At 61.8% G+C, this 57,671-nt stretch carries 45 protein-coding genes, 2 pseudogenes and 1 riboswitch (1 of these 48 running past the window's edge); of the genes and pseudogenes, 18 read left to right on the top strand and 29 right to left on the bottom strand.

Translation table 11 applies throughout. From position 1 onward, the window contains the following. Positions 1–997, top strand: partial view of an HTH-type transcriptional regulator GntR gene (gene gntR, locus AC0ZZU_RS11625; RefSeq protein WP_476340796.1) — the 3' portion only. The gene continues 23 nt to the left of window position 1, outside the view; the window shows 997 of its 1,020 coding nt (coding positions 24–1,020); the start codon falls outside the window, past its left edge; it ends in the stop codon at positions 995–997. Positions 998–1,027: 30 nt separating this feature from the next. Here gntR and AC0ZZU_RS11620 read toward each other — a convergent pair whose 3' ends face one another. The 5 genes from AC0ZZU_RS11620 to AC0ZZU_RS11600 all read right to left on the bottom strand — a co-directional run bounded on the left by AC0ZZU_RS11620 (position 1,028) and on the right by AC0ZZU_RS11600 (position 6,783). After that, the gene (locus AC0ZZU_RS11620) at positions 1,028–4,303 is read right to left on the bottom strand and encodes a transporter substrate-binding domain-containing protein (protein WP_476340794.1); all 3,276 of its coding nucleotides are present in this window, start codon (positions 4,301–4,303) and stop codon (positions 1,028–1,030) included. 7 nt (positions 4,304–4,310) lie between these two features. Beyond that, positions 4,311–4,925, bottom strand: a complete 615-nt coding sequence (locus AC0ZZU_RS11615; RefSeq protein WP_476340793.1) for a response regulator — start codon at positions 4,923–4,925, stop codon at positions 4,311–4,313. Between the two features lie 317 nt (positions 4,926–5,242). After that, positions 5,243–5,509: a DUF1272 domain-containing protein gene (locus AC0ZZU_RS11610; protein ID WP_476341071.1), complete on the bottom strand. Its 267-nt coding sequence runs from the start codon at positions 5,507–5,509 to the stop codon at positions 5,243–5,245. A 71-nt stretch (positions 5,510–5,580) separates the two neighbouring features. Then, the gene (cobM, locus tag AC0ZZU_RS11605) at positions 5,581–6,327 is read right to left on the bottom strand and encodes a precorrin-4 C(11)-methyltransferase (protein WP_476340791.1); all 747 of its coding nucleotides are present in this window, start codon (positions 6,325–6,327) and stop codon (positions 5,581–5,583) included. 27 nt (positions 6,328–6,354) lie between these two features. Beyond that, positions 6,355–6,783, bottom strand: a complete 429-nt coding sequence (locus AC0ZZU_RS11600; protein WP_476340790.1) for a cobalamin biosynthesis protein — start codon at positions 6,781–6,783, stop codon at positions 6,355–6,357. A 96-nt stretch (positions 6,784–6,879) separates the two neighbouring features. Next, positions 6,880–7,078, top strand: a riboswitch (cobalamin riboswitch). 96 nt (positions 7,079–7,174) lie between these two features. Between AC0ZZU_RS11600 and cobW the strand changes: the two genes are divergently transcribed. From cobW to AC0ZZU_RS11580, 4 genes are read left to right on the top strand one after another with little or no spacing between them, the layout of a single operon-like run. Further along, entirely contained in the window at positions 7,175–8,248 is a 1,074-nt protein-coding gene (gene cobW, locus AC0ZZU_RS11595) for a cobalamin biosynthesis protein CobW (protein ID WP_476340789.1), read from the top strand. A gap of 3 nt (positions 8,249–8,251) precedes the next feature. Then, the gene (gene cobN / locus AC0ZZU_RS11590) at positions 8,252–12,013 is read left to right on the top strand and encodes a cobaltochelatase subunit CobN (RefSeq protein ID WP_476340788.1); all 3,762 of its coding nucleotides are present in this window, start codon (positions 8,252–8,254) and stop codon (positions 12,011–12,013) included. Position 12,014: 1 nt separating this feature from the next. Continuing rightward, a complete protein-coding gene (locus AC0ZZU_RS11585; protein WP_476340787.1) occupies positions 12,015–13,016 on the top strand; it encodes a magnesium chelatase ATPase subunit I in 1,002 nt (333 codons plus the stop codon). A gap of 56 nt (positions 13,017–13,072) precedes the next feature. Beyond that, the gene (locus AC0ZZU_RS11580) at positions 13,073–13,684 is read left to right on the top strand and encodes a vWA domain-containing protein (protein WP_476340786.1); all 612 of its coding nucleotides are present in this window, start codon (positions 13,073–13,075) and stop codon (positions 13,682–13,684) included. Between the two features lie 12 nt (positions 13,685–13,696). On the opposite strand, the gene AC0ZZU_RS11575 is transcribed toward AC0ZZU_RS11580, so the two are convergent. Beyond that, positions 13,697–13,963, bottom strand: coding sequence for a hypothetical protein (locus AC0ZZU_RS11575; protein ID WP_476340785.1), 267 nt, complete (start codon positions 13,961–13,963; stop codon positions 13,697–13,699). 330 nt (positions 13,964–14,293) lie between these two features. Between AC0ZZU_RS11575 and AC0ZZU_RS11570 the strand changes: the two genes are divergently transcribed. Beyond that, positions 14,294–15,619, top strand: coding sequence for a sigma-54 dependent transcriptional regulator (locus AC0ZZU_RS11570; RefSeq protein ID WP_476340784.1), 1,326 nt, complete (start codon positions 14,294–14,296; stop codon positions 15,617–15,619). A gap of 147 nt (positions 15,620–15,766) precedes the next feature. Here the strand turns inward: AC0ZZU_RS11570 and AC0ZZU_RS11565 are convergent, their stop codons facing one another. From AC0ZZU_RS11565 to AC0ZZU_RS11555, 3 genes are all read right to left on the bottom strand, one after another. Then, positions 15,767–16,957 (bottom strand): hypothetical protein, encoded by a 1,191-nt coding sequence (locus AC0ZZU_RS11565; RefSeq protein ID WP_476340782.1) that lies wholly within the window; start codon positions 16,955–16,957, stop codon positions 15,767–15,769. Positions 16,958–17,042: 85 nt separating this feature from the next. Next, entirely contained in the window at positions 17,043–17,510 is a 468-nt protein-coding gene (locus AC0ZZU_RS11560; RefSeq protein ID WP_476340781.1) for a VOC family protein, read from the bottom strand. A gap of 90 nt (positions 17,511–17,600) precedes the next feature. After that, positions 17,601–19,220, bottom strand: coding sequence for an NADP-dependent glyceraldehyde-3-phosphate dehydrogenase (locus AC0ZZU_RS11555; RefSeq protein WP_476340780.1), 1,620 nt, complete (start codon positions 19,218–19,220; stop codon positions 17,601–17,603). 139 nt (positions 19,221–19,359) lie between these two features. Here AC0ZZU_RS11555 and AC0ZZU_RS11550 point away from each other — a divergent pair, with 139 nt between their 5' ends. Next, positions 19,360–21,582: a putative bifunctional diguanylate cyclase/phosphodiesterase gene (locus tag AC0ZZU_RS11550; protein WP_476341070.1), complete on the top strand. Its 2,223-nt coding sequence runs from the start codon at positions 19,360–19,362 to the stop codon at positions 21,580–21,582. A 21-nt stretch (positions 21,583–21,603) separates the two neighbouring features. Here the strand turns inward: AC0ZZU_RS11550 and AC0ZZU_RS11545 are convergent, their stop codons facing one another. The 16 genes from AC0ZZU_RS11545 to AC0ZZU_RS11470 are packed head-to-tail and all read right to left on the bottom strand — an operon-like array spanning position 21,604 to position 39,458. Then, complete coding sequence (locus AC0ZZU_RS11545) at positions 21,604–22,365, bottom strand: carbohydrate deacetylase (protein ID WP_476340778.1); 762 nt, start codon at positions 22,363–22,365, stop codon at positions 21,604–21,606. Next, a complete protein-coding gene (locus AC0ZZU_RS11540; protein WP_476340777.1) occupies positions 22,337–23,509 on the bottom strand; it encodes a GNAT family N-acetyltransferase in 1,173 nt (390 codons plus the stop codon). Before AC0ZZU_RS11540 ends, AC0ZZU_RS11545 begins: the two co-directional genes overlap by 29 nt. Positions 23,510–23,512: 3 nt before the next feature. Then, positions 23,513–24,202, bottom strand: a complete 690-nt coding sequence (locus AC0ZZU_RS11535) for an N-acetyltransferase (protein ID WP_476340776.1) — start codon at positions 24,200–24,202, stop codon at positions 23,513–23,515. A gap of 34 nt (positions 24,203–24,236) precedes the next feature. After that, the gene (locus tag AC0ZZU_RS11530) at positions 24,237–26,156 is read right to left on the bottom strand and encodes a hypothetical protein (RefSeq protein ID WP_476340774.1); all 1,920 of its coding nucleotides are present in this window, start codon (positions 26,154–26,156) and stop codon (positions 24,237–24,239) included. Continuing rightward, positions 26,153–27,454 carry an oligosaccharide flippase family protein gene (locus AC0ZZU_RS11525; RefSeq protein WP_476340773.1) on the bottom strand — a complete coding sequence of 434 codons (1,302 nt, stop codon included), beginning with the start codon at positions 27,452–27,454 and terminating at the stop codon, positions 26,153–26,155. The genes AC0ZZU_RS11530 and AC0ZZU_RS11525 overlap by 4 nt, the downstream gene beginning before the upstream one ends. Further along, on the bottom strand, positions 27,451–28,461 hold the full coding sequence (locus AC0ZZU_RS11520; RefSeq protein WP_476340772.1) for a polysaccharide deacetylase family protein: 1,011 nt from the start codon (positions 28,459–28,461) through the stop codon (positions 27,451–27,453). The genes AC0ZZU_RS11525 and AC0ZZU_RS11520 overlap by 4 nt, the downstream gene beginning before the upstream one ends. 9 nt (positions 28,462–28,470) lie before the next feature. Then, complete coding sequence (locus AC0ZZU_RS11515) at positions 28,471–29,607, bottom strand: glycosyltransferase (RefSeq protein WP_476340771.1); 1,137 nt, start codon at positions 29,605–29,607, stop codon at positions 28,471–28,473. Next, the gene (locus AC0ZZU_RS11510; RefSeq protein WP_476340770.1) at positions 29,600–30,565 is read right to left on the bottom strand and encodes a glycosyltransferase family 2 protein; all 966 of its coding nucleotides are present in this window, start codon (positions 30,563–30,565) and stop codon (positions 29,600–29,602) included. Before AC0ZZU_RS11510 ends, AC0ZZU_RS11515 begins: the two co-directional genes overlap by 8 nt. Then, entirely contained in the window at positions 30,562–31,932 is a 1,371-nt protein-coding gene (locus AC0ZZU_RS11505) for an O-antigen ligase family protein (protein WP_476340769.1), read from the bottom strand. Before AC0ZZU_RS11505 ends, AC0ZZU_RS11510 begins: the two co-directional genes overlap by 4 nt. Next, on the bottom strand, positions 31,929–33,020 hold the full coding sequence (locus AC0ZZU_RS11500; RefSeq protein ID WP_257604510.1) for a glycosyltransferase family 4 protein: 1,092 nt from the start codon (positions 33,018–33,020) through the stop codon (positions 31,929–31,931). The genes AC0ZZU_RS11505 and AC0ZZU_RS11500 overlap by 4 nt, the downstream gene beginning before the upstream one ends. Further along, positions 33,017–34,591 (bottom strand): GumC family protein, encoded by a 1,575-nt coding sequence (locus AC0ZZU_RS11495; protein ID WP_476340767.1) that lies wholly within the window; start codon positions 34,589–34,591, stop codon positions 33,017–33,019. The genes AC0ZZU_RS11500 and AC0ZZU_RS11495 overlap by 4 nt, the downstream gene beginning before the upstream one ends. Positions 34,592–34,603: 12 nt before the next feature. Then, positions 34,604–35,629, bottom strand: coding sequence for a polysaccharide biosynthesis/export family protein (locus AC0ZZU_RS11490; protein ID WP_476340766.1), 1,026 nt, complete (start codon positions 35,627–35,629; stop codon positions 34,604–34,606). A 21-nt stretch (positions 35,630–35,650) separates the two neighbouring features. Next, the gene (locus AC0ZZU_RS11485; protein WP_158457938.1) at positions 35,651–36,304 is read right to left on the bottom strand and encodes a CpsD/CapB family tyrosine-protein kinase; all 654 of its coding nucleotides are present in this window, start codon (positions 36,302–36,304) and stop codon (positions 35,651–35,653) included. Further along, on the bottom strand, positions 36,305–37,051 hold the full coding sequence (locus AC0ZZU_RS11480; protein WP_476340764.1) for a sugar transferase: 747 nt from the start codon (positions 37,049–37,051) through the stop codon (positions 36,305–36,307). After that, positions 37,048–38,109 (bottom strand): NAD-dependent epimerase, encoded by a 1,062-nt coding sequence (locus AC0ZZU_RS11475; protein WP_476340763.1) that lies wholly within the window; start codon positions 38,107–38,109, stop codon positions 37,048–37,050. The genes AC0ZZU_RS11480 and AC0ZZU_RS11475 overlap by 4 nt, the downstream gene beginning before the upstream one ends. Further along, complete coding sequence (locus tag AC0ZZU_RS11470; RefSeq protein WP_476340762.1) at positions 38,106–39,458, bottom strand: UDP-glucose dehydrogenase family protein; 1,353 nt, start codon at positions 39,456–39,458, stop codon at positions 38,106–38,108. Before AC0ZZU_RS11470 ends, AC0ZZU_RS11475 begins: the two co-directional genes overlap by 4 nt. Before the next feature lie 388 nt (positions 39,459–39,846). Here AC0ZZU_RS11470 and AC0ZZU_RS11465 point away from each other — a divergent pair, with 388 nt between their 5' ends. Both AC0ZZU_RS11465 and AC0ZZU_RS11460 read left to right on the top strand, forming a co-directional pair. Next, positions 39,847–41,571 carry a sulfatase-like hydrolase/transferase gene (locus AC0ZZU_RS11465; protein WP_476340760.1) on the top strand — a complete coding sequence of 575 codons (1,725 nt, stop codon included), beginning with the start codon at positions 39,847–39,849 and terminating at the stop codon, positions 41,569–41,571. Between the two features lie 467 nt (positions 41,572–42,038). Next, a complete protein-coding gene (locus tag AC0ZZU_RS11460; RefSeq protein ID WP_476340759.1) occupies positions 42,039–42,395 on the top strand; it encodes a DUF6124 family protein in 357 nt (118 codons plus the stop codon). A gap of 130 nt (positions 42,396–42,525) precedes the next feature. Here the strand turns inward: AC0ZZU_RS11460 and soxR are convergent, their stop codons facing one another. After that, on the bottom strand, positions 42,526–42,921 hold the full coding sequence (gene soxR, locus AC0ZZU_RS11455) for a redox-sensitive transcriptional activator SoxR (protein WP_476340758.1): 396 nt from the start codon (positions 42,919–42,921) through the stop codon (positions 42,526–42,528). 68 nt (positions 42,922–42,989) lie between these two features. On the opposite strand from soxR, the gene AC0ZZU_RS11450 reads away from it, so the two are divergent. The 7 genes and pseudogenes from AC0ZZU_RS11450 (at position 42,990) to AC0ZZU_RS11420 (ending at position 51,806) form a co-directional block, all read left to right on the top strand. Then, positions 42,990–43,409, top strand: coding sequence for a RidA family protein (locus AC0ZZU_RS11450; RefSeq protein WP_476340757.1), 420 nt, complete (start codon positions 42,990–42,992; stop codon positions 43,407–43,409). 45 nt (positions 43,410–43,454) lie between these two features. Then, positions 43,455–44,396, top strand: a pseudogene (locus AC0ZZU_RS11445) (OPT/YSL family transporter); the annotation flags it as partial. A 614-nt stretch (positions 44,397–45,010) separates the two neighbouring features. Further along, entirely contained in the window at positions 45,011–45,859 is an 849-nt protein-coding gene (locus tag AC0ZZU_RS11440) for a gasdermin (RefSeq protein ID WP_476340756.1), read from the top strand. Between the two features lie 44 nt (positions 45,860–45,903). After that, positions 45,904–47,031, top strand: coding sequence for a lipase family protein (locus AC0ZZU_RS11435; protein ID WP_476340755.1), 1,128 nt, complete (start codon positions 45,904–45,906; stop codon positions 47,029–47,031). Further along, entirely contained in the window at positions 47,028–48,200 is a 1,173-nt protein-coding gene (locus AC0ZZU_RS11430) for a hypothetical protein (protein ID WP_476340754.1), read from the top strand. The genes AC0ZZU_RS11435 and AC0ZZU_RS11430 overlap by 4 nt, the downstream gene beginning before the upstream one ends. Further along, complete coding sequence (locus tag AC0ZZU_RS11425; protein WP_476340753.1) at positions 48,197–50,185, top strand: pYEATS domain-containing protein; 1,989 nt, start codon at positions 48,197–48,199, stop codon at positions 50,183–50,185. The genes AC0ZZU_RS11430 and AC0ZZU_RS11425 overlap by 4 nt, the downstream gene beginning before the upstream one ends. A 58-nt stretch (positions 50,186–50,243) precedes the next feature. Beyond that, positions 50,244–51,806, top strand: a complete 1,563-nt coding sequence (locus tag AC0ZZU_RS11420) for a DUF2272 domain-containing protein (RefSeq protein WP_476340751.1) — start codon at positions 50,244–50,246, stop codon at positions 51,804–51,806. Positions 51,807–51,827: 21 nt separating this feature from the next. Here AC0ZZU_RS11420 and AC0ZZU_RS11415 read toward each other — a convergent pair whose 3' ends face one another. Both AC0ZZU_RS11415 and AC0ZZU_RS11410 read right to left on the bottom strand, forming a co-directional pair. Beyond that, positions 51,828–52,148 carry a hypothetical protein gene (locus AC0ZZU_RS11415; protein WP_476340750.1) on the bottom strand — a complete coding sequence of 107 codons (321 nt, stop codon included), beginning with the start codon at positions 52,146–52,148 and terminating at the stop codon, positions 51,828–51,830. A gap of 438 nt (positions 52,149–52,586) precedes the next feature. Continuing rightward, positions 52,587–53,210, bottom strand: a complete 624-nt coding sequence (locus AC0ZZU_RS11410) for a hypothetical protein (protein WP_476340749.1) — start codon at positions 53,208–53,210, stop codon at positions 52,587–52,589. A 430-nt stretch (positions 53,211–53,640) separates the two neighbouring features. Here AC0ZZU_RS11410 and AC0ZZU_RS11405 point away from each other — a divergent pair, with 430 nt between their 5' ends. Both AC0ZZU_RS11405 and AC0ZZU_RS11400 read left to right on the top strand, forming a co-directional pair. Further along, a complete protein-coding gene (locus tag AC0ZZU_RS11405) occupies positions 53,641–55,302 on the top strand; it encodes an ATP-dependent nuclease (RefSeq protein WP_476340748.1) in 1,662 nt (553 codons plus the stop codon). After that, a complete protein-coding gene (locus AC0ZZU_RS11400; protein ID WP_476340746.1) occupies positions 55,295–56,461 on the top strand; it encodes a UvrD-helicase domain-containing protein in 1,167 nt (388 codons plus the stop codon). The genes AC0ZZU_RS11405 and AC0ZZU_RS11400 overlap by 8 nt, the downstream gene beginning before the upstream one ends. 356 nt (positions 56,462–56,817) lie before the next feature. On the opposite strand, the pseudogene AC0ZZU_RS11395 reads toward AC0ZZU_RS11400, so the two are convergent. Further along, positions 56,818–57,671: pseudogene (locus AC0ZZU_RS11395) on the bottom strand (transposase); the annotation flags it as partial.

Below are 57,671 nucleotides of genomic sequence, written 5' to 3'. Positions count from 1 at the left end.
TACCGGTCGTCCGACCCTGGCTGAAGTCGCCAGGCTTTCCGGGGTTTCCCCGATCACTGCCTCCCGTGCGCTGCGCGGCGTGAGCACCGTTGCCCCGGCGCTGGTCGAAAAGGTCCAGGCCGCTGCAGCCACGCTTGGCTATATCGCCAATCCCGCCGCACGTGCTCTGGCATCTGCCCGCAGTCAGTCGGTGGTAGTGCTGATCCCGTCGTTGTCCAACCAGCTGTTCATCGACACGCTCGAGGCCATTCACGCGGTGATGCGTCCCCGAGGGCTGGAAGTGCTGATCGGCAACTACCACTACGACAGCGCCCAGGAAGAAAACCTGATCCGCAATTACCTCGCCTATCAGCCTTGCGGCATGCTGCTGACGGGATTCGACCGCAGCGAGGCCTCACGCCAGATGCTCGCCGCGAGCGGCGTACCCTGCGTGCACATGATGGAGCTGGGGGGCGAGGAGGGCGCGGTATCCGTGGGTTTCTCGCAGCAGCAGGCCGGCCGCGCCGCTGCCCGGCACCTGATCGAGCGGGGCCGGCGGCGCCTGGGTTTCATCGCCGCCCAGCTCGACCCCCGGGTGATGCAGCGCGCCGAGGGCTTTCGCCAGGAACTGGCCGACGCTGGCCTGGACGCGGTGGAATTGCAGCTGCTGTCGCCGCAGCCCTCGTCGATCGGCCTGGGCAGCGAGCTGTTCAGCCAGATGCTGGCCCAGGCGCCCGATGTCGACGGCATTTTCTTCTGCAACGACGACCTGGCCCAGGGCGCGGTACTGCAGGCCCTGCGCCAAGGCATCGAGGTGCCGCGGCAGGTAGCGATGGTGGGTTTCAATGACTTGCCAGCCTCGGCGCACATGGTCCCTCGCCTTACCTCGATCCGCACGCCAAGGGCGGCGGTAGGCCGCAGTGCGGCCCAGGCCTTGCTGAGCCTGCTCGATGGCAAGCCGGTCACGGCCCGCCAGCAAGACCTCGGGTTCGAACTGATGGTGCGTGAAAGCTCCTAGACGGTATGACCGATACAGTTCCTGGGCGGATCAGCCTGTCCCTTCGATTGCTCTGGAGCAGCGCCGCAGCTCTCGCTCCAGGCTCATCAGGCTGGACTCGAGAGCTTGCAGCAAAGGTGGCAGGGCGGCTTCGGCAAGCTCGGCCTGCTCGATAGCTTCGCAGTCGCGTACCACATTGCGTACCTTGAGCATCTTCGCGCCGCCCTTGATGCGGTGCACCAGGTGCCTGAGCGCCTGGTCGTCGGGTGAATGACCCAGCGTGCGCAGCGCATCGAGGTCTGCGGCGTTGCTCTCGGCCAGTTGCGCGACCAGGCGCAGAATCACCTGGTCATCGTCCTGGGTCAGATGGCGCAGGTTGTCCAGGTTGAAGCCATCGCTCGGAGCCTCGGCGGATGGGTGGAGCGGCATGCTGGCCTGGCCGGCATCGGCGCTGCTCGACAGCTGCGCGCGCAACCCTTCGAGGCCGATCGGTTTGAACAGGCACTCATCCATGCCACTGTCGAGGCAGCGTTGGCGTTCCTCGGCCTGGGCATTGGCGGTCAGGCCCAGGATGCGGCAGGCGGACTGGCCGCGTTCACTCTCGAGCGTGCGAATCCGCCGCGTCAGTTCATGGCCATCCATCCGCGGCATGCTGCAGTCGGTGATCACCACATCGATGCGCGATTGCTGCCAGAGCGCCAGGGCCGCCTGGCCATCGCTTGCCTGCATGACCTGATGGCCGAGCGTACTCAGCTGTTTATCGAGCAGCATCAGGTTGGCCGGGTAGTCGTCGACCACCAGGACCACCAGCGAGCGGTCGTTGTCGGGGCGGCTGACGATGGCGGTTTCCACTGCGGGCACTTGTCCCCGTGGCAGCGTAAGGCGCACATCGACCTGTGTGCCGATACCCTGGAGGCTCTGCAGGGTGAGCGCGCCGCCCATCAGTTCGCACAGGCTGCGGCTGATCACCAGTCCCAGGCCAGCGCCCTGATGCGCGCGCGGACCTTCCACCTGGGCAAAGCTGTTGAACAGGCGCGCCTGGTTGGAGGCGCCGATGCCGATGCCGCTGTCGCGCACCTGCAGCTGGATCCCCAAGGCCCCGGCCGAGCCGTCTGCCAGCAGGCCCAGCCGGACGCTGACGTGGCCTTGCTCGGTGAACTTGATGGCGTTGCTCAGCAGATTGGAAAGGATCTGCTTGAAACGCCCTGCGTCCACCTCGACCCACAGCGCCGAGGCCGGCAGATCCAGATGCAGGTCCAGGCCCTTGATGCGCAGGTTGCCCTCGAACACCTTGACAGTGCCATGCACCAGCGCCACCAGATCGGTGGACGTGGGCTGAAGGGTCATGTGTCCTGATTCGATGCGTGAGATGTCGAGGATCTCGCCGATCAGCTCCAGCAGGCCGACGGCCGAGTCGTAGGCGGTCTTCAACGACTCGGGATCGCTGCGTTCGTTGTCCTTGAGCGACAACTCCAGCAGGCCGAGCACTGCGTTCATGGGAGTGCGGATCTCGTGGCTCATGGTCGCCAGAAAAGTGCTCTTGGCCTGGCTGGCCTGTTCGGCATCGTTCTTCGCTTGGCGCAGTTGCTCGAGCAGACCCCGGCTGAGCGCCAGTTGTGCCTGGAGCGCCTGTTGCGCCTCGGTGCGCTGGTGGATGAGCTTGCGCAGGTAGCTGTTCCAGAAGACCACCCCGGCCAGCAGCAGGGCCGAGAGGATCAGAATCTGCAACACCAGCGAGCGATAGTTGCGCCACGGACTGTCGCTGATCACCGCATTGACCCGCCATCGGTTGATCAGCTGGTCCATTTCCTCCGGCGGGATGCTCAGCAGCGCCTTGTTGAGGATGGCCTGCAGCTGCGGCTTGTCACTGGCAATGGCGAAGGCCGCCGTGGCGGGCTCTTCACCGTAGATCGAGGCAACGTGCAGGCGGCCATTGAACAGCCGGCTGGTGAAGTAGGTGGCGTTGATCATGGAGCTCAGGGCAGCGTCCGCCTGGTTCTGTGCCACGGCCTCCATCAACTGCAGCGGATTGCCGACCTCGACCAGGCGCACGCCGGGATACTGTTCGAGCAGGCGGGGCTTGAGCGGATAGTCGCGGATGATGGCCAGGCGCTTGCCGTTCAGCGGCGCCGCAGGGTTGATGGCGTCCTGGCTGCGCGTTACCAGTACCCGCGGGCTGACCAGATAGGGCCGTGTGAAACGCAGGTGTTTCTCACGTTCCGTGCCATACCCCAAGGCACCGATCATGTCGGCCTTGCCCTGGTCGACCAACTCGATCATCGCCGTCACCGAGTCGCTGTGCAGGATCTGGAAATGCAGGCCGGTGCGCAGGCTGATCTGTTCGAGCAGGTCTGCCGTCACGCCTCGCAGGTTCTGCTCATCGTCGTAGAACGTCAGTGGCGCAAGGGACGGGGTGATGACGACCCTGACCTGCGGATTCTGCTCGGCCCAGCGGCGCTCCTCATCAGTCAAGGCGGCCAGGCGACGTTCGAGGAGGATGCTGGTGTTGCCGCTGGTCCAGCGGCGCAGGATGTTCAGGCGTTCATGATCGCTGATGTGCGCCAGTGCGCGATTGACCAGGCGCCGCAGGCGCTGGTTGTCGCGCTCGAGGGCGAAGGCGAAGGTTTCCAGCGGCATCTTGACGAAGTGGTTGATCTTGACCCGCCCGCGAAAGCTCTTGCCGATCAGGAAGTCGCTGCTGATGGCATCGCCCAGGTAGGCGTCGGCCTGGCCCAGGGCAACCGCCGCAAGGCCTGACAACGCCGAGGGAGTCAGGATGAGCTGGGTCTTGGGGTACAGCGCTCGCACCTGATCGGCGGGCAGGTAGTGATCGACCATCACCAGGCGCTTGCCGCTGAGGTCGTCACCGCTGTCCATGTCACTGTGCTGCGCGGTGATGATCACGGGTTGGTCGTCGGCGTAGGCGTTGCTCAATGTGAGCTCGGCGTCGGCGGCTTCGAAACCATTGGAACTGCCCAACAGGTCGATGCGCCCTTCGTGCAGGGCCGTGATGGAGGCTTGGCGGGACGGGTAGCGCTGGACCTGGACCGGAACGCCCAACAGCTCGCTGATCAGTCCGGCGTAGTCGGCGCTGAGGCCTTCGTAGTCGTACTGACTGATGTTGATTTCAAAAGGCGGGTAGTCGGGAGTGGAGCTGCCCAGGCGCAGCACATGCCGGCTGTCGAGCCACTGGCGGTCCTCGGTGGACAGCTGGAGCGGCGAGGACGCGCTCTGCGAACGCGCCAGGAGATGCCGCGGCTCGCTGTCGGTGGCAGCCAGCGGCAAGGACAGCAGGCATGCGAGCAGCAGCAAGAAGCGGGCTTTCATGGGGTGGTCAGATCACGTCGTTGCGCTTGGCCAGGTCGACCATTTCCACCAGGGATTCGGTCTTGAGCTTGTCCATGATCCGGCCTTTATAGGTACTGATGGTCTTGGCGCTCAGGCGCATGGTCTCGCCGATGTGCTTGTTGTTTTCGCCGCTGCTCAGGCGGCGCAATACTTCGACCTCGCGGTTGGACAGGCTGGCCAGCCGGGCGGCCTCGCTTTCGAGCATGCTGCGGTTGATGGTGAGGTCCGGGAAAGTCGAGTAACCCTTGACCATGGCCTTGACCGCGAAGATCACCGCCTCGATATCTTCGTCCTTGTGCGCGAAAGCGGAAATTCCGGCATCCATGCAGCGGCGCACGTACAGGTCCGACGGCTGTCCGGTCAGCACCATGATCCGCGGCGCGGGGTCAAGCAGGTTGAGGCGCTTGATGACTTCCATGCCGTCCAGGCCAGGCAGGCCGATGTCGAGGATGACGATATCCGGCCGTAGCTGGCGAGCCAGTTGCACGGCATCCACACCGTCGCCCGTTTCGCCCACGACCTTGAATCGTTCACGTTCGAGCAGCAGGCGTATGGAAAGGCGGATAACCGGGTGATCGTCGACCATCAGTACGGTGGTCATAGGGGAACTCCTTGTCGGAATGTGGTCCGTTTCCTGATCTACCCAGGAACGCGTCTGCAATAGGGGCCGGCAGCGCGCGAACAATACGTCGAATCCCTAGGCATTAGTACCGGGAGTATAGAGGTGTTGAAAAAGGAGGGCGGGAATGTTGAAAAGTCCTACAGCCGGTAGGGATTTTAACCTAAAGCGCTGTGCAATACGCCGATTTGAGGTAAGAAACAGTGCGGTTCGGCGGAGAAAAGGTGTTCACAAGTCTGTTCACCGGGAGGCGGGTGAGGGCACCCCGGTGAGCGACTTCGTGTATTCGACGTTCGATTTCAAGGACGCTGCATGGCGCCCTGTACCCTACATCCGTCATGCGCCTTCAACACCCGCTCAACCCCTGCCGGATTACGTACCAACGCCGCTCCCACGCGCGTGGGCCGCGCTACCAACTGCCCCGAGCAATTAGGGCAGCGTCCCTGGAAATGGGTGTCGCCGCAAGCGCGGCAGAACGTGCACTCGAAAGAACAGATCAGTGCATCCGGGCTGTCGCCCGGCAGGTCGTTACCGCAGCACTCGCAGTTGGGGCGCAGTTCAAGCATGGCCAGGTCTCCGTCTGTCATGGGAACGCCGAGTCTGCTACCGGCCATGCCAGGTTGGCAATACAGGGGATTCAGGGTCGGTAGAGATGCGCATGGCCCGCGCGGTACAGCGCCGATTCGGCGAACGGAGCGTCGCCCAGCACGTGACCCACCAGTATCAGCGCAGTGCGCCGGAACCCCTTGGCCTGCACGCGCTGGACAATGTCATCCAGCGTGCCCTGGACCCAGTCCTGGTCCGGCCAGGTGGCGCGGTGCACCACGGCGATCGGACAGTCACCGCCATAATGCGGGAGCAGCTCGGCGACGATCTTCTCCAGGTGCTTGACCCCAAGGTGAATGGCCAGGGTGCAGCGGTGCCGGGCGAGATCGGCCAGCTGCTCACCGGCAGGCATCGGCGAGCTGTCGCCATAGCGGGTCAGGATGACAGTCTGCGCCACCTCCGGCAGGGTCAGTTCACAGCCCAGCAGCGCCGCGCTGGCGGCCGTGGCGGTAACGCCGGGGATGATCTGGTAGTCGATGCCCAGTTCGCGCAGATGACGGATCTGCTCGCCGATGGCGCCGTAGAGGCTCGGGTCGCCGCTGTGCACGCGCGCGACATCCTGCCCCTTGGCATGGGCGCTGCGGATGGCATCGATGATCTGCTCAAGGTGCAGTTCAGCGCTGTTCAACACTACGTCGGCACGATGGCCTTCAAGCACGGCGGCCGGAACCAGGGAGCCGGCATAGATGATCACCGGACACTGACGGATCAGGCGCTGGCCCTTGACCGTGATCAGCTCGGGATCGCCGGGGCCGGCGCCGATGAAATAGACCGTCATGAAGAATCCTTGCAGGTAAAGCGGCGATTATCCGTCAAGAACCGCGCTGCACGCCAATGCCAGTGTCGCCTGGCCGCTGGCCTGACGGGTGACGTGCAGTCGCACCGGCCCGGGATGGGTGGTTGCGGCCATGGCCAGCGCCGCGCTCTCGGCTACCCCCCAGCAGCCGGTGTGTTGCCAGGCGGTGAGCGAACGCTGGCTCAGCTGCGCCTCGAACGGCGCCAGTTGCATGGCGCTGAAGAACATCAGCGGCAGCCCTAGCTGCGCGGCCAGTTGGCGCACCCCTGGCTCGTCCGACTTGCCCTCGATGCTGGCCAGGCCTCTGACTGCGCTGAGCGGCAACGCCTGGGCCGCGAGCACCTGCTGCAGCAGCTCGGCCAGTTCGCTGGCGGGGCAGCCGCGCCGGCAGCCGATGCCGGCATACAACGCGGCGCGCTCGACGCGGGTGACGGGCATGATGCGTTCCTCTGCTCTCTATAGGCGGCAGGAGCAAATCACGGGACCGATCGCCCGTCAATCACAGCCAGCGGTTGACCGCCTGACAGGCACTGCGTAGCCTTGCCGGTCCGAGGTTCTCTGGTGAACTGCACCAGAGCTAAGACGGGAACGCGGTACCAATCCGCGGCTGCCCCCGCAACTGTAAGCACTGCCCAGATCGACACAGCCACTGCGCCAGCGCGGGAAGGCGTCGATCGACCGGCCCGGCCGGTGTGGTGCAAGCCAGGAGACCTGCCTCGCAACGAATTCGACTTCCAACCGGGCGGGGTGATCCGGTGGCGAACGCGCCCAGGCAAGCCTGCCTGCGGCTTTCGTCCCGCATGCCCGCCATCCTGCCAAGGGCATCGACATGAAAACACTGGCCAAGCTCCCCGTCACCATCGTCACCGGCTTCCTGGGCTCGGGCAAGACCACGTTGCTGCGCCACATGCTGGACAACGCACAGGGCCGGCGCATCGCTGTCATCGTCAACGAGTTCGGCGAGCTGGGCATCGACGGCGAAATCCTCAAGCAGTGCAGCATCGGCTGCACCGAGGAAGAGGCCAGCGGCCGCGTCTATGAGCTGGCCAATGGCTGCCTGTGCTGCACCGTGCAGGAAGAGTTCTTTCCGGTCATGCGCGAGCTGGTCGCACGGCGTGGCGACCTGGACCACATCCTCATCGAAACCAGTGGCCTGGCCCTGCCCAAGCCGCTGGTCCAGGCCTTCCAGTGGCCAGAAATCCGCAACGCCTGCACCGTCGATGCGGTCATCACCGTGGTCGACAGCCCGGCAGTAGCCGCCGGCACTTTCGCAGCCTATCCCGACCAGGTCGACGCCCAGCGCAAGCTCGACCCGAACCTGGACCATGAATCACCACTGCACGAGCTGTTCGCCGATCAGTTGGCCAGCGCCGACCTGGTGGTGCTGAACAAGGCCGACCTGATCGCCCCCGCCGACCTGGCCAAGGTGCGCGCCGAAGTGCTAGAAGAGCTGCCCCCGGCGGTCAAGGTCATCGAGGCCAGCAGTGGCCGCTTGCCGCTTGACGTGCTGCTGGGCGTCGGTGCCGAGTCCGAGGCGCACATCGACGGCCGCCGTACCCATCATGATTCGCACCACGACGGCGATGACCATGACGACCATGACCATGACCACGACGCGTTCGATTCGATTTCCATCGACTTGCCCGAAGCCGACGAGAGCCTGCTGCTCGACGCCCTGACCAGCCTGGTAACCGAATTCGGCATCCTGCGCGCCAAGGGCTTCGCGGCCATTCCCGGCAAGCCGATGCGTTTGCTGATCCAGGGCGTGGGCAGCCGCTTCGACAAGCACTTCGACCGCGCCTGGCGTGCCGACGAGCCGCGCATCACCCGCCTGGTGCTGATCGGCCAGGAACTGGACGCGGCGCTGCTCGAAGCTCGCCTGCGCCAGGCACTGGGCGCCTGACCCATGCACCTGCTGCGGACCCAGCCCGGTTGCTTCGTACCGGACGACAGCATCGCCGATCTCGGCCAGACACCCGCTGACCTGGTGATCCTCTGCAGCGGTGATTCGCACCTGGCACTGCTGGCCGAAACCGCCCAGCAGTTGCCGGAGGACTTCCCCAGCCTGCGCCTGGCCAACCCCATGCAGGTGCAGAACCATGCCTCGGTCGACCTTTATGTCGGCCAGGTGCTGCGCCACGCCAAGGTCATCCTGGTGTCGCTGCACGGCGGTGTCGGCTACTGGCGTTACGGCGTCGAGCAGTTGGTCACGCTGGCCGAACGGGGTGTTCATCTGATCCTGGTGCCGGGCGACGACCGCCCTGACCCGGAGTTGATGGGCCTGGGCACGGTCTCGGGCGCCGAGGCGGATCGTGCCTGGCACTTCCTGCGCCAGGGCGGCAAGGCCAATGCCCTGAACCTGTTCAAGTGCCTGGCCAACCGTTGGCTTGGCCGCGACTACGCCTGGGATGAGCCGCAGCAGCTGCCACGCACCGCGGTGTACCACCCGGCCAAGGCCAGCGCCTGCCTGGCAGACTGGTTCGGCCAGTGGCATCCCGACCAGCCCGTCGCCCCTGTGCTGTTCTACCGCTCGCACTTGCAGGCGGCCAACACTGCTTTCATGGATACCTTCTGCGAGCGCCTCGCGGCGGCGGGGCTGAACCCATTGCCGATCGCCGTGGCCAGCCTCAAGGAAGCCGCCTGCCTCGCCCAGGTCGAAGCCTGGATGGACGAAGCCGGCGCCGAGGTGATCATCAACACTACAGGCTTCGCCCTTTCCAGTCCCGAGCAGCCCAACCTGCGGCCGTTCAGGCGCGATGTGCCGGTGCTCCAGGCCATCTGCGCCCAGGACAACCAGCCTGGCTGGGAAGACAGCGAGCAGGGCCTGGGTGCCCGCGACCTCGCCATGCACATCGTGCTGCCGGAACTGGACGGGCGGATCATCACCCGGCCGGTCAGCTTCAAGGACCTGGCCTGGCGCAGCGAGCGCAGCCAGTCGGACGTGGTCTGCTACCGGGCACATCCCGAGCGCATGGATTTCGTCGCTGAACTGGCACGGCACTGGGTCGAGCTGGCGCGCCTGCCCAATGGGCAAAAACGCGTGGCGCTGGTGCTGGCCAACTATCCCACCCGCGACGGGCGAATTGGCAACGGCGTTGGCCTCGATACCCCGGCGGCGGCGCTTAACATCCTGCAAGCGCTCAAGGACCAGGAATATCCCGTCGGCGAGCTGCCGCACAGCGGTACCGCGCTGATCCATGCGCTGCTGGGCGGAGTGACCAACGATCTGGACCACCTCGACCAGCGTCCTTGCGCGCAGAGCCTGGACCTGGCCGACTACCATGCCGCCTTCGCCGCCTTGCCCGCTGCCAACCAGCAGGCGGTGCTGGAGCGCTGGGGCCCGGCCGAGCAGGATCCGATGTGCCGCAGTGGGCGAATGATGATCGCCGGGCTGCGCTTTGGCCTGACCTTTGTCGGCATCCAGCCGGCACGCGGTTACCAGGTGGACCCAAGCGCGGTCTACCACGATCCCGACCTGGTGCCGCCACACGGCTACCTGGCCTTCTACTTCTGGTTGCGCCACGCCTACGCCGCCGATGCGCTGATCCACGTCGGCAAGCACGGCAACCTGGAATGGCTGCCGGGCAAGGGTGTCGGCCTGTCGGCCGAATGCTGGCCCGATGCATTGCTCGGCCCGTTGCCGAACATCTATCCCTTCATCGTCAACGATCCGGGCGAGGGTGCCCAGGCCAAGCGCCGCACCCAGGCGGTGATCATCGATCACCTGATGCCGCCGCTGACCCGCGCCGAAACCTACGGGCCGCTGCGTCATCTGGAGCGCCTGGCCGACGAGTACTATGAAGCGCAGCTGCTCGACCCGCGGCGCGCCCGCGAGCTGCAGCGCGATATCCTCGAACTGGTCAAGGCCAACCACATCGACCGCGAACTACAGCTCGAGGGTGCATTGGACGATGCCGATGTGTGGCTGCCACGCCTGGATACCTACCTGTGCGATCTCAAGGAGTCGCAGATCCGCGATGGCCTGCACATATTCGGCCAGTCGCCCCAGGGACGCTTGCGCCTCGACACGCTGCTGGCCCTGCTGCGAGTGGCGCGCGGTGACGGCCGCGATGGTAACGCCAGCCTGATCCGCGCGCTGGCCAGGGCCCTGACGCTGGGCTTCGACCCGCTCGATGCCGACCTCGGCCAGCCATGGCAAGGGCCGCGCCCGGAACTGCTGCGGACCCTGAGCGACGAGCCTTGGCGCACTTGCGGCGACACCCGCGAGCGTCTTGAACTGCTGGCCATGCGCCTGATCGAGGCGACGCTGCAAGGGCAGGAGCAGGCACCGCAAGGACCTCGATGGCAGCCCGTGCAGGCTGTGCTCGACACCTTGGCCCAGCATGTGGCACCCAGCCTGGACGCCTGCGGCCCCGCGGAAATCAATGGCCTGCTGGCGGCGCTGGCCGGACGCTTCGTGCCAGCCGGCCCGAGCGGTGCACCTAGCCGGGGGCGCCTCGATGTGCTGCCCACCGGGCGCAACTTCTATACCGTCGATGTTCGCAACCTGCCGACCACCACCGCCTGGCGCCTGGGCTTCGCCTCGGCGAACCTGATTCTTGAACGCCACTTGCAAGACCATGGCGATCACCTGCGCCAGCTAGGCCTGTCGGTGTGGGGCACGGCGACCATGCGCACCGGCGGCGACGACATCGCCCAGGCCATGGCGCTGTTGGGCGTGCGCCCGGTATGGGCCAGTGGCAGTCAGCGCGTGGACGACTTCGAGATCCTGCCCCTGAGCCTGCTTGACCGGCCGCGGGTCGATGTGACCTTGCGCGTGTCGGGTTTCTTCCGCGATGCGTTCGGCAACCTGATTCGCCTGTTCGACGCGGCGGTACAAGCGGTGGCCGCGCTGGACGAACCAGACGATCTCAATCCCCTGGCTGCCAAGGTGCGTGCCGAGCGTGAAGCGCTGGTCGCCGAAGGCATGGAATCGCAACAGGCGGCGCGCCAGGCAGGCTGGCGGATTTTCGGCGCCAAGCCGGGCGCCTATGGGGCAGGGGTACAGAATGCCATCGACGGGCGCCTGTGGCACACCCGCGAAGACTTGGCCGAGGTCTACCTCAACCACGGCGGCTACGCCTACGGCGCCGGCGACGAGGGCACGCCGGCGCGCGTCGAATTCGCCCGGCGCCTGTCCCAGGTGCAGGCGGTGGTACAGAACCAGGACAATCACGAGCACGACCTGCTCGACTCCAATGACTACTACCAGTTCCAGGGCGGCATGCTCGCCGCTGCACAAACCCAGGCCAGCAGCACGGTGGCCAGCTATCACGGCGACCACAGCCAGGCCGACCGCCCGCGCATCCGCACCCTCAAGGAAGAGCTCAACCGGGTGATCCGCGCCCGCGCGCTCAACCCCAAGTGGATCGAGGGCATCAAGCGCCATGGCTATAAAGGTGCATTCGAGCTGGCCGCCACCGTCGACAACCTGTTCGCCTTCGATGCGACCACGCACCTGATCGACGACCACCATTACCAGTCCCTGGCCGAAGCCTATGTGCTCGACCCAGCGACCCGCGATTTCATCCGCCAGCACAATCCCGAAGCCCTGCGCGACATCACCGAGCGGCTGCTCGAAGCCCAGCAGCGTGGCCTGTGGCAGGAGCCGGGCAGCTACCGCGAGGCCCTCGAGGAGCAGTTGCTGGCGGGCGAGGAAGAGGCTTGAAATGACTGAACCCGTACAGTTTCCCCTGGCTGCCGTGGTCGGCGCCGAAGCGCTCAAGCTTGCACTGTGCCTGACCGCCATCGACCCGAAGATCGGCGGCGTGCTGATCGAAGGCCCGCGCGGCATGGCGAAGAGCACCCTGGCCCGTGGCCTGGCCGACCTGCTCGGCGAAGGCCCGTTCGTGACCCTCCCGCTGGGGGCGAGCGAAGAGCGGCTGATCGGCTCCCTCGACCTGGACGCCGCGCTCGGGCAGGGCAAGGCGCAGTTCTCGCCGGGCGTACTGGCCCACGCTGACGGCGGGGTGCTGTACGTCGATGAGGTCAACTTGCTGCCCGACCATCTGGTCGACCTGTTGCTGGATGTAGCCGCCAGCGGCACCAACCGCATCGAGCGCGACGGTATTTCCCACCGCCACAGTGCGCGGTTCGTGTTGATCGGCACCATGAACCCGGAAGAAGGCGAGCTGCGTCCCCAGCTGCTCGACCGCTTCGGGCTGAACATCGCGCTCGAAGGGCAACCGCCGCCTGAGGCGCGCCAGCAGATCATTCGCCGGCGCCTGGCCTTCGACAGCGATCCCCAGGCTTTCTGCGAGCAATGGGCCGTGGCCCAGGCGCAGCTGCGAGAGCGGTGCCATGCGGCGCGCCAGCGCCTTGCGGCCATCGCGCTGGACGACCGGGCACTGGCCTGGATCACCGAGCGCTGCTTTGCCGCTGGGGTGGATGGTCTGCGTGCGGACCTGGTCTGGCTGCGGGCGGCTCGTGCCCATGCGGCCTGGCGAGGTGCCGAGGCGATCGAGGAGGAGGACGTGCAAGCCGTTGCCGAGTTTGCCCTGCGTCATCGGCGGCGTGAGTCCCCGCCCGGCGCGCCGCCACCTGCGCCGCCCCAGGGGGGCAGCGACCAGCCGCGCGAACAGACTGGACAGGGCGAGTGGGGTGCCATGGCTCCCCAGTCCGTCGCTGTCGGCGCCCGGCGCGAGGTGCCAGACTGGGCAAAAAAGCCCTGAGCATCCGCCAGCAAGAAGCCTTGCCAACGGATGCCAGCCCCCGCGCTGCAGACTTGATGGGAGGACCGCGAGGCCGTGCCCAGGCGGCAGTGTGCGGGCGTGTCGACTGGCTGGCGACCTTGCTCAAGGGCCGCCCGCGCAGGACTGAAGACCTGCGCTGGCAGCAACGCCGGGCGCAGGCTCCGGAACTCTGGCTGGTGGTCGTCGACGCCTCGGCCTCAACCCGGCGGCACCAGGCGTTGAGCCAGGCCAAGGGGCTGCTGGCAGCCTTCTTCGATCAGGCCTATCGCCAGCGCGCACGCCTGACCCTGCTCACTGCCAGCGGCCGCACGCCGCAATGGCAGCGTCACGGCCTGAAGGCCTCAGCGGCCTTGCAGCCCTGGCTGCAGAGCCTCGGCGCGGGAGGCGGTACGCCCTTGCTCGACGCGCTGGAGCAGGCTCGTCATTGGCTGGTGCAACGGCGCAAGCATCATCCCCATGAAGTCCAGCGCTGCCTGGTGGTGACCGACGGGCGCCTGCAGCCATGGCCGGCGTTGGCGCCGATGCCGTGCGCCAGCATCCTGGTGGATATCGAGCGCGCGCCAGTGCGATTGGGCAAGGCGCGAAAACTGGCCGATGAACTACAGGCCGATTACCGGCATATCGACGGCTTCAGGACGCTGGGCTGACACTGGCGTTGCTTACCTGGGCATCGTCCACGGTTGCAGGTTGTAGCCCTTTTCAAAGAGCTCGGCGCGTACTTCCTCGATCAGGATGGCCAGGCGGGCCGGATCCGAATAGATGCTCGAAGAGACTTGCTTGCCGCCGATGCGGGTGCGGGTCCGGTCTACCACTGCCAGGCTGAGCTCGCCAGTGCCATTGGGCTGGTCCCAGGCAACGCACTGGAAAGGCTCGAAAGCATGGTCGGTGATCAGCAATGCTTCGTTGACGCGGAGCGGGGCGTTCATGGTTCGCTCTCTCTCTTTGGTCGTAAACATCGGGAGTAGGTCCGCAATGCTGGAAACAGTCCGAATCCAGCGCGGGTTCATGGGTACTGATGCTCGGTAGGAAGGACGAAGTCACACAGACTGTAAAATTTTCAAGAATGACGGCTAGGATTTATCAGATCCCCCCGCTTGTTACGGCCAAGGATTGGAGAAATGGCGGAAGGTTCAGCACACCAGCATTTTGCTGACAAACGGTAGTGGGCCATTGACGGTTCATTGCTACTGTTAAATCGTGCTCGCCAACTAGCTGTTTCTATTCGAAAAACTAAAAATTGGCGCCAAGGAAAGGTCATGCTTGAACCTGCATCCACTCGCCGTCTGTTGATCGTCGATCCGTGTGACGATTGCCATCGTCTCCTGCCGGGCCTGCAGGGCGCCGGTTGGGACGTGCGCAGCTCAACCCTGGGCTCGGCGCTGGAACATCCTTGCGATGTCGGTCTGCTGCGCCTGCAAGCTTCACACCTGCGCCACCCTGACGCGGTCAAGGACCTGATCAGCCGCAGCAACACCGAATGGATTGCCGTGCTCAGCGCCGATGAACTGCGTATGCAGAATGTCGGTGACTTTGTGTGCGAGTGGTTCTTCGACTTTCACACGTTGCCGTTCGATGTCACCCGGGTTCAGGTGACTCTTGGGCGGGCGTGGGGTATGGCGCGCCTGCGGGTCAAAGGCAACGTTTCGGCCATGGAGCCTGCCCACGAACTGCTCGGGGACAGCCGGCCCATGCGTGAACTGCGCAAGCTGCTGAGCAAGCTTGCGCCCACGGAGTCGCCAGTGCTGATCCGCGGCGAAAGCGGTACCGGCAAGGAGCTGGTGGCGCGTACCCTGCATCTCCAGTCCCAGCGCAAGGACAAGCCCTTCATCGCAATCAATTGCGGAACGATCGCGGAGCATCTGCTGCAGTCGGAGCTCTTCGGTCACGAAAAAGGTGCGTTCCCAGGTGCGCATCAGCGCAAGGTCGGGCGCATCGAAGCGGCCAACGGCGGCACGCTGTTTCTCGACGAGATCTGCGACCTGCCGCTGGACCTGCAGGCAAGGTTGCTGCGTTTTCTCCAGGAAAAGCATATCGAGCGGGTAGGGGGCAGCCAGTCGATCCCGGTCGACGTCCGGGTCCTGGCGTCGACCCATGTGAACCTGGAAAGAGCGGTCGATAACGGGCGTTTCCGCGAAGACCTGTATTACCGGCTGAACGTCTTGCAGGTGGTCACCGCCCCCTTGCGCGACCGGCATGGGGACCTGTCGATCCTGGCCAGTCATTTTTCCCATTTCTACAGCCACGAGACCGGGCGCAGGCCGCGCACGTTCAGCGATGCGGCGCTGTCCGCGATGGGCCGTCACGATTGGCCGGGCAACGTCCGCGAGCTGGCCAACCGCGTACGCCGCGGGCTGGTGTTGGCCGAAGGCCGGCAGATCGAAGCGCCGGACCTGGGTTTGCAGGTGCTCGAGGACGAAGAGTCGCCCATGGGTACGCTTGAGGACTACAAGCACCGGGCTGAGCGTCAGGCGTTGTGTGATGTGCTCAATCGGCACAGCGATAACCTGAGTATTGCTGCCAAGGTACTGGGGGTGTCGCGGCCGACGTTTTATCGGTTGCTGCATAAGCATCAGATTCGGTGACCGCAGACCCCTGCGGACCGCTGCGTTTCGCTCTTTGTCTGGCGCGGTCTGCTCCTACACAGGGCAGACCGCAGCACCGGGCAGACCGCAGCACAAGGGCAGACCGCGGCACAAGAGCAGACCGCAGCACACCCTCTAAAGCGAAAGTCACCGCTCCCGCATGAAAAACCCAGCAACATACTTCCGAAACGTATCCAGGCTCTTGAAATCCGCAAGCCGCTTGAAGTTCTCGGTATCCGGCTCCGCCCCCAAAGGCTCATGCGTAAGCGACACCGACAACACCCGATCCTGGTCAGAGGTCAGCACCAGCTCATCCATTACCTCCCCCCCGATCACCGGCCGGCGCATCAACACCTTGACCCCCTTGCTCGCCATCCAGTCGATCAGCGACACCAGCATCTTCAACGGCTCGCGCTCTTCGTCGCGGTACACCGGAAACAGATGCCCACGCGACAGCACCGGCACGCTGGCGACATGAATCAGCTCATAGAAACTGCTTCCGGCGGTGGCCGGTGAATACAGCGTCAGGGCCAACAACGGCCCGGGCGTCCTGGCGCCGCCCCAGATCAGGTGGTGACCCTGGAAGTCGAAGCCGTCTTCGCTGCGGGCATTGAAGACCTTGCGGCCCTTGATCTGCTCGACGCAATCGAGCAACAGCCCATGGCGGCGATGGCTGCCGAACACCGTGGCCTCGCGCAGGCGGGCCTTGAGCATCATCATGTGCTTCATGTCGAGGCGGGTTTCGAGGTAGTTGCTGGCAGGCACTCGCTCAAGCAGCGGGTAACGGCTGGCAACGCTGCGCAGCTCGGCGAATTGCGAGGTCAGGTCTTTCTTGAGGTGGGTAGCGTAGAGGTTCAGGCCACTGGTCTCGATCAGCGTCAGCAGCAACGACAGCAGGCGCTGCTGCTCGCGACGTTCACCGCCATCGCCCATGCCGCCGCCCGTGCCCTGGGCCGCACGGGGATAGTCGCCGATCAGGCGCAATGGCGTGTCCGGCGGCAACCATGCCGCAGGCGCGGCGTTGTCGTTTTCACGCTCGGCGGCTTCGCGCTCGTCCTTGGTGAAGGCGCACCCCGGCGCATGCTCGGCGGTTCCAGGGTTGTTCTTCAGGAACAGCGTGCCAGTGTGTCCGTTGAGGGTCACGTTCAGTACGGGCAATGCGTCGCTGCGGCAATCGCAGGCCAGCCAGTGGCCGGCGTTGCGTACTTTCATCAGCAACTGGTTGGATTGCAGTAGCGATGGGCCAACCAGCGTTCCCAGCGCAAAGCGGCGCAGAAGGTCTTCCTCGGCGGGGGTGAGGGTACGCACCAGGCCTGCGTTCTTCTCGATGATTCGCATAGAGCAGCTCCAAGCTTCAAGCCGCAAGCTTCACGCAAAGCGGCGGCGCTTTCAACGTGCAGCTTGTGGCTTGAGAACTTGCGGCTCAGGCACTCGCGAACATCTTGGCGGCGCGGGCGCGGATTTCCTCGACGCTGAGGTCTTCCTTGTGGGTCGAGACGAACCACAGATTACCGAACGGATCCTTCAGCGAGCCGCTGCGGTCGCCGTAGAACTGGTCCTTGACCGGGCTCACTTCGCGGGCACCTGCCCGGATGGCCTGTGCGAAGCGGGTATCGACGTCTTCGACGTACAGATGCAGGCCCACGGCCACGCCGTTGAGCGACTGGCTGGCCGTGAGCCCGCCGGACTCGCCACAGGGTTCGGCGAGCATCAACGAAGAATCGCCGATCTTCAGCTCGGCATGCCCGACCCGGCCATCGGGGCCATCGAGACGGAACATCTCGATCGCGCCAAAAGCCTCCTTGTAGAACTCGATGGCCCGGGCCGCATCCTTGATGCCGAGGTAGGGGGTGATGCTGTGCTGGCCTTCGGGGATGGGTTTGGCTGACATTTCAGATTCCTCCACGCAATTGCGACGCAGCAAGGCTTGTACAGTTTCAGCCAATGCGCAAATGCAATTTCCCGATTAAACCCCCGTCCTCTAGAAGATGTAGTCAGTGGTCAGGAAACTCGACTGCCGATTGCGAATGATCTCACTGATCAGCTCCTTGTTGGCCTGCTGGAACTTGGTCGCCACCAGGGTCCTGATGGAGAACACCCGTAATGCGTCATGCACCGACAGTGTCCCTTCGGCGCTGTTCTTGCGGCCGTTGAAGGGGTACGTGTCCGGCCCACGCTGGCACTGGGCGTTGAGATTGATCCGCCCGACCTGGTTGGCGAATGTATCGACCAGCCGGCCGACGGTCTGCGGGTCGTTGCCGAAGATACTCAATTGCTGACCGAAATCGGAATCCAGCACGTAGTCGATCACTGTCTCCAGGTCGCGGTAGGGCACCACCGGCACCACCGGGCCGAACTGTTCCTCGGTGTACACGCGCATATCGGGACTGACCGGATAGAGCAGGGCTGGATAGAAGAACGAGCCGCGGCTCTGCCCGCCGCCCGCGTTGAGCACCCGCGCACCCTTGGCCTGCGCGTCGGCGACCAGCGCATGGAGATAGTCGACCTTGCCAGGTTCGGGCAGCGGAGTCAGCGCCACGCCTGGCTCCCAAGGCATGCCCGGCACCAGGGCGGCGAGCTTGTGCTGGAACTTGTCGAGGAAGGCATCGACCACGCTTTCGTGGACAAACAGAATTTTCAGCGCAGTGCAGCGCTGGCCATTGAACGACAGGGCGCCGGTCACCGCTTCATTCACCGCGTTGTCCAGGTCGACCTCTGGCAGGACGATGCCGGGGTTCTTGGCATCGAGCCCCAGCGCCGCGCGCAGGCGGTGAGGGCGTGGGTGCAGTTTCTTCAGGTCGCTGGCCGCCTTGTTGGTGCCGATGAAGGCGAACACATCGATCTTGCCGCTGGCCATCAGCGCACTGACCGTCTCCCGGCCACGGCCGTAGATGACGTTGATCACGCCCGGCGGAAAGCTGTCGCGGAAGGCCTCGAGCAATGGGCGGATCAGCAGTACGCCGAACTTGGCCGGCTTGAACACCACGGTGTTGCCCATGATCAGGGCCGGGATCAGCGTGGTGAAGGTTTCGTTCAACGGGTAGTTATAGGGCCCCATGCACAGGGCCACCCCCAGTGGGGCCCGGCGGATCTGACCAAGAGTGTCCTGCTCCAGCTCGAAGCGGCTGGAACGGCGGTCGAGGTCCTTGAGGGCATTGATGGTGTCGACGATGTAGTCGCAGGTGCGGTCGAACTCCTTCTCCGAATCCTTCAGGTTCTTGCCAATCTCCCACATCAGCAGCTTGACCACTGCCGCGCGCTGCTCGCGCATGCGGGCCAGGAACGCTTCGACATGCCCGATGCGCTCGGCCACGCGCAGGGTCGGCCAACTACCACGGCCCTTGTCGTAGGCCTGGACCGCGGCATCCAGGGCGGTCATCGCGGTGTCGGCGTCGAGTAGCGGCGCCTTGCCGAGCATCACCTGGCGCTCATGCGCGCCCTCCTTGAGCCATACCGGGCTGAGGACCGTGGCCAGCGGCCCGTCCCAGCGCCTGAGCTCACCCCCGACCAGGTAGTCGCGTTGTTCCAGCGGTTCGTTCAGCCGCCAGGCCTCAGGGATCTGGTTGGCGGCGGGAAACAGGGCATCGAGCGGACGGTCCATGGGTGTGGCTCCTCGTGATGTGGATGTGGATGAAACGATTCAGTCCGAGCATAGACCCGAGCATAGGAAAATGACCAGTCTGGCTCAATTTTGCTGCAACAGCGCCGATACACCGGCAATCGATCTCGACGCCGGGCCCATGACCAACTCGACCCTTTCCCCCATTGATCCGCCGCCCGCCAGCTGCACCCTGCGCGGCAGCCTCACGCGCCTGTTGCCGATCGGTTTCGCGGTGATCGGCATCGGCCTGTCGGTGGTGCTCGGCCGCCTGGACATCCAGCGCCAGGAAAGCGAGCAGGTTGCCAATGTTGCCGCGCGCCTTTCGGGGGTCCGCGCAGGACTGGAGGCGCAACTGCGCGCCGCCTTTGGCGAAGCCGAGGGTATTGCCCAGCTGATCAGCGCCGATGGCGGGATCAGTACCGAGCATTTCCGCGTCATGGCCCGCGAAGCCGTGGCATCAGTGCCCTACATGCGGCATATCCTGATGGCTCCGGACGATGTCATCAGCGGCGTGTTTCCCCTGCATGGCAACGAACGCCTGCTCGGCGTGGACTTTCGTCGATTGCCTGATCAGTTTCCGATGCTGCAATGGGCGCGCGAGCGGCAAGAAGCCGTATTGGCAGGCCCTGTGCACCTGCTGCAGGGCGGCAAGGCGCTGATCTACCGGCGGCCGGTGTTCATCAACGGCAAGCGTGGGGTGAAACTCTACTGGGGCAATGTCTCGATCGTCGCCGACATCGACCGCTTGTTGCAGGCTGCCGGCCTGCCACCCGTACCTGACTTCGAGGTGGCTCTGCGTGGCAGCGACGGTCAGGGCGCGGCGGGTGCGCTGATCTGGGGCGACAGACAGCTGTTCGGCCAGCCTCGGGTCAGCCTGCCGGTCGATGTGCCCGGTGGCCAGTGGCAGCTGGCCGCGGCCCCGCGTGGCGGCTGGCCGGCGCTGAGCCTGTTCCATTCGCCGTTGTTCCTGTTTGCGCTGAGCTGCACCGTGCTGTTCAGCCTGTTCGTCGCCCAGCTCAACCGCAGCCATCGCCTGGTCAGGCTGCGCAACCGCGAACTTCACCATTCACAGGTGCAGCTCGAACGGCTGGCGCACTACGACGCGATCACCGGCCTGCCCAATCGGGTGCTGTTCCAGCGCCAGCTGACCCAGGCCATTGCGAAGGGTGAGGGGCTGGCGGTGCTGATGCTGGATATCGATGGCTTCAAACAGGTCAATGACAGCCTCGGCCATGCCATGGGCGATTTGTTGCTGCAGCACGCGACCGCGCGTTTCCTGCAGGAGCTCGACACGCGCGATCGCCTGTGCCGGCTGGGCGGTGATGAGTTCGTGTTCATGCTGCAGGGTACCCAGGCGCAGGTACGTGCCCAGCTCCGCGATCTGCTGCGCAGCCTGCAACGGCCGTTTGACCTCAACGGCAATGCCGGACTCGTCACCGGCAGCATCGGCCTGGCCTGGTGCCCTCAGCACGGAATGGATGCCGACAGTCTGTTGCGCCACGCCGACACCGCCATGTACGCGGCGAAGGAGGGCGGCCGCAACGCCTGGCGCCCTTACCATCCAGACATGACCGCGCGATTGCAGCAGCGCCTGGAACTGGAGCGCAACCTGCGGCGTGCCCTGCAGCACAATGAATTCGAGCTGTGGTACCAGCCCAAGATCGACCTGTTCAGCGGCCGCCTGGAGGGTGTCGAAGCGCTGCTGCGCTGGCGGGACCCCCATCACGGCCTGGTATCTCCGGCCGAATTCATCCCTCTTGCCGAACGTACCGGGCTGATCATCCCCTTGGGAGAACTGGTGCTGGAAATGGCGTGTGTGCAACTGGCGGCCTGGCGTGCCAGTGGCGAGCAGCCTGGGCCGCTGGCGATCAACGTCGCGGCCCTGCAGATCGAGCGCAGCGACTACGTCTCGAGCCTGGCCGCCGCACTGCAACGCCATGACCTGCCGGCAAGCCTGCTGGAAGTGGAGATCACCGAGAGCCTGCTGATGGAAAGCCAGCAGCAGGCCTGTCAGGTGCTCGGGCAACTGCAGGCGTTGGGCGTGGCCACGGCGGTCGATGACTTCGGTACCGGCTACTCATCACTGGCCTACCTGCGTTCGCTCCCCATCGACCACCTGAAGATCGACCGTGCCTTCATCAAGGACCTGCCCGGTGACGACCACGCCGTGGCGATCGCCCGCGCGATCATCGACCTTGGCCATGCGTTGGGCTTTCGCATTACTGCCGAGGGCATCGAGACTCAGGCCCAGTATGACTTCTTGCGCGATGCGGGCTGCGACCAGGGCCAAGGTTTTCTCATGGCCCGGCCGATGCCGGCACAAGTGCTGCGCCAGTGGCTTGACGACCAGCGCGCAGGCTAAGGCCTGCGCCTGTCTTGGTCGCTAGGCCAGCACCCCGTAACCTACCCGCGGCACGCCCTGGAGCTGTTTCTCCACCAACGCTTTGAGAGATTCGCCTGTCTCCAGGTAGGCATCGCCAAAGTCATGCCCTCCCAGGGCGCTTGGATGAGCGACCACTTCCAGCACGCCTTGGGTGGGAGCAAGGCCGGCGCGCAGGTCGGCAGGGGTGCAGACGTGGTCGGCGGTGGCGCCGCTCAGCTTGCGCAGGCGCCGGTTGAGCAGGGTCTTGAACACACGCTTGAGCGGACCGAGGTTGTGCCCGACGTTGCGCGCCAGGCGCACCGGCACGCCCTTGCCAGCGGCAAAACGGGCCACGACTTCGCCGATCGGCCAGATGTTGTGCACATGCTGGTGCGAATCCAGATGGCTGGGCACGAGTCCGTTATCCAGGCATTGCTGCCACTGTGCTTGCAACTCCTGCTCCACTGCCTGGCGCTCGCGCCGGGTCAGGCGCAGGGTGCTGCGCTTGATGCCCAGGGCAAATTCGCCATTGGCCGCGCAGAACCGCGGCTCGCCGAGGATTGCCTGGCTCAGTGGGCGGCCATAGGTGAGATTGAAATGAAGCCCGATCCGGCCCCGCAGCGCCGGCTGCTGGGCCAGCACGCAGGCACCGGGGAAGGCGGGCATGTTGGCCATGGCCGTCGCCGAACTGATCAGGCCTGCCTGGAAGGCGTGCAGGATCACGGCATTGGTGTGGGCATTGAGGCCGAAATCGTCAGCGTTGACTATGACCTGAGATGGCATCCGGACGTTCCTGTGCAGGGAGTGAAGGGGTGGCTTCTGGGGCGCTCTCGCGGCGCTTGTGCAGATGGGGCTTGAGCCAGCGCCAGCAGCGCAGGGCGAGCCCGAGGGCCACGCCGTCGGGGCGCCAGCTGTAGTAGCTCAGGCGCGACTGCTCGAGGTGCTCGGTCATCCTTTCGTGCAACTGGTGGCTGGAGTTCTCGAGACTCACCCGCGAAGCATCGATCCAGCGCCAGCCCTCGTCGAGCCCCCAGTGAATCCACTCTTCGAGCAGTACGCGGCCGCTGCCCAGGTCCGCATGCTTGGGCTCGAAGGCCAGGTTGTAGTCGTAGACCCGGCCGCGCTCGACCAGGCCCAGGCGGTAGCTGATGCAGCGCCCCTCCAGTTCCAGCAGCACGAAGTACAACGAGCCTTCGGCAGCCAGTGCCGTGAAGGCCTGGTACATCCATTGCACGCGCTGCTCGCCCGAAAAGATGCCGACGTCGTCATCGCCTTTCCAGCTCGCGGCCTCGACGGCGCTCACCGCGTCGAGCAGCGAGCGGACGTTGTCCGGCGTGGCCTGCACCCGACGGATCAGCGCGCCGCAGTTGGCGATGCGCTTGCGCGCGCGGCGCAGCTTGTAGCGGGGGTCGCCGCTGACCTCCTGGCGGTCATGGTCACTGATGCGATGCACCGGCACCTTGCAGGTCAGGCGCTGTTCATGGGTAGAGCTCTGGTGGGCCCAGGTCGCCAGCCAGCCGCCCGCGTCGCACTCTTGCTGAGATACCTCGTTCAATTGCAGCACGGCGTGCGGCAGCTGCTTGCGGATGGCGTGCAGGACCAGGTCGGCATCGGTGTCGGGCAGGTCGATGAGCAGCGCGATGCGGTCGCTCAGCGGATAGCCCAGGTGGCGCACTACCGGCAGGCGCAAGGGCCCGAACGCTTCACGCTGGCGCACCAGCGGCAGGCACAGGCAAAGCCGGCCCTGCTCTCGACCCAGCAGCACTTGCAGGCGTTGCCCCGGCAGCAGTGCTTCTTCGGCGGCGCGCAGCCAGCCGAGATGGTTGAAGGGGGTACTGCCGGCCACGCGGCGGCGCAGTTGTTCGTACTCGGTGGCCGGGAAGTTATCGGCCAGGAGAGAGTCACACCAGGTAAGTTTCAGACTCATGGCTCAGGACACCGTGGCAGTGGATACTTGGGGTTCGGGTTTACGCAAGGCTTCCAGCCGCGACTCGCTGTAGCGCGTTTCGCGGAAAAACTTCCATCGACCAAAAAGGCAATAAACATTCATGATTCGTCCTTGCTCCTTGTAGCCAGTGCGCACGTGCAGCTTGAGCGCCGGGATGTTTTCGTTCTCGCAGACATCAACCACTTTCACGCAGCCCTGTGGCCTCATCAGCTTCCACAGCTCAAGCTGCATGTCTATTGCCAGGGTCGTGCCCCAGTACCGGCGAGCGACTTCCCCTCCAAACTCAAAGAACTCGCCGGCTCCGACGGGGAACCAGCAGCCGTAGTAGTGATGGTCGTGGTAATGGCGGGTGCTGCCCCATATGAACGCAACCACATCATTTGACTCATCGAGCAGCATCACTCCTGTGTAGCCCTCAGCGGCCAGGTCGCGCATGGTCTCGACCTTGCTCGGGAAGTGCCGGGCGAAGGCCTTGACGTTGTTGACCGTGATCTTTTCGACGCGTACTGGCGGCGCCGGTTTGAGCGTGTTGGGTGCGACGGGGGTGATCAGATCACGTTCCAGCCACAATAGTTCCAAATGGTAGAACACAAATCGCTTGTAGCCAGCTTTCAGTGTGCTGCGCAATCCTTTGCGTTTGATCCGGTCCTGAACTTTGGCCAAAAAACTCATGGTGCCTCCTGTTTTTGGCAGGTCGTGGTGCGTCTCATGACGCGCTCCAGGTCAGGGCAAAGAGTGTTTGCCCCGGCAGTTGAAAACGGATTTTTCCTTTCTCGCAGGCAAAATCGCCGCGCCGGGGCTGGTTGTCAGGTCCGAACAATTCAAGCTGACCGCTGGGGCAGCCATCCAGGGCCAGGTTCACTTGCTGCACACGCTCTGCCTTGTTGACGCCCAGCAGGCTTCGCTGGGCGCCACGGGCCATGGCCAGGGCGTCGACTTCGAAGGCGTCGTTGTCCAGGGCCAGCACCTGGTCCAGCCAGTGGCGCTGGATGAACTGCTGGGCCAGGCCTACCGGCTTGAGCTCGAAGCGGTCGGTGCCCTGCATGCGGATCATGCCCTTCGGCCATTCGGGCTCGTCGGCCACGTGGAACCAGTTGAGCATGTCCAGCAGGCCGTCGCTGGAAGCGTTGATGACCACCGAGGTCCACCAGAGCCCGGCGTAGTGGGTGTTCTGGTCGTAGGGGCTCAGGCTCGAGCCGCTGGACATGTTGGTCTGGTCGAGCAGCAGCGCCTTGCGTGGGCGGCCCTGGGCATCCAGGCCAACCAGTTGCGCCGCCTGGCGCACGCTGTCGCGGTAGCTGCGCGTGGCGAGCAGGTCGCGGACCATCCATTCATGCCAGGCGAGGGCGTCGATCTGCCCGTCATGCTCCTTGAGCAGACGCTTTGCCCAGTCGATCCCCCGGCGTGTTTCGCTGTCCTCCTTGAAGGGGCCGTTGACCAGGCGCGAAGAGGCGGGCATGGCGATGCGCACTCCGGCCTCACGGGCGCCGGGATAGGCCTGTACGCGGGCCGTCATGGCCTTGAAGAAATCACGGTAGGTGGCGTAGTCGGGGTAGTTGAGGTTGGGCTCGTCGGCGAACGCCAGGTAATGCACCGCCTTGCCTTGCAGCGCAGCGGTGGCGGCGAGCCAGGCGTCCAGGCCGGCGTGGGTGGTCTTGTCATCGGCCAGGTCCGCGCGCCGGCCGGTGCCGGCCAGCAGCGTGATGTCCTGGCGGATGGCGAAATGGTCCTGATAGAGGCGGCGCCAGGCGTCTTCGTAGTGTGGTTTGCGCTGCATCACGTCCATCAGGCTGTAGAAACCGGCCGCTTTCGGTGCCAGGGCTTCCAGTGCAGCGAAGCTGGACGGCGGGGGCAGCACGTAGGGCAGCGCCACGCCAAGGTCAGGGGTGCGCCCCAGCACCTGGGTACCGGGCTTGAGCATTACCTGGCCTGCGGCGCTGGGAAGCGGGGCAAGCTGGTCGGCGCGCAGGGCGAACAGGTTGGCGGTGCCATCGAGCCAGAAAGCGGCCTTGCCGCGGCCTTGGAGGCTCAGGCGCCAGGTCTCGTCACGGGTGCTCGGCGGCAGCGCCAGTTGATCGTACTGCCAGTAGCCGCGGTAGGGCTTGAGTGAGAGCTGCACCTGCTGGCCGTCGCTCAGGCGCTCGGCTTGCAGGCCACGCACGCCGCCGTGATGCTTGCCGGCCAGGATCGCCTGCTCACCGGCAGCGACGTGGAAATACAGTTCTGTACGCGGCCCGACTTCAGCACTGAAGTGCACCTTGGCCGGGGCAAACAGAGAGCGGGTGCTGTCGCTGTGATTGATGCGATAACGGCGAAAACTGTATCCCGCAATCTCCAGGCGGTAGGGGCTGGTGCTGGCGGCCAACGGCCACTGCTGCTCGCCGCGGGTCTCGCTGGGGGCGATGGGCCGGTCGGCTTGCAGGCGGCCCCGGCCGTCGAGCAGGTAGAGGTGCTCGGCGTTGGCCTGCGCCTGCCAGGCCGGCAGCCACTGGATGCGCAGGTTGTCCTGCTTGCCAGGCACCAGGTACAGGCTGCCGTCGCGGATGTCACCCCATTCCAGATTGGCGGCCTGGACCGCAGGGACCAAGGGCGTGAGCAGTGCGGCTATCAATAGCAAGCGTTTCATGCTGGCCTCCGTTGCAGCATCTGGCGCAGCGGGGCGAAGTCGCTGGGCAGGATGATCAGGGTGTGCAGCAGCGGTACGCCGCTCAGCCGGCAGTACAGCACCAGCATGGCGATGGTCACCGCCAGGTACGCGACCGACGAGGACGCTGCGGCGCCGACGATGCCCCACTGGGGAATCAGCACGATATTGAGCGCCAGGCTCAACAGCGCCGCTCCGCCCATCATCAGCGACACGGTGCCGGGACGGTTCTTGCCGAGCAGGTCCAGGCGCAGGATGCTCGCGTAGCACAGCCCCAGCAGGCCGGGCAGCAGGGCCAGCAAGGCCACATAGGCGGGCTGGTACTCGGCACCGAACAGGGTGACGATCAGCCATTCGCCGATCAGCGCCATGCTCAGGCAGGCGCCGAGCATCACCGTCGCGGTCAGGCGCAGGGCCAGCGGGGTGATCTTGTCCATGCCGGCATCCTGTTGCAGCAGCCGCTTCATCAGGGGCGTGGTCACCGCCTCGGGCACGATCAGCAGCAGTTCGGCGGCAGCGCTGGCCATGGCGTAATGGCCCAGCGCGGTACTGCCCAGCATGGCGCCGATGAACAGGTAGTCCGAGCGCAGGATCAGTTGCTGGAACAGCAGGTCGGGATGACTCTTGGCGCTGTAGGTCAGCAGTTCGCGCTGGCCGCTGCGGTCCCAGCAGAGGCCGATCGAATGCTGGCGGCCCAGCCACCAGAGCCCCAGCGTCACTACCAGGGCGATGCCCGCCAGCCAGCTGATCAGCGCGGCCTCGAGTGCCTCGTCGCGCCACATCCAGTACAACCCGAGAAACAGCAGCAGCGGCGCCAGCGACTCGGCCAGGCGCAAGGCATTGAAGGCCCCGACGCCGCCACTGGCGTTGTGCAGTGTCAGCAGGCCGCTCTTGAGCACGGTCATCGGCACGGCCAGTAGCAGCAGCCAGGCCAGCAGGCCCAGTTGCAGGGTGATCTCCAGCTGGGCACCGAACTCGCGCACCATGAAGACACAGACCAGGGTCAACACCGCCGCCAGCGCACAGCCGTAGACCAGCACCTGGGTCAGCAGCAGGCCCATCGAACGCTGCTTGGCGGCCTGAAAGCCCACTGCGGTATTGAGGCCGCCGCTGGTCGCGGCGCTGATCAGGTCGGGGAGGGTACTCAGCAGCGCGAACAAGCCGCGTTCGCTGGGACCGAGGATGCGCGCCAGCAGCACGTTGCGCAGCAGGCGCAGAGCGATCATCGCAAGCTTGGTCCCCATGCTCAGCACCAGGTGGCGCCTGTAACTGCTGCTCATGCGCGGCCTCCACGGCTGATGCGCCAGGCCAGCAGCGAGGGGCGGCTGGCGTTGCGCTGGCTCACCCCGATCCGCGGCAAGGCCAGGGGGTCGTCCTGGCCCTGGCAGATCCCGGCACGGGTGCTCAGGGCGTAGGGATAGCGATGCGCGGCCAGGCGCGCGCGCACCCGGTCGTCATGATCGCCGTTGGGATAGCAGTACACCGGCAACGGCTGGCGGCAGCCCTGCTCGAGGGCCTGGTGGCTGCGCCGCAGTTCGTCGTCCAGGCGCTGGTCATCCAGGCCCGGCAGCAGGGCATGGCTGGCGCCGTGGGGGCCGAAGCTGATCAGGCCGGAGTCTTCCAGCTCGCGCACCTGGTGCCAGTCCAGGGCCTGCGGCAGCGATTCCGCCGGGCACGTGTCGGTGAGCATGTGCAGGGCCTGCGGGCTGAGTGTCTTGAGACTTTGCAGATAGTGCGCCAGCGCAAGGCTGCAATCGGCTGGCTGGCTGTTCATGAAATAAGCCGCAGGCAACGGCCGGCCGATCTTGCGCAACTGCTCGATGAGGTGATGCCGCGCGCCTTCGCCGTGTGTGCCCCACAAGGTCTCGCCCAGGCTCTCCCACCAGAACCGCTGGCGGCTGCCGATGAAGTCGGTGGACAGAAAGATGCTCGCCGGCACCTTGTGACGCTGCAGCAGCGGAAAGGCATTCACGGCATTGTCGCGCCAACCGTCGTCGAACGTCAGTGCGACCTTGGGCCGGCCGCTGCCCCGCGGTTTCTCGTGGGCGTCGAGCAGGTCCATGAGGCTGACGCAGTCAAAATGCTTCGGCAGCCAGCGCAGCAGTCCCTCGAAAGCCTTCGGGCCGATGCACAGCTCGTTGCGATGGGGCAGGGCCGCGCTGGCGTCGTCGGCCAGTACCCGGTGCAGCATCAGGATGACCCCGGCCCCGCGCAGTTGCGACCGCCCCTTCGGGGACATGAAGTACAACCAACCGCTGGCCTGCTTGATACGTGTCTTGATCGGCATATCCATCGCTCATCGGTTCTGGTCAGGGTTCCACTGTCTGTAGCTGTGCCCGCGCAAGAACTGCCACAGGCCGACGCTCATGCCGGCCAGGGTGACCAGGATGAACGCCGCCAGGCGAAACGGCCTGGGCAGGCGGTGCCGGGCATCGAGCAGGCCGACGATGGCCACGCTGTAGCCGAGCAGCTGCGCGGCCAGGGTCAGCTGGTAGAAACCGGGTTGGCCAGCCAGCCAGACGTTGGCCAGCAGCAGGGGAAGCAGCAGCACGGGGGCCAGTCGGCGAATCAGCTTGTGGCTGATCAAGGCGATGGCGTAGAGCCCATGGTCCAGCGGGTTGAGCAGCTCACGGCGGGCGGCCAGGCTCAGCAGGCCGCCGACGGTGACGCGCTGGCGGCGGCGGAACTGCTTGTCGGCCTCGTCCACCCCCTGGTCGAGCACCACGGCTTCCGGCACATAGACGATGCGTTGGCCGGCGGCCGGAGCGCAGGTGCTGATATAGAAGTCGTCGTTGACCTGCGCCGGAATCGGCTGGAACAACGAGCGGCGCAGGGACAGCAGCGCGCCGTCGGCCGAGACCATGCAGCCGGTGCGGTTCTCCACCTTGCGCAGCCAGGCTTCATAGTGGCGGTACAGGCTGTCGCCCAGGCTCAGGCCCTTGCCTGGGTTGGGAATGATCATGTGGCCGGCGGTGCCGCCTACGGTGGGGTCGCCCAGGGGGGCCAGGAGCAGGCCCAGGGTATTGCCCGCCCATTGGTTGTCGGCGTCGGTGAACACCAGGATGTCGCCGCGGCAATAGTTGACAGCCGTGTTGAGCGCGCCGGCCTTTCCCAGCCGCGGCAGGTCGAGCACCAGCACGCGCTTGTCGCCAAGGCTGCGGGCCAAGGCCACGGTACGGTCGCTGGAACCGTCGCTGGCCACCACGACCTGGAGGCTGGCGGCCGCGTAGTCCTGATTGAGCACGCTGAGCAGTTTCTGCTCGATATGGCGCTCTTCGTTGTGCGCGGCGATCACTACGCTGACCGTCTGCGGCACCAGCGGCGCTGTAGTGCGGCGAGCGAAGAACGGAGCGGCCAGGGTCAGCAGCACGGGGTAGCCAACCCAGGCATACAGGGGCAACAACAGGCACGACCAGAAGATGTACTCAGCCACGGGCGGGCCTCCTTGCGGTTCGGTTGAACAGGCTGAGCAGCAGCGCCGCGCCTGCCAGGTGCAGGCGCAGCCAATGCAGCATCCAGAGTTGCAGGATGAACAACGGATCACGGTGCTTCAGACTTTGCCGCAGGCCCAACCCGAGGGCCGGCAGGGCGCCGACCAGCAGCGCGACCAGCGCCCCGCGGCCATTACCGCCGGTGAGCAGCGACAGGGCCACCAGGTCGAACAGCCAGATCGCCAGCGACAACAGCGGGAAACGCAACAGGCGCAGGCTCAACCCGTTGCTGCGCAGCAGTTGCAGATGGCTGCCCTGGCGCCACAGCTCCTTGCCCAGCCACTCCCCCCAGCTGGCCTCGAAGCCCCAGTGCAGCACCACCGGCTTGCGCAGCACGCAAAGCCGGGCGCCTGCCTGGCTCAGGCGCAAGGTAAAGTCCTTGTCCTCGCCGGTGCGCAGGCGTTCATCAAAGCCGTCGACGCGATCGAACCAGGTGCGCAGCATCAGCAGGTTGGGGGTCGGCAGCCAGTTGCTGTGCTGCACATGGCGGCCTGCGCGCAAGGTGCGGCGCTGCCAGGCGTAGGCGAACCAGGGCGCCTGGCGCGGAGTGTCGCAGTCCAGCGCGAACACATCGCCCTGGCCTTCGCCGTGCAGCACCAGCAGGCGACTCAGCCACTCCTGCGGTACCTCGATGTCAGCGTCCAGGAACGCCAGCCACTCGCCTTTGCTGGCGCGTGCGCCCTGGTTGCGCAGGGCGCCGATGGCCAGGCCCGGCAGGCGCAGCACGCGCGCACCGAAGTCCCGGGCGATACCCGGACCCTCGTCGCTGGAGCCGTTGTCGACCACCACCAGCTCGCAGTCCAGGCCCGCGACTTCCGCGGCCAGGCGCGCGGCCTTCAAGGTGCGGCCGATGTGCCGCGCCTCGTTGAACATCGGAATGACGATGCTGACCAGGCTCATGCCTTCACCCCCTGCTCTCGGGCTTCGGCGGCCTGGCGCCAGACCACGCTGGACAAGGCCAGCATCAGCCACAGGTACTTGTGGGTTGGCGCGCTGAGGAACATCAGGAACAGCCCGATCGCCAGCATGCTCATGGTCAGGTGGGTCATCATGTCGGCCTGGTCGTGGTTGCCGGCGTCGAGCCAGGCCCCCCGGGCCTTCCAGAAATTGCGCAGGGCCAGGGCGATCATGCCGACGAACAGCAGCCCGGCAGGCAGGCCGGTTTCGCTGAAGATCTCCAGGTAGGTGTTGTGTGCCCGGCGATAGAGGTCGGTGGGCTTGCTGTTGACCGGCGAGAACGCCTTGGAGAAACCGGTCTGCGCGTAGTGCAGCGGGAAGGTGCCCGGGCCGGTGCCCAGCAGCGGACTGTCGCTGATCATCTCCTTGCCGACCACCAGGTAGGAGGCGCGGCGGCCCAGGGATTCATCCTTGTGGGCGTTGACACCCGACTTGAGCAGCACCAGCGACTGGATACGCTCCACATAGCCTGCCGGCATCATCGCCGCGCCCAGCGGCAAGACGATGGCCAGGCCGAGCATGGCGAAGCCCAGGTGCCGGGGGCGTATCCGGGTGAGCTGTTCACGGTAGTTGTAGAGCACGATGCCAAGACTGATCAGCAGCACCACCAGCCCCGAGCGCGACTCGGTCTTGGTCATGCCGGCCAGCAGCAGCATGCAGCAGGCGGCCCAGAACAGCTTGACCGGGATCTGCCGGCTCTTGATCGCCAGCCACAGGCCCAGCGGGGTCGCGATGGTGATCAGCATCGCAAAGGAGTTGGGGTCGAGCATGGCCGAAGCGCGGCCCTGCTCCTGGTATTTGGTGGAGAAGATCGCGAACAGGCAGGTCACGCAGGCACTGACGGTCACGACCCGGGCGAGCATGGGCAGGTTGAGGTCGCGGCCGATCAGCAGGGTGAGCACGAATACGACCAGGCCGACGATGAACTCACGCAGGTGCCCGATCGACAGCAATTGGCTGTCGGTGGTCCACAGGCTCAGCAGGTACAGCGCCATGAACGGCACCAGCAGACGCCAGTGGGTACTTTGCAGGCGTTCGCCCGGCAGTTGCCGGACTGCCAGCTGCAACGCAAGGATCAGCGCCAGGCCCACCCCGATCAGCTTGGCCCCTGACAGCAGACCGTCCTTGAGCAGTCCTTCGAGCGGGACCAGGGCAGCGATCGCCAGCAGGCCCCAGGCGGGGCGGCGGTACAGCACCAGCGCACCGGCCAGTCCCAGCACCGCACCGGGGGCCAGGAAAGGATAGGGGCTGGCGAGCAGGCCCAGGCCAAGCACTGCGACCAGGCCGAGCAAAGACAGTGGAATGATCATGCGACAAGCTCCTTGGCTGCGCCCCGGTAGACCTGGGCCCAGCGCTGTGCCAGGGTCGGCAGGTGATAACGTTCCTGTTGCGTGCGGCGTGCGCGGGCCACCAGCTCCGCGGCCTGGGCAGGGTCATCGAGCAGGGCCAGCAGGTGCTGGCCCAGTTCGTCGACCGCCAGCGGCGGGGCCAGCAGGCCGCTCTGGCCGTGCTCGATCACATCCGGGATCCCGCCAACGCCGAAGGCCACTACCGGCACGCCGTCCTGCATGGCTTCAAGCAGGATCATCGGCGTGCCTTCGGTGCGCGAGCTGATCACCAGGGCATCCAGGCGCACCATCCAGCTGCGCATGTCACGCTGGAAGCCCGGCAAGGTGATCCGCTCGGTCAGCCCCGCGGCATCGATACGCGCCTGCAAGGCGGCGCGCTCGGGGCCTTCGCCCAGCATCACGGCACGCACCTTGGGGCGCTGCTGACACAGCGGAATCAGCGCGTCGAGAAACAGGTCCGGGCCTTTCTCGCTGCTCAGTCGGCCGACATACCCTGCCAGCCAGCGACCGCCGTTGGGCACCCGCTGGGGCAGGGCCTTGGCGTGGGGCAGGCCATTGGGGATGACCTGCAGCTTGTCGGCCTCGACCCCGGCTTCGCGATGCAGCCGCGCGATGCTCTCGGCCACGCAGACCACCCGGGCCACCGTGGGCGTGCGGCACAGTTGCAGGCTCAGCCACGTATAGAAGCGCTGCTTGGTGCTGCGCGGCGTGAAACCGTGCTGGGTGATCACCAGTGGCAAGCGCCACAGGCTTGCGCCCAGCCAGCCGAACAGCAGGCCCTTGAAGTTGTGCGTGTTGATCAGCGGGCGCAGGTCGCGCTGCTGCCGCAATTGCGCCAGCAGCTGACTGAGGCCCCGGCAGGTCTGGCACTGGATACCTGCCTCGCGAAAGCGCGCCACCAGATCCGCTGGAGCATCGAGGAACAGCACCCGATGCTCGCCCGGTGTCGCCAGGCAGTGGTCCAGCAACATGCGCTCGGCGCCATAGAAGCCGCCACTGCTGAGCAGGTGCACGATCGCCTGGCGACGGGCAGGGACGGCGGCGTTCAATTGCGCACCCAGTGCACCAGGCGTGGCAGGGTCCAGGTGCGGTGCGGGTTAGGCAGCGCTGGAGTCTGGTCGTTGATCACCAGCAGCACGGGCAGGCCAAGCTGGTGGGTGATCTGGGCAGGATGCTTGAAGCGGCGGTCGAAGAACTCCTTCACGTAGACCAGGGCGATCGACAGCAGCAGGCCGGTCAGCAAGCCGAACGGGATGATCAGGCCAGGTTTGGGGAAGGACGCGGCAGCGGGCTCGTACGGTGCGCTCAGAATCCGCGCGTTGGACTGGCTGCCATCGAACAGGCCTTGGCCACGGCTTTCTTCATAACGCTGGGCGTAGGTGGAGAAGGCTTTGTGCAGGGCTTCGATCTCGGTATCGAGCTGGCGGGTCTTGCTCTGGGTTTCGCGCAGCTGATGGATGCGGTCCTTGTACTCGGCGATGCGGTCGGTTTTCTGCGCAATGATCTGCTGGGTCACCGACAGGTCCTGCTGACGCTCGCGGATGCGGTTGTCGACGAGCTTCAGGAACTGCCCACGCAGGCGGCTGATCTGCTCACGGGCCAGCATCATCGGCTCCGAGCTTGGCTGGAACACGGTCATGTCGGCGGTGTAGCGGGCGATCTGGGCGGTCAGCTGTTCACCGACTTGCTTGATCTCGCGGTCCTCGAAGGCAACGTTGTCGACAGTGGTGGTGAAGGTGTAGGGGAAGCTGTAGTCAGCTGCCCGCGCCTTGGTGGCCGTACCCAGGTTGCTCTTGAGGTAGTCGAGCCATTGCTGGTTCTGCAGCTGGCGGTCACGCGACAGGTTCAGCGCCTGCTCTTCGGTGTTGATGGCGTTGAGGCGGAAGGTGATCTCCTCGCGCGGTTCGGACGAGCCGATGCCTTGCAGCAACGCCATGCGTTGGCCTTCAAGGTCGCCCAGGCGGGCCTGGTAGTGCAGTTTCTTCTGCTCGTAGAAGGCTTCGGGCAGCTCGTTGGACTGCAGGTCCTGGCGGTTCTTCAGGAAGTTGTCCAGCAACCTGCCCAGGAACAGCGTGCCCAGCTTGGAGTCCTCTGCGCTGTAGATCAGCGAGATGACGTTGGAGCCTGGCAGGGTTTCAACGTGCAGGTCCTTGATCGCCTGGTCGGTAAGGCCGTCGAGCTCGGTGTCGCGGGATTCGGCTACTTCAGTGCCGAACAGGCGCTTGACCGGGTCGACCACCGATTCGTTGAGCGGCGTGAACACGGTGCGTTGCAGCAGGCCAGGCTCTTCCTGGAAGTGGCCTTCCTTGCGCAGCTGGCTGAAGGTTTCGCGGATCAGTGCCGGCGAGCGCAGGATATTGCTCTCGGTTTCCATGTCCGCCAGTGATGGCGGGATGAACTGGTCGGCTTCCTGGGTCAGCGCCGAGCTGGCGTCGCTCTGCGAGAGTTTCTTCGACTGAACAATCACTTCAGCGGTGATGTCGAAACTTTGCTTGAGCGCCAACGGCAGCAGCAGGGCGATCACCGCAAAGAACAAGAACACACGTTTGACCAACTGCTTGTTGGCGAAGAAGATCCGGAAGAACTCATGCACATAGTTCTCTTTTGGCTGCGTAGTCATGGACCTTGTCCCTTAGTTGTCTTCGTCTTTGTTGTCGACGCGGTAGCTGAAGCTGAAGCCGAAGCCCTGGAACAGCACGACGTCTGCCAGTTGCCGCGACAGCTCGCCAGCGCTTGCCAAGGTAGTCTTGGGCACGTACAGCATGTCTTCAGGCTGCAGGTAGGCGATCTTCTTGTTGTCGCCGGCCAGCGCCTTGTCGACGTCGTAGTTCACGGCCTGCACGGTGTTGCCGTTGCGGCGCATGATCACCACCGAGCCGAGCTTGGCCTTGAGGGTCGGGCCACGGGCCAGGGTCAGCGCTTCGAGCACCGAGACCGGGCGACGGATCTGGAACGCACCGGGCGATCCGACCTCACCGAGCACATAGATCTCGTTGGCCGCGGTGGACTTGAGCAGCACGTCCACGGTCATCCGGCCTGGCAGGTCGGCGTAGCGCTGGTTGAGATGGTCACGCAGCTGGTTGACGGTCATGCCCTGCAGCGCGACCGAGCCGATCTCCGGGAAGGTCGCGCGCCCGTCGGTGCCCACGGTGATGTCGCGGCTCATGCCGGTGCCGGGGTGGGTCAGGGCGTTGCGCAGGTTCATGTCGCTGCTCATGGGGCTGAGCACCCGCAAGGTCACCTGGTCACGGTTGTTCTGGAAGATTCGCTTGTTGCGGTACTCCTCGCGAATCGCCGTTTCAGCTTCGGAAGGTGTCTTGCCCTCGACCCGAACGCTGGAGTTGGTGCTCGGCAGGGTGATGGTGCCGTCAGGCTGCACGATCTGGCTGCCGTTCAGGCCGCTGGCGGCCATGAAGTTCAGGTCGATGTTGTCACCGGACTGGATGCGGTACACACCGCCGCTCGCCGTGGTGTTGGGGAAGTGGAAGATCACTTCGAGCACGTCCTGCGGGCGCAGTACCTGCTCGCGCTGGGTCACTTCGGTAGCTTGGGCATCGGCGGCCGGCGCGGTCAGAATCTGCACCGGCATTTCGCGTGTCTCTTGGCTGGCGCATCCGGCCAGGCCCAGCAGGCACAGGGCAATCGTTGGATATTTCATGGTGAGCATCCTGTGCTGGCCTCAGAGGTTGTTGTACAGCCACTTGGGCATGTAGTACTTGCGCCGGTTGAATACGCTGCCGATCAGCTGAGCGCCGGCCTGGCTCAGGCGCTGGGCGGTGGCCTGGGCCACTTCCCAACGGGTTTCCTCGGCGCAGATCACCAGGATCACGCCGTCGACCAAGGTGCCGATGACCAGGCTGTCGGCGCTGGCATACACCGCCTCGCCGTCGATCACTACAAAGCGGTAATGGCTGCTCAGCTGTGCCAGCAGTACCCGCAGCAAGTCAGGGCTGAGGCGGTCGCGACCGCGCTTGAAGGTGCCCGCGGGCAGCACATCGAAGGGCTGGTCGGACAGGCGCACGATGCAGTCCAGCGCCAGCGGCGGAGTGTCCTGGTTGAACAGCAGGTCCGTGAAACCTCGCAGCTTGTGCAGGCCCAGCTGTTGGCTGAGGCTTGCGCCGGTGCCACCGCCGTTGCTGTCGATCAGCAGCACGGGGCCTGCGCTCATCAGTGCCAGCTGGCTGGCGAAGGCCAGTGCGCTGGTGCTGGTGCCGCTGCCGGTGTTGGCCGCGGTCAGCAACAGGGTGCGCTGCTCCAGGTCGAGCACCGTGGCGGTGAGGTTGGTTTCGCTCGGGTTGGCGATGCTCAGACTTCTCGAAGTAGAACCGTCCATTCAACTTGCTCCGTGGCCGCTGAAGACTTTAAAGGGCGTCTTGAAGAGGATTTTCAGGTCCAGCATCAAGCTCTGTTCATTGATGTAGCTAAGGTCCAGCTCAACGCGCTGGTCGAAGTCGATATCACTGCGACCAGAGATCTGCCAAAGCCCTGTCATGCCCGGATAGATGCTCAGGCGTGCCAGGTGGTTGTCCTTGTAGCGATAGGCGTTGAAGGACGTAGGCCTTGGGCCGACCAGGCGCATGTCGCCGGTGACCACGTTGATCAGATTGGGCAGCTCGTCGAGGCTGGTGCGACGCAGCAGGCTGCCGATGCGGGTAACCCTTGGATCCTTGTCGATCTTGAAGTCGATGGCGTCGGCTCCGTGCTTGTTCAGGTGACGCACCGAGTCCTTCAGGTCCTCGGCGTTGGCAACCATGGTGCGGAACTTGTACATACCGAACGTGCGCCCGCGGTAGCCGGTGCGTTTCTGGATGAAGAACACAGGACCCGGGCTGCTGCGCTTGACCAGTACCGCCAGCATCAGCAGCAGCGGCGAAATCACCGCCAGAAGCGCCAGTGCGCCCAGGCAGGACAGCGCCCGGTTGGTGCGTGACAGGGTCCACGGCCGCCCACCGACGCGGCCTGTCAGCCAGCCGCGTCCTTGCATGTGGATGGCGGCATCCATGCGCTGGCGATGCGCCGGATCCATACGTTTGTCCCGATGCAGGCCTTGCATCTCCGCACTTCGTGGTTGTCCTGTCATAACGCCCTCCGTTCATGCCTGCGCTCGCCTGGCTTGATGGCCTTCGCGGAGCGCGAGTAGTAACGATGGAACCAGGCGACAAAACGCCCGAGTCCTTCGTCCAGGGAAACTTGCGGGGTAAAACCGGTGACGCGCTCCAGGGCGCTGGCATCGGCGCAGGTGGTCAGCACATCGCCCGGCTGCAATGGCAGCAGCTCGATGTCGGCTTTGCGCTGCAGGTGTTTTTCCAGCAAGGCGACGTAGTCGGTCAGCTCCGCAGGGCGCTGGCCGCCAATGTTGTAGATGCGCCAGGGCGCGTGGCTGCTGGATGGGTCCGGTTGTGCGCGATCCCAGTCCGGATTCACCAGGGGCGGCAGGGGGATCAGCCGCACCAGGCTTTCGACGATGTCGTCGATATAGGTGAAGTCGCGCTGGTGATGTCCATGGTTGAACAGCTGGATCGGCCGCCCCTGGGTGATCGCCTGGGCGAACTGGATCGGCGACATGTCCGGCCGGCCCCAGGGACCGTAGACGGTGAAGAAGCGCAGGCCGCTGCAGGGGATCCCATACAGGTGGCTGTAGCTGTGGGCCATCGCCTCGTTGGCTTTCTTGGTGGCGGCGTACAACGACAACGGATGGTCGACGGCGTCCTGTACCCGGTAAGGGATGCGCTGGTTGGCGCCGTACACCGAGCTTGACGAGGCGTACAGCAGATGGCGCACCGGATAACGGCGGCAGCCTTCGAGAATGTTCAGGAATCCGCACAGATTGCTGTCGACGTACGCCTGGGGGTTGTCCAGCGAGTAGCGCACACCCGCCTGGGCGGCCAGATGCACCACTACATCCGGACGCTCCTGGGCGAACAGGCGGGCCACGCCGTCGCGGTCGCCGAGGTCCATCAGGTGCAGGGCGAAGGGCCCGGTCTGATCCTCGATCCACCGCACCCGTGCACGCTTGAGCGCCGGGTCGTAGTAGTCGTTGAAGTTGTCAAGGCCCAGCACCTGGTGGCCGTCGCGGATCAGGCGCAGGCTGACATGGGCTCCGATGAATCCGGCGGCGCCGGTCACCAGCACTTTCATGGTGCCGGGACCTGTGGCGGCACTTGGCGCAGCCCGATGCCCGTGTAGCTCAGCCCGTGCGAGGCAACCACCTCGGGGGCGTACAGGTTGCGGCCATCGATGATCAGGCGGGCGCGCAGCTTGTGGGCCAGCACGGTGAAGTCCACCACGCGGAAATTCTTCCATTCGGTGCAGATCACCAGGGCGTCCGCGTCCTGCAGCGTGTCGTCACGGGTGGCGCACAGGTGCAGGTCGTCACGATAGCCGTACAGGCGCCGGCATTCGTCCATGGCTTCGGGGTCATAGGCCCGCACTGTGGCGCCTTCGGCCCACAGCGCTTCCATCAGGTAGCGGCTGGGCGCTTCGCGCATGTCGTCGGTATTGGGCTTGAACGCCAGGCCCCAGATGGCGATCGACTTGCCGCGCAGCTGCCCTTGCAGGCGCTGCTTGAGCTTGCCGAAGAGAATCTGCCGTTGACGGTCATTGATTTCGCTGACGCTTTGCAGCAGGCGCAGCGGCATGCCGCTATGCTCGGCAGTGTGCAGCAGGGCGCGGATGTCCTTGGGGAAGCACGAGCCGCCGAAACCGCAGCCTGGGTAGATGAAGTGGTAGCCAATGCGCGGGTCGGAGCCGATGCCGCGGCGCACCGCCTCGATATCGGCACCCAGGTGCTCGCTGAGGTTGGCCAGCTCGTTCATGAAGCTGATCCGCGTGGCGAGCATGGCGTTGGCGGCGTACTTGGTCAGCTCGGCGCTGCGGTTGTCCATGAACATGAGCTTTTCACGGTTGCGGCAGAAGGGCGCGTAGAGTTCGGCCAGTTGCTCGTGGGCAATCTCGTCACGGGTGCCGATGATGATCCGGTCCGGGCGCATGCAATCGGCCAGGGCACTGCCTTCCTTGAGAAACTCGGGGTTGGAGACAACGCGTACTTCCAGGTTGTCCTTGGCCAGGTGCAGCAGCTCTTCACGGGCCAGGGCAATCACCTTGTCGGCGGTGCCCACCGGCACGGTCGACTTGATGATCAGGGTGCGGTCTTCTTCCATCAGCCCGGCGATCTGCCGGGTGACGTCGAGCACATGGGTCAGGTCGGCCGATCCGTCTTCGTCTGGAGGCGTGCCCACCGCGATGAAGATCAGCTCCGCATGCGCGACGGCGTCGCTGGCCTGGGTGCTGAACAGCAGGCGGCCTTCCTTGATGTTTTCCTCGAGCATGACCGACAGGCCTGGCTCGCTGATCGGTGGGACGCCTTGACGCAACTGATTGATCTTGTGCGTGTCGACGTCGACGCACAGTACGCGGTGGCCAACATCTGCCAGGGCAGCTGCTTGTACAAGCCCGACATAGCCGGTGCCAAATACGCTCACATCCATGCCGGCGTGCCTCGTATGAAGTAGTAAGGGGAATGAAACAGCGATGTGACTTGGGTATAGCTCAGCCTTGCCGTTTTGCGTCAAAGCAATGGCATGTTTCGCTTCAGTTACAGCCACTGGCAATTCCGGCCTTTTGCCATCAACTCTTTTTGAATCCGAAACTTAGCATTCAAAGTTGCTGGCACATGGCCGAATTATTACCCGATGAATGGTCAAACTCCCCGTAAAACGGGGGCTTAACGTGATAGGTAGTTGCCTTACGGACTGTATTTAAGCGCCAAAATACGGCTATATCGCTTCGCCAATAAGTTGACATTAACGGCCTTGTGCTTTGTTACATCCCTGCTACGGTTCAGGAGAAATACGGTTACAGCGGCGGACAGGAAACATGCGCGGATATATCAAGATGGGTGTGCTGGTGCTTTATCTGGCCAGCTTCCAGGACTATTACCTCGAGCGCTTGCAAGCGCTTGGCGTCAGTCTCTCGTTGGGGTTGTACCTGGGGGTTTTCGCAATCCTCGCCGCCGGCCTGCTGGCCAGTGCGTGGATCCGCGTGGGGGTGGTGCGCTGGACCGTGGCGCTGGCATTTTCGATCAGCGCGCTGTTTTTCGATGGCTACATGCGCATCACCGACTCCTACCTGACCTACAGCGCGTTTGTTTCCATGGTGTATGCCGGTGGCTTCATCCAGGAGGCGCTGGAGCAGTACCACTACGCAATCACCCTGGCGCTGGCCAAATCGTTGCTCCTGCTGGTGGGTATCGGCCTGCGCCCCGGCGCTCCGTCACCCTTGCCGCGCGCTGCGCTGGCATGGAGCACGCCGCTCCTGGCGCTCGCGCTGCTGATCGGCATTCTCTTCGTGCGGGCAGGCGAGGGCGCACGCGGCCTGCCGGTGATGTACACGCCGCTGGCCTACCTGAGCCTGTTCGGCTACGAGTCGCTGCACGACAGCGTCGGCCCTCGCCAGCCGGTGACGCTGGCGCACACAGGTCCTGCGATGGCCAAGGACATCGTGCTGATCATCGATGAAAGCATCGGCGGCAACTACCTGGACGTTAACACCCCGGCGGGCGTGGTCACCCACCTGAACCAACCGCCTCCCGGGGTGAGCGTGTTCAACTACGGCTATGCGGCCTCGGTCGCCAATTGCAGCGCCGACACCAACGTGACGCTGCGCTACGGCGGCACCCGCGGCGACTACCTGCGCATCAACTCGACCCAGCCATCGATCTGGCAATACGCCAAGGCCGCGGGGCGCAGCACTATCTACATCGACGGCCAGCGCACCGGCGGCAACCTGCAGAATCTGATGACCGAGACCGAAAAACGCGACATCGACCAGTTCATCCAGTTCGACGATACCCCGGTGCTCCAGCGCGACATGGCTGCGCTGGCCAAGCTGGTCGAACTGCTCGGCGACGGCACCCCGCAACTGATCGTGATCAACAAGGTTGGCGCGCACTTCCCCGTGCACGACAAGTACCCCGACGAGTTCGCGCAGTATCAGCCGGCCTTGCCCCGCGGACGCTTCATTGACGTCGCCGACACCGGCACCCGCGAAGGCTTTGACGGGCGCCCCCAGGACTGGGTGCTGTATCGCAACGCCTACATGAACACCGTCTCATGGAGCGTCGGCGAATTTTTCCGCCGCCTGTTCACCCAGGCCGACCTGAGCAAGGCCGTGGTGATCTACACCTCCGATCACGGCCAGGACCTGCACGAGCGTGGCAACCCCGGTCTCAACACCCACTGCGACAGTGATCCAGAGGCCGAGGAAGGGTTGGTGCCTCTGGTAGTGATTCAGGGCAAAGGGCTGCAGACCCTTGACTGGCAGGCGCAGCTCGCGGCCAACCGCAATGCCTCCAGTCACTACAACATCTTCCCCACGCTGCTCAGCCTGCTGGGCTATGACCGCGCGGGGATCACGCCGCTGTATGGCCAGGCGCTGGATGTGCCCACGCAAGACCCGTTCACCTTCAATGTGCGGTTCAATGCACGGCTTGGTGCCAAGCCGGATTTCCGGCGGATCGACCTGCATGAGGTGATCACGCCGGATGAGATCGTGGTGGTGCCGGTTGAGGGGGCGGGTGGGAACCAGCATGCCGTGAAGTGAGGCGGGGGGGAGGCATGATTTGCGCGGTCCATTTTCCTGCCGCGCAAATCATGGGTTCGTGGTGCAGGACATTTGGCAGCAACAGCGCATGATTTACCAGGTGCGAAAGCCGCCAGTGCAGCTGACCGCTTCCGAACCATGTCTGCCGGAGCGGCTTCCGACATGGGTGCAATTCTCTGCTGCGTTGTGCAGCGGCTTGAATCTGCCCACCAACCTCGTTAACCTTTCCGGGTCGCTGTCAATCCAGCGACCGGGCGTCGCGGCCCGCAATGCAAAAGGCGCAAAGCGCCACCCACCACAATCGCAGGCGCTTTTTTCGTGCCCGCTTTCTGTGTAATGGCGGCTGTGCGTGGGAGACCTTCGGGTCTGCCGGGTTTCCTTTTGCCTCGGTCCGCGAACCCGCGTACAGCTGCCACCTATTCGTTTCGCGGCGATGGTTGGCAGCCCACTGCAAAAGGAGCTGACGCATGACCAAAGGACTACCCGACCCGCCCGATGAGCATTCGCTCAAACGCCTCACCTTCGGCACTTGCAATGGCCATCACGAGCCGATCTTCACTGTGCGCCCAGGCGTTCTGGCTGAGGAAGCGCTGATCCACACCCTTCATCTCCTGCAAGGCGCTTATCAGTCCGTCACGCTCGCTCGCGAGGACGCGCGCGGTGATGCGCGGCGGCTGCTATGGGGTTCGCAGACTTCGCTGGAGATGGCAGAGGCCTTGGTGCACAAGGTCCTGGATGGATTGGTACTGTTGCCGACCAACCCGCCTGTAGGTCCGAGACCGGAGCCACAGGTGCGACCAGTGAATCGAGACACCCTCGGTTAAGCGTGTGCGAGGCCGCACATGCGGCCTCTTGCACCAACCCTTGAGAACTGCGGATAACCTGCTGATTCACCGGGCAGTTGTGGGAGCGGTTTCAACCGCGAACACCGGCGAAGCCGGTGCCAGGCATTGCTTACCCCTGCCGAAGCGGACAATCCTTCAACGACAGGCACCCGCAGTCGATGCAACCGCCCAGCTTGTCTCTCAGCACCAACAGCGATTCGATACGGCTCTCCAAGTGACTGCGCCATTGGCTGGACAGCCGCGCCCACTCCCTGGCATTTGACGCACGCTCAGACGGCAGCTGTCCCAGCTTTTCGCCTATCTCCTTCGAAGGAATGCCAACCATTTGCGCAATTCTGATCACCGCCACTCGCCGCAGCACGTCACTGCGATAGCGCCGCTGGTTACCCGCATTGCGCTGGGCCGTGATCAAACCCTCGCGCTCGTAGAAATGCAACGTGGAGATCGCCACTCCCGCCGCTTCGGCGACCTCGGAGGGACTCAACAGCCGTTTGCGTTCCTGCATGCGGGCTTCCTTGACCTCAAGCTAACTTGAGGTCGCAGACTACCAGCTCTCTCATCTGGAGTTGTCCTATGTCCGTAGATTCCCGTCCTGCGTTCGAGCTGTTCAATCCGTCTGGGCTGTATGATCCGAGCAGCAACGGGTATTCCCACGTCGCTGCGTTGGCGTCTGGGGCCAGGCTGCTGTTCGTCGCCGGGCAAGGTGGCGAGGATATCGACGGACGACTGCCAGCGGCGTTCCCTGAGCAGGCCAGGCAGGCGCTGACCAACGTGAACACTGCACTGAACTCGCAGGGTTCAAGCTTGCAGCAGGTGTTCAAGCTGACCTTGTTGATCGTCGATCACGACGAGCATCGCTTGCGCGACTGGGTAACGGAAGCGAATCGGATCTGGAAGGACGGCCATCATCCCGTCTGCACTTTGGTTCCGGTGCCACGGTTGGCGCTGGATGGAATGCTGGTGGAGATCGAGGCGGTGGCTGCTTGCACATAATTGGCGACCTTGCGGCTGTGGTTCAATCGCCAGCTGGCAGCCCCGAACGCCAGCGGCCCGCAGTTCGCAGCATTGGTGGAATGGCTGTTGTGGCCGGGTGTGAACCTAATGGTGTGTACGACCCTGACTTCATTGTCGGTGCGCCTGTTCCAGGTGCCCCGGCGATCGGCCGCCGAACAGCGGACGCCACGCGCCAGAATGAGTTTAACCCCATGGCCTGCGTCGGGGCTGCTGCTGCTGTCCATGGCGCTGGTCGTGATCCTGCAGGCGCTGCTGTTCGGGATTGAATTGTGGATGGCGCTGCTGAACATTCCGCTGGCGGTGTGCCTTGCCGTGGTGACCGCGCGCGTGGCCGGCGCGACCGGCATCGCGTCGATTGGCGTTATCCGCGAGCTGTCGCAGCTCAGCTTCGGTCTGATTGCCCCAGGGCAGCTGGCGATCAACCTGATGAGCGCCAACACGGCGGGTGGCGCGGCCGGGCAATCCACCGACCTGATGAACGACTTCAAAGTGGGCCTGGCGATTGGCGCAACGCCGCACAAACGGTTGGTTGCGCAATGCATCGGTATCTTGATTAATAGCGTGGTCGGGGTGTTAGTGTATCGGATGCTGATTTCCGATCCACCGGCCTTGTTGCTCACCGACCAGTTGCCGGCCCCGGCCGTGGCAATCTGGAAGGCGGTGGCCCAGACGCTTACGCAGGGTTTGGGGGCGCTGCCCTTGGAGTTACGTTGGGCGATTGTGATCGGGAGTGCTGTTGGCATACTGCTGGGGGCACTGGACAGCCTGTTGCCGCAGCAGGCGGCCCGCTGGCTGCCGAGCACGGCGGCGTTGGGAGTAGCGTTCATCCTGCCGGCGTCGATCGGCCTGATGATGGGGCTTGGTGCGATTGTTACTTGGCTGGTCTGCTGCCGGTGGCCGAGCGTTACCGAGCGGTTTGCGATTACGGCGGCGGCGGGGCTGATTGCCGGTGAGAGCCTCATGGGGGGGCATCGTTTTGGGGGATATTTCGGGTGGGGCAAGCGTTGGCGGCTCCTCCAATCTGGAGCATTTTCTCCAGGCCGATCTCGTCACCAAGCCAGGCCTTGGAAACTGCGCCATTTGCCGCCTATACAGACGACCTTCGTCTTCAGCGATTCAGACGATTGGGTCTCCGGGGCCAAAGAAATGGTCTTGGCGATTGAAACCAGCGCAAAACGGCGAGAAGCTGTCACTGACCGATGGATACGTTCTGAATATTTTCCGCTGAAGCTCTTACGCTCCACCACTATTCACCCCTGATTTCGTACGAAAGCACAGGGACTACCATAAAGAAAGAATGAGCAGAGCAAGAAAATTATTGCTGCATGGTGATATCTAAGCCACCGCACGGCATATAATCAAGTACCCGACGAATGGCAGCTAATTTTAGCGGGTGTAGTTTTACAACCCCAGCCACCTGTGCTTCTCTACTACTTATGACCTCGTCCGTTAACTTATCCAGCCAAGGGAAAGGACAACGTCTTCCCCCGCACTGGACAAACATACTAAGCCTACCGAGCGAAACGCCGGCTCATTGAATTATCTTTTCAGCGCCCCAACTCCAGACAGAGAGGTATAATATGGGCATCTGTTCTGATCAGTCAGTAAGCTACCTCAAGTCCCTCAACCTGAACGTCGTTCTTCATCCTAGCGCCGACTTAAAGCCGCTGGACTTGCTCGGCGAATATAAAGGAGCCCGCGGGATCATTGGCATTTTAAATCAACTGACCGAAGCGAACAATAATGCGCTCCCGGAAATCACACGGTCTGCGGCTGCAAACATTAATGGCAAAAAGAGCAGTAAAATCCCTATTGAGCTTGGAATAGACATCCTAGGCAACATCCTTGGTTCAATGGGAGCGGGATATCTTGATCTATCTGCTGGATATAAAAAAGCGAAAAAACTTGAGTTCGTCTATTTTGACGTTACTCGCCACCGAGCTAACACCATCTCCATCGGAGACTATCTAGCTGCGGCAAAAATACGTTGGAGCCATCCGATACTTAAGAAGTACCTCTTCGGTTCAGGCGATCTCTATGTCATTACGGAAGTCGTAACCGCACGCAAAATCGGTGTCACTGCTTATCTAGAGGACAACAGCAACATCACCCTCAACATTCCCCTCATCCAGCAGCTTGCAGGTGGCACAATCCATGTCGGCATAGATGCCAGCGCCACCTCAACGGTGCTTTACGAAGGCCCTTCAGATTTAGCGTTCGGCTTTGCCGCCATCGAGCTGTCGGCTGGCGACCGTCGTGACGATGCCGAGATCGACCTCGTATTCCGCCCAGTTAAAGCTGGAGATGCCAGCTTTAATATTAGCGGTCAGTCACCTTATCCTGAAAACATTAACTATGTGTTCGCCAATTTCGAGGGCGCCCTACCGAAGATAGTACGCACCGACCCCTTAGAGCTGGGAGAACGCTAACACACAACGTTCGCCCACATACAATTGGTTGAAAGGAGAAACTTATGGTTCAGCTAGTTTTCGTCCACGGTGTTGCGACCCGCTCCAGCCCCGAACAAAAACAAGCCATAGAGAATCGTGATGTACTCTTTAAGCAGTCATTGTTCAGGGGGCACTCGCTCACCGTGCGATCTCCAGCTTGGGGAAATCTTGTTCCAAAAATCGATCCTTATTTATTCAACACTGATGAAGGAGAAGTTAGCTTCTCTATCGCAGGAGGCGCTACTACCGGGATGGGTGGAGGACTCGCTGGAGCAGGTACGACGATTGGACCCACTTTAGCTGACATTGCGCGTAAAAGTCCTTCCGCGGCGATCGATGCAGCATTCATTGAATTGGTAGATAACGCAGATCGAGAAAATCGCCTGTTGTCGGCGGAGGAACTATTGGCATTCCAGTCAATGGTTGATGCACTCGAGAGCACAGATGCCCCCAGCATTGCACAGAGCGCAACCTCAGATCAAGACTTAGCAGTAGCGCTTAGCGCCCGCAGTGATCACAGTTTTGGCATTCGCAGCACGCTTGCCAACGCTGTCTCCGCTGTGACGGATCGGTTACGCAACACTGTGTCAACGGTAGCATTCGGTGCGATTCGCGGCGGCATAAATCCGGCGGTAGTTCTATTTCTCGGCGATATTTTTGCGTATCTGAAGGAGGGAGAACTTCGTGAAAAAATTAAGGAAGTAATCCGAGCAGACTTAGTCGAAGCGCACAAAGCCGCTAAAGCCGATTCTTCCTCCCTGATCGTCATTGGCCACAGCATGGGTGGGGTTATCCTCGTCGATATGCTGGGAGATCTTGAGGCTGCACAACTCCCAGAAGATCTACGGATCGCAGCCCTCATAACAGTCGGCTCTCAACCAGGGCTATTCAAGTCGTTAGGAGTCGTGGCCGGCAAAGTTGCCATTGATGGAAAGGCGCCCAAGCCCTCCTGTGTAGATCATTGGCTAAACGTCTTTGATCCCATTGATCCCCTTGCCTTTCGGGCATCCCCTCTGTTCACCGGCGTTAAAGATCTTACATTCGACTCAGTCACGGGCCTTGCATCGGCACACACAACCTACTTTAAGCGACCGCAGTTCTTCGCCAAAGCACGGCAGCGACTCCTGGCTCTGGGGGTCATATCACCATGACCACAATCTTCGAAAGAGACTTGGGCAATGAGCCTGTAACACATGCCTTCGTAATCGGTGTTGGTGAGTATCCTCACCGCTCTCCCGACTGGGGCGGCCTGCCACTGCTGAGAAATGTTCGTGACATACCTAGCGCAGCGGACAGCGCTAAATTCATGAGTGATTGGCTCTTAAAAAGCCTGGATGGACTTGCAACGAAGCTAGGAAGCTTGGAAGTACTAATTTCTGATCCCGCCAGTGCAGATCAGAGATATGCGTGGAGCCCAAAAATACCAGTGGATCGCGCCAGCGAAGCGAACGTGAAGATCGCTGGCAAGCTGTGGCTGAATCGGCTTAGAGCCAGACCCGGCGACGTTGCGCTGTTCTATTGCTGCGGTCATGGCGCAGCACACTCTGCACAGCCCGTTCTCTTCTTGGAAGACCTGAACAGCACAGGTGAGAATCCGTGGAGTTTTTTGAACATAGGAAACCTAGCCCAGTCGCTTCGTCGCGAGGCCTCTATACGCTGCGCCTTCATGTTTTCGGACGCTTGCGGTGAGTTCATTCAAAGCTTCGAGCTTAGCAACGCACTTGAAACTCGCTTTTTCAACGACCCTCTCCTCTTCGGTGAACCACGCGATAAGGTTCTCCTGCTTTGTGCGGCTCCGGACCAGCTACTCGCTTACGAGGGTGCAATAAGCCCCGACGATCCTGTAAAGCTCGGCCGTTTCACTCAAACCATCGTTATGGGCCTTAATGGCTCATCAGCCAGATGGAAAGACAACAACTGGATTGTCCATCCCAGTGAACTGATCTACGACTTGAAGCCCTTACGCAGGGTTTTTTTTCCGCATTGGTCAGACATGCCCTTCGAGCCATCCCCTGTCCTGACGCAGAATGAGATTTATCCCATTACCAATCTGACCAACCCTGAATTTCCACTGCTTGTGTCCACAGACCCGGCGGATGCCATGACCCGCTTTAACCTATATGTAAGCGATCGAGATGATCCAAATCCTCCCTGGATCGCGAGCAAAACAGATCTAATCGATGCGGTCTGGCGCACCACCATCAAGGGAAGCTTTTCACCGCATTATGCTCTGGCCGTCACGGATGCAACCTCAACCTTCTACTCAAGCCGCTTCTTTCCTATACAGCCAATTTTCAATCACCGAGTAATAGTGCGATGAATACAACACTTAAATTCGTCGCTCCTCCAGACTTCTCAGTGGGCCGAATCAGGATCAGCAATGCGAATGGTTTAGTCCGCTCATGGGTAACCACGCACGACAACATCACTTTGCCGATCCAAACATTCGAGCCTGGGTATTTCATCGCAGAGATAGCGCCCGCAGGTGTCTCACCACAGTCAGTGATCTTCGAGGTGATATCCGGGCAGGAGAATTTAGTGAGGCTGCCTTCATTCTCAGCCTTACGGGCTTCAGGTCTGGCCCCAAACTTCATTAACGTTGAAAACGAACAAGCAGCGCTTACAGCACTTTTCAACGCGAAGGGGGAGCCAACAGTCTGTTTGAACGCCACTCCCGTACCGCGGGATATGCAGGTTCGCCAATTCTCGGTAGGCTTGTCACAGGAATCTGAGGGCCACCGAGAGTCCTTTGGACCATTCAACGGAAGTTTTCAGTTGCAAATGGTCGGGGAGCTTGCGCTCATCACTGTGCGAGGCGCTTATCATTGGACACCCTGGTCAGGACAAAGAGTACGACTCTCGAGCGCCCTTCAGGACGTTAAAGTTCAACGCCAGCTTCTTCCTATGTACCAGGGTGGTACGACCATCAGCATCAATCCATCCGTCTTGGCTTCAGCCGACGTCGAATATCTGATCACGCCTGAAGATCCCCGAACCCGAGCATTGCTTCGAACCTTACAAGGAGGAACGTCGGACGAAGCAAAAGAACTTAGCCAGACACTGTTAACCGAAAATCAGATGCATACTCTCCTGACAAAGGAAAAGGGTGATCCCTGGGGAGCAATCTTGGCTGGATTATTGTTCATCCGGTTTCCCGACATTTTTGGAAAAATTTGCAGTGAGTGGGCAGAAAATCTTGCACTAAAAGCCAATTGGGCTTACGACGCTCACGTAATTAGAGCACACCAGCTAATCATGTCAGCCGACGGCTCTAAGGAATCGCAAACCTCAGCGGCCGTATTGGCACTTAGGGCCCTGACCCAAGCGTCATCGCTAGGCTCTCCTTATTACAGCTACGCCAATCAGCTCTTTGGTGAACTGGCTGAAGGCATAGAGTTTTTCTTCGCCGAGTCACCATTCGACAAGCAGAAAAAAAGGGCGGCGACTCTGATTGCTCGTTGGCGCAGACAGGCCCCGTTACAGAATAGTCACGACGCCACGTTTTCTTGGCTCAGTCGAGACAAAGACTCACTCAAGGAAGGCCACCTCACTCCCTATCGATCTCCTTCGGGACGACTCAGAGGTCGCGACACGACCGTTGTCCTCAACGGAACTATTCAAGGTAACCACATCACTGTCGCCAGGAACGCCTCTACCGCTAGGCATTTCGACAGCGCCCCGCCAGGTTTGGAAATACTAGTGAACAGTATCCCCGGGCAACAGGTTAAATCCATCTCACAGGCAGCATCGAAAAATAAGCGCTACGGATCGCCCAATTGGCTGCGCCGCATAGAGCCGCCCAAGAAGGAAATTCTCTTACGTTTTCAAGTTCAAAGCCCCCGGTTAGAGGAAGTCGTATCCTCGAATTCGGCTGCAACGCAGTCGGAATCATCCCAAAATCAGGAATTGTCGAGAGAGCGTCTCCGAGAGGAAGACGAGCCAGCAATTACCACGACAGAAGATGACCCCAATTTGGGCAAATTTGGCGGGAGCGCCGAGGTCGACGGCTATATACTCGATGCAGCATTTCAGCCGACTTCGACCGCTGACTGGGTTACTGTAGAAATGACGATAACAGCGTCGAACTCGACCAAGGTCGAACTCGACGATGTCGCTTGGTTTTGTCTTCACCCGGACTTCAGTCCCCGCTGGGTAAAAGTTTTGTTCAGTAACAGACGTGCATCTCTCTCTGTCCACGCGTGGGGAGGATTCACCGTCGGCGTTTGGCTGCCAGCCCCCAATTTGAGACTCGAACTCAACCTTGCAACGCTCGATCACGCACCGCACATTATCAAAACACTATGATTTTACAGAACATGTAAGGCGTTTCGCTTAATTTCTGTCTGCGAAGAGGAAGCAGGAGATGGGGCTCAAAGAAGATTTCGCCAATGACACTGGCTGGACGGCGATCGACTCCAGCACGCGCCTAAACAGCAGTCCAGGCAAGAAACTTCTCAAGTTTCTGCATCTCAATGGGGTGGATACGATTATCCGCTACTATTCAAGCACTTCTAGACCGAAGACGCTGACGCTGGAAGAAGCGAAGTATTTATCACAGGAGGGGTTTGCTATTCTGCCGATCTTCCAGGACAGCAGCCGTGATATCTCAAATTTCTCTACCTCCATCGGAAAGAGGAATGCTCAGAGCGCGCTGGCCTTCGCCAAGACTGTAGGGCAGCCCATCGGAAAAGCAAGCACAATCCTATTCGCGGTCGACAAGGATTACACCGCAAAACAGATTGATGGTCCTATTCTGGATTACTTCAGAGCAGTGAAAGAGCAGATCGGTGACGATTTTCGAATTGGCTGTTATGGAAGCGGCGCCACGCTTTCCAAGTTACTATCAGAAAATTTGATCGAAGTGCCATGGCTTTCGATGTCCAGGGCATTTCTCGGAACTGAACAATTCTTCTTTTCGAACAGGTGGGCCATTCGACAAGTTCCCCCGGAGCGTACGGAGGCGACTAGCCAGATCGGATATGACCGCAACGTCATACGCATTGTCCGAAAGCAACTGGGTGCCTTCCAAGTAGGTGTAGACGGCACCGGTATGGTTGTTTGGGATGAAGCGGAGGATGCAACTCTTGCAGCCTTGCCGCTAATCATAACGCCCACTCGCGCCCCTTCATCGGAAGATCTAATCGTAGCAACTGAAGGGCTGCGGCTGCGTGAAGCACCTAATGGCGCCATCATTCGCGATTTGACAATTGGTGAACGCCTTGTCGCTTTGGCAGAAACAGACACCGGAGGGTGGAGAAAAGTACGCGCCGACAGCGATGAGGGTGTTTGCTTCGCTGAGTACTTGCGAAAACCTGAGAGGCCGGAAGTTGAGGCACTGGTCAGGGCTACGATCGACGAATGGTTACGCTTTGGAAAAGGTCACGGTAACGAGAAAAATGATCCGTATTGCGACTATGTTAGAGAAATGTGGGCAGCAATTGGCCAGCCCTATAATGGACGTAGTACCTACCCAGACGGGCGCGATGTGCCTTGGTCAGCTGCGTTCGTCTCCTGGGTTGTACGACGCGCAGGTCCTGCATACGCGAACTTTCGCTTTGCACAAGGGCACGCGGCATTCGTGAACAATGCGATCAATGCTCGCATTACTAAGCGGGAGGATAAACCGTTCTGGGGTTTCCGCATTTCAGAGGCAAAACCGGAGCTGGGAGACATAATTCAACGAAATCGGTCTGGAAATGACTTCAGCTTTTCATATGCTGAAAACCATGAGTCCTATGAAAGCCATTCAGACATCGTAGTCGAGGTGAAACCCGATGTCGTACGTGTCCTTGGCGGTAATGTAGAAAATACAGTGGGGTTTGGGACGACGCTGCAAGAATACCACCTATCCCTTGATGGCTTCCTTCGCCCAGATCAGAACATCATCGCTCTTCTCAAGAATCGAGCAGGTGTTGCAGAAGCATAGTCAGCGGGCATTACCAACCCTCTATTTACAAAATTTAGGTAGCGCATGAACCCATATTGCCTTGCGATCGGAAAAATCTGCAGCACCAATGTCACGAGCCTTGCTATCCAACACAAACAAGCAATCTCCGGCTGTGCCTACATAGGTTGCCAGCCCTTTCTCTGTTCCATATGTAGTTCGACCTACAACTGGATCTCCGCTCGCAAGGATGACATTTCCAACTTTAATCAAGTCGGTAGCATGATCGAAATCAAGATCATTCAAGAGATAATTTGGGTCCTTGATATATTTTTTCTTGGAGATAATCCGTTTCCCGACATGGAAGTATCTACTTTCATCCAATGCTCAAGCTCTTACTAACTTCTGCACTAAAGGAGACAAAAGTACAAAAAGCCAGCACAAAATAACAATCAACACAACACCCTTAATTGAGTAAAGTGCGGTATTGAAGCCGCTTAGACGTTCTTTGTGATCGTTCTCCCGTACCTTTGCAAGCACACAGTGAGTCACTTCTCCATTAGAGCAGTGCAGCAATGGGGAGTCCGTCAGATTGTGCGAATCGTAATGTCACCCTCCGTTGGCTCTGTACGAAAAGAGAGGTTGCAGCAAGCCAGTGAGACTATGGCGGCAAGCAGCCAATTACAGCTTTTGCACAAGCGGCCACGTTGGCTTGATGGAATGCTGACTTCGTCACCAGTGGCCCAGACGCTTGCGCAGGGTTTGGCGTTGAGTGCCGGTGAGAGCATCATGGGAGTGGGGACGTCGTTCTGGGGAGATGCTTCAGGTACTGTAGATGTTGGCACAAGCATCTGTCAGACGCTCCCTGCACCTCAATCCGGCAGGGCCGCCAACACCGCACCAACCATCCTGTAGAACGCAGCCGGCGAATCCACATCGCGCGCAGGGGCCTTCACCTTGTCGTCGGCACGCGTGCCGCGCCGGGCCTGATCGGAGGTGGCTGACAGCTTGACGATTACCACTTCGCAGCGGGGTTAATGAAATCTTCTGACCGAAGCGCCCGCTGGCTTCGACCGAGCCATCGCCGTCGTTTTTCTGATACCAGTAATTGCGGTAGCCGTAGCCAGGGCAGCTGGGGCCGAGGTTGCCTTGGGCGAACACCGCCGGGTCTGCAGGCTGGAAGGTGCTATGCACTGCCTGGTTGAAGCTGTCGCCCTTGGCATCGCGGGCCAGATCGCGGCGTACCATTTCGGCGAAACGAGCGGAGTCGCGAAGGTTACAACTGATGCCACCAGAGGCCATCGCAAACCCGATCGGGTCGACCTGCACATACGCGTCGTCCTCGGCGAAGCGTGACCACAACCGCTGCTCGACCAGTTGAGCCCAGTTGAGCCCGGTGATGCGCCGTAATGCCATACGAAGCTTTAAAGCATGGTGCGATACCAATGAAATGTTCTTCGAAATCTCATTCCTTAAGCTGCTGTTTAGCTATCAGGGTGTCCAGTGGCCGCTTTCGGCCGATAGCTGCTCTCAGTGAATGATCACTTGGGGTCGGATTGCGACGGACATACCTCGACCGTCGCTGTACGCTTTCAGACCTCCGTCTGCTCCGCCAACCCCAATGCGTCATCGACTTCAATACATTAGTGCTTCAATGCCGATTGCTGGCGCTGCTGGAAAGTCCAAGGCCCCAGATCAGGACGAATTGTCTATACCAGTTGCGCTGCGTGTGCTGAGGGGACCCGACCCACTCTACCCCGCAAGGCCGACGTCGCAGGTTGTCTTCTTACTGGACAGGGAGCCCACGTCCCTATAGCGTGAACCGCAATGGCCTTAAGCCATATCGGCCGCCGCTACTTCATAAGGATCTCGAAACGTGCTCATAGAATCGCTACGCCTGATCAACTTCAAAAAGTTCAAGGATCAGACTTTTGACTTCAACGAAGATGTAAATATTTTCGTGGGTGATAATAACGCAGGCAAAAGCACGATTCTGGAGGCTTTGGAGATCGTGCTCAATTTTCAGTATCGCGGTCGGCCATTTAATAGCGAATTCTCCCCGGATCTATTCAACGCAGAGACAGTTGCTGCGTTCCGCGCTTCGCCAAAAGCGCCTGGAGATTTACCGTGCCTCGTGATCGAGGCGTATATGAAGGACGTGCCCGACTACCGGGGTGCGAACAATAGCCTGAAGAAAGATGCTCAGGGGGTGCAGATCAAAGTCAGCTTTGATCCAGATTTTACTGATGCCTATAACGATTACCTAGCCTCTGGTGCCGCGGTGACCAGCATCCCAGTGGAGTTCTACCAAGTCGAATGGATGGATTTTGCTTGGAATGTTATCAAGCCGATGACCAAGCAATTCAGAGCGCTCTACATTGACCCCACTCGTATTCATCCCACCTTCGGCAAAAACCAGTATATCTCGAATGTGCTGAGCACCGCACTCAGAAAGGACGAAGAGTATCGTCTGAGCCTGCACTACCGTGAGACTCTCCAATCATTCAACAATACTGATGAGGTCACGACCGTCAACAAGGATTTGGATTCCGATAACAGGATCACGGAAAAGAGGCTGACCATCGCCGCCAACACCATGCCCGCTGGCGCGCTCCAGAACGGTTTGCAACTTGAAGTAGATTCCGTGCCGTACCACATGATCGGCAAGGGTGAGCAGAGCAAGGTGCAAATCAAGCTGGCCCTGCATAACAAGTCAAAAGATATCGACCTGGTTATGATGGAGGAGCCAGAAAATCACCTGTCGCATGTTGAGCTAAGCAAGTTAGTGCAAGACATTGAGGACCAGCGAGACGGCAAGCAGCTATTCCTCACCACCCACAGTTCTTATGTGCTGAACAAACTGAGCATTGATAAAATTTGCTTGCTGCATGACACATATAAGCGACTACATCTGCTGGACAATGCGGTAGTAAAGACGCTGAAGCGGCTGCCAGGCTACGACACGCTGCGTGTCGCGCTCTCCAAGAAGGTGGTGTTGGTAGAAGGCCCCTCTGATGAGTTAATTCTCAAAAAGATCTACAGAGAGACCCACAAAGAGCGTCTGCCAGAGCAAGACGGGATCGATATCATTGTGGTGCGCGGCGTCGGGTTCAAGACGTTCATTGCGATCGGCAAAGAAATCGGTACCACGATTAATGTCTTACGAGATAACGACGGCAATTACGAAAATAACGTCGTTAAAGCACGCAAAGATTACACAGATTTCCCAAACATAAAGCTGATCTCTTCAACGAAAAATAATGAGTTTTCGCTGGAGCCAGCGATGATTCTGGCCAACGCGGAATCGGAAAAAGAGTTGGAAGCATTTGCAAAAATCACCCTCTCAAGCAAAACCTTCAAGCTGTTCACTGCCATACCTACCTTTGCTGAAAAGCTCGAATTTATCGTGGAGTGGTTCAGAAGCGGTGACGGCGACGGCAAAGGCAAGAAGAAGGTCGACGCCGCGATTCGAATTTTCGAAACTGATGAGCCGTTCAAATATCCAGCCTTCCTCGCTGAGGTGCTGAATTTTGCCTAATAAACTCTGCATGGCGGGCGCCGGTTCAGGCAAAACTCACAAGATTATTACCGAATCAATCGCCGAAATTGAGCGTGGAGGAAAGGTTCTGGTGGTGACCTATACGACCAGTAATCAGCAGGAACTGAGACGTCGATTTCTGGAGATCTTTGGTATGCATAGTGATCGGTTCGTTGTCAAAGGTTTGTTCTCATTTTACCTGGAAGATATGGTGAGGCCGTATCAGCAGGCATTGTTCCCGCGTCGGATCGATGGCATCTGTTTCAACCAGCGCAATCCTCATATGAAGCCAGATTCAACGTCTATGCTCCCGGGGTGCGCGGAGCAGCTGGACGATAAGAGCTACAACCCAAAACATTTCCTGACTTCATGCAAGACCAAGGCTCATACCGGCTTTCTCGCAAAACTGGCGAGCCGGATCATGAAGGCCACGATAAACTCTGCGGCAATACGACTAGGGGAGATTTATACCCAGGTGTTCTTTGATGAGGTTCAAGATCTGGTTGGGTGGGACTACGAGGTGCTCAAGGGGCTGAGCAAAGTGATGCCGACACCCATCACGTGCGTAGGGGATTTCCGGCAGACGGTGTACGAGACGACGTTTGGCCAAAAAGCTCCAAAGACGGCCGCTGAGAAGATCGCAGCCTTCAAGTCCATGGGCTTTGAGGATGAGTCACTGACACATAACCGGCGATGCATTCAACCGATTTGTGACGTCGCCGATGCTGTACATAACGGTACCTATGAAGCGACGGAGTCAGCAGTGAAGGAGGTGCCACCTGAATTTTTCCATCACCTCGGCACATTCATCGTCAAGGAGTCGGACGTCGCCGAATACATTAAGGTTTTTGACCCTATGGTGCTGCGTTGGAGCGTGACGTCAGGAGCGAAGCTTCTTCCCCCCGAGGCGCGCTGCTACAACTTTGGCGGGAGCAAAGGGCTGGGTTTTGATCGGGTGTTGGTGCTACCGACTGAAAACCAGTTGCATTTCGTCTTGGATGCGCGAAAGCCGTTTCCCGCGAAGGACGAAACAGCTCAGAACAAGATGTACGTCGCCATTACGCGCGCGCGATATAGTCTGGGGTTTATCGTGCCTGACAAGAAAGCCGCTGGCTTACGGTTCCCGATCTGGGCAAAAGCTTCTGTTGACGGCAGTTAATGAGTCCACGCGGTGATGACTTCAACTGATAGCGTTTCTGATAAACGCCTCAATTTTGGGGTAAGGCTCGCGTCTTATCTGAGGAATCGGCGCATCACATCGGCACTTTCCACGAGCATTCGCGAACGTTAGACCGTCCGCTTTTGGTCGTATGTAGCCCTTGGCGAAAGTCCGCTATGGGTCCAGGCTGTGTGAAAACGCAGTAAATACATCGAAAACCCATAGTTGAGCTGACTGCCTGTGGAATCAGCAGGCGAGAGCGCGGATACCCTTACCCGCGGAAAAGACGTTTGCAGTGCTATATGGGCCGCGTCAGCTGCCCATATAGCTGTTTGCGGGCCAGCACGCGGCGGGGTTTACGCCCTGATCGCCTCAATTAACCCTGCGATGCCGAAGATGCTCATCATTCGTTTGAGGTTGTCGGCGAGCACGTGAAGGCTCATTTCGGTGCTTACCCTCGGCAGGGTTTTGGTCAGGAAGTGGGTACTTCCCATCCAGAATTTGAGCGTGCAAGGGATGCTCCACCGTCTGCCGGCGAACCTTCATCTTCCCCGGATCATGCTCCAATCGAATCTGCACTCCTTCGACTACGGCTTCATGCTCCCAGCGCTTAATCGCCGCTCTTTACCGGTTGTACACTGCTTCTGCATGGAGCAGCTCTGGCATCCTGAAAACCAATAGCAGTGCAGTAGCATGCCGTCTTCCACCGAGGAATGCCGGCGCGTCAGCAACTGGCCCGCAGGGCATCGATATTCGTCCGATGCAGCCATGTAGATGAAGTCCTGCTTGCCGAATCGGCCTTCCGCTTTGCTGCTCGATGTCAGTGGTTTAGGTACAAAGGTGGTGATGCCAGCTTGCTCGCAAGCAAGGATTTCCGGGCCTTTGTAATAGCCTCGATCAGCAACCACCGTCATCGCCTCAGCACCGATATCTTCACGTGCCTGGTTAGCCATATTGCTCAGTTGCCCGCGATCATTACCAACGTTGATCACCTCATGGGCAATGATCAGATGGTGTTTGTCGTCGACTGCTGTTTGTACGTTGTACCCAACTGTGCCGGAGCCTCGGCCGCTTGTGGCCATCGAACGGGCATCTGGATCGGTAAGCGAGATTTGCTGATCGGGACTGGTTGAAGCTGCGCCTCGATGTCCTTGAGTTTTTGCATCTGCTGTTTCAGCTTTTCGACTTTGTCTTTCAATCGCTCAGTCTT

The sequence above is a fragment of the Pseudomonas sp. JE3303 genome, assembly GCF_056312565.1.
Note: the sequence above shows the minus strand (reverse complement) of the source record. Positions and strands in the feature narration are given on the sequence as shown.

Coding starts and splice junctions, on each gene's coding strand:
- AC0ZZU_RS11620 (WP_476340794.1), bottom strand. CDS start 4,303: ATGAAAGCCCGCTTCTTGCTGCTGCTCGCATGCCTGCTGTCCTTGCCG.
- AC0ZZU_RS11615 (WP_476340793.1), bottom strand. CDS start 4,925: ATGACCACCGTACTGATGGTCGACGATCACCCGGTTATCCGCCTTTCC.
- AC0ZZU_RS11610 (WP_476341071.1), bottom strand. CDS start 5,509: ATGCTTGAACTGCGCCCCAACTGCGAGTGCTGCGGTAACGACCTGCCG.
- cobM (WP_476340791.1), bottom strand. CDS start 6,327: ATGACGGTCTATTTCATCGGCGCCGGCCCCGGCGATCCCGAGCTGATC.
- AC0ZZU_RS11600 (WP_476340790.1), bottom strand. CDS start 6,783: ATGCCCGTCACCCGCGTCGAGCGCGCCGCGTTGTATGCCGGCATCGGC.
- cobW (WP_476340789.1), top strand. CDS start 7,175: ATGAAAACACTGGCCAAGCTCCCCGTCACCATCGTCACCGGCTTCCTG.
- cobN (WP_476340788.1), top strand. CDS start 8,252: ATGCACCTGCTGCGGACCCAGCCCGGTTGCTTCGTACCGGACGACAGC.
- AC0ZZU_RS11585 (WP_476340787.1), top strand. CDS start 12,015: ATGACTGAACCCGTACAGTTTCCCCTGGCTGCCGTGGTCGGCGCCGAA.
- AC0ZZU_RS11580 (WP_476340786.1), top strand. CDS start 13,073: ATGGGAGGACCGCGAGGCCGTGCCCAGGCGGCAGTGTGCGGGCGTGTC.
- AC0ZZU_RS11575 (WP_476340785.1), bottom strand. CDS start 13,963: ATGAACGCCCCGCTCCGCGTCAACGAAGCATTGCTGATCACCGACCAT.
- AC0ZZU_RS11570 (WP_476340784.1), top strand. CDS start 14,294: ATGCTTGAACCTGCATCCACTCGCCGTCTGTTGATCGTCGATCCGTGT.
- AC0ZZU_RS11565 (WP_476340782.1), bottom strand. CDS start 16,957: ATGCGAATCATCGAGAAGAACGCAGGCCTGGTGCGTACCCTCACCCCC.
- AC0ZZU_RS11560 (WP_476340781.1), bottom strand. CDS start 17,510: ATGTCAGCCAAACCCATCCCCGAAGGCCAGCACAGCATCACCCCCTAC.
- AC0ZZU_RS11555 (WP_476340780.1), bottom strand. CDS start 19,220: ATGGACCGTCCGCTCGATGCCCTGTTTCCCGCCGCCAACCAGATCCCT.
- AC0ZZU_RS11550 (WP_476341070.1), top strand. CDS start 19,360: ATGACCAACTCGACCCTTTCCCCCATTGATCCGCCGCCCGCCAGCTGC.
- AC0ZZU_RS11545 (WP_476340778.1), bottom strand. CDS start 22,365: ATGCCATCTCAGGTCATAGTCAACGCTGACGATTTCGGCCTCAATGCC.
- AC0ZZU_RS11540 (WP_476340777.1), bottom strand. CDS start 23,509: ATGAGTCTGAAACTTACCTGGTGTGACTCTCTCCTGGCCGATAACTTC.
- AC0ZZU_RS11535 (WP_476340776.1), bottom strand. CDS start 24,202: ATGAGTTTTTTGGCCAAAGTTCAGGACCGGATCAAACGCAAAGGATTG.
- AC0ZZU_RS11530 (WP_476340774.1), bottom strand. CDS start 26,156: ATGAAACGCTTGCTATTGATAGCCGCACTGCTCACGCCCTTGGTCCCT.
- AC0ZZU_RS11525 (WP_476340773.1), bottom strand. CDS start 27,454: ATGAGCAGCAGTTACAGGCGCCACCTGGTGCTGAGCATGGGGACCAAG.
- AC0ZZU_RS11520 (WP_476340772.1), bottom strand. CDS start 28,461: ATGCCGATCAAGACACGTATCAAGCAGGCCAGCGGTTGGTTGTACTTC.
- AC0ZZU_RS11510 (WP_476340770.1), bottom strand. CDS start 30,565: ATGAGCCTGGTCAGCATCGTCATTCCGATGTTCAACGAGGCGCGGCAC.
- AC0ZZU_RS11505 (WP_476340769.1), bottom strand. CDS start 31,932: ATGATCATTCCACTGTCTTTGCTCGGCCTGGTCGCAGTGCTTGGCCTG.
- AC0ZZU_RS11495 (WP_476340767.1), bottom strand. CDS start 34,591: ATGACTACGCAGCCAAAAGAGAACTATGTGCATGAGTTCTTCCGGATC.
- AC0ZZU_RS11490 (WP_476340766.1), bottom strand. CDS start 35,629: ATGAAATATCCAACGATTGCCCTGTGCCTGCTGGGCCTGGCCGGATGC.
- AC0ZZU_RS11485 (WP_158457938.1), bottom strand. CDS start 36,304: ATGGACGGTTCTACTTCGAGAAGTCTGAGCATCGCCAACCCGAGCGAA.
- AC0ZZU_RS11480 (WP_476340764.1), bottom strand. CDS start 37,051: ATGACAGGACAACCACGAAGTGCGGAGATGCAAGGCCTGCATCGGGAC.
- AC0ZZU_RS11475 (WP_476340763.1), bottom strand. CDS start 38,109: ATGAAAGTGCTGGTGACCGGCGCCGCCGGATTCATCGGAGCCCATGTC.
- AC0ZZU_RS11470 (WP_476340762.1), bottom strand. CDS start 39,458: ATGGATGTGAGCGTATTTGGCACCGGCTATGTCGGGCTTGTACAAGCA.
- AC0ZZU_RS11465 (WP_476340760.1), top strand. CDS start 39,847: ATGCGCGGATATATCAAGATGGGTGTGCTGGTGCTTTATCTGGCCAGC.
- AC0ZZU_RS11460 (WP_476340759.1), top strand. CDS start 42,039: ATGACCAAAGGACTACCCGACCCGCCCGATGAGCATTCGCTCAAACGC.
- soxR (WP_476340758.1), bottom strand. CDS start 42,921: ATGCAGGAACGCAAACGGCTGTTGAGTCCCTCCGAGGTCGCCGAAGCG.
- AC0ZZU_RS11450 (WP_476340757.1), top strand. CDS start 42,990: ATGTCCGTAGATTCCCGTCCTGCGTTCGAGCTGTTCAATCCGTCTGGG.
- AC0ZZU_RS11440 (WP_476340756.1), top strand. CDS start 45,011: ATGGGCATCTGTTCTGATCAGTCAGTAAGCTACCTCAAGTCCCTCAAC.
- AC0ZZU_RS11435 (WP_476340755.1), top strand. CDS start 45,904: ATGGTTCAGCTAGTTTTCGTCCACGGTGTTGCGACCCGCTCCAGCCCC.
- AC0ZZU_RS11430 (WP_476340754.1), top strand. CDS start 47,028: ATGACCACAATCTTCGAAAGAGACTTGGGCAATGAGCCTGTAACACAT.
- AC0ZZU_RS11425 (WP_476340753.1), top strand. CDS start 48,197: ATGAATACAACACTTAAATTCGTCGCTCCTCCAGACTTCTCAGTGGGC.
- AC0ZZU_RS11420 (WP_476340751.1), top strand. CDS start 50,244: ATGGGGCTCAAAGAAGATTTCGCCAATGACACTGGCTGGACGGCGATC.